At 63.3% G+C, this 55,887-nt stretch carries 52 protein-coding genes and 1 pseudogene (1 of these 53 only partly in view); 25 read left to right on the forward strand and 28 right to left on the reverse strand.

What is annotated here, in order from left to right:
- A pseudogene (locus tag PQQ53_RS05240) lies at window positions 1-575 on the forward strand (hypothetical protein); the annotation flags it as partial.
- Between the two features lie 102 nt (window positions 576-677).
- Here PQQ53_RS05240 and pdeM read toward each other — a convergent pair.
- Together pdeM and PQQ53_RS05250 are read right to left on the reverse strand one after the other, a co-directional pair.
- Complete coding sequence (gene pdeM, locus PQQ53_RS05245) at window positions 678-1,349, reverse strand: ligase-associated DNA damage response endonuclease PdeM (RefSeq protein WP_408151966.1); 672 nt, start codon at window positions 1,347-1,349, stop codon at window positions 678-680.
- Window positions 1,346-3,991: a ligase-associated DNA damage response DEXH box helicase gene (locus PQQ53_RS05250; protein WP_408323365.1), complete on the reverse strand. Its 2,646-nt coding sequence runs from the start codon at window positions 3,989-3,991 to the stop codon at window positions 1,346-1,348. Before PQQ53_RS05250 ends, pdeM begins: the two co-directional genes overlap by 4 nt.
- Window positions 3,992-4,186: 195 nt before the next feature.
- On the opposite strand from PQQ53_RS05250, the gene PQQ53_RS05255 reads away from it, so the two are divergent.
- The 5 genes from PQQ53_RS05255 to PQQ53_RS05275 all read left to right on the forward strand — a co-directional run bounded on the left by PQQ53_RS05255 (window position 4,187) and on the right by PQQ53_RS05275 (window position 7,658).
- On the forward strand, window positions 4,187-4,504 hold the full coding sequence (locus PQQ53_RS05255) for a carbon-nitrogen hydrolase family protein (protein ID WP_408323366.1): 318 nt from the start codon (window positions 4,187-4,189) through the stop codon (window positions 4,502-4,504).
- 1 nt (window position 4,505) lies between these two features.
- The gene (locus PQQ53_RS05260) at window positions 4,506-5,075 is read left to right on the forward strand and encodes a carbon-nitrogen hydrolase family protein (RefSeq protein WP_408323367.1); all 570 of its coding nucleotides are present in this window, start codon (window positions 4,506-4,508) and stop codon (window positions 5,073-5,075) included.
- Window positions 5,076-5,354: 279 nt separating this feature from the next.
- Window positions 5,355-5,705: an FKBP-type peptidyl-prolyl cis-trans isomerase gene (locus PQQ53_RS05265; protein WP_199731420.1), complete on the forward strand. Its 351-nt coding sequence runs from the start codon at window positions 5,355-5,357 to the stop codon at window positions 5,703-5,705.
- Window positions 5,706-5,805: 100 nt separating this feature from the next.
- Window positions 5,806-6,267: a DUF488 domain-containing protein gene (locus PQQ53_RS05270; protein WP_408323368.1), complete on the forward strand. Its 462-nt coding sequence runs from the start codon at window positions 5,806-5,808 to the stop codon at window positions 6,265-6,267.
- A 317-nt stretch (window positions 6,268-6,584) separates the two neighbouring features.
- Entirely contained in the window at window positions 6,585-7,658 is a 1,074-nt protein-coding gene (locus PQQ53_RS05275) for a DUF6765 family protein (protein ID WP_408323532.1), read from the forward strand.
- Between the two features lie 75 nt (window positions 7,659-7,733).
- Here PQQ53_RS05275 and PQQ53_RS05280 read toward each other — a convergent pair whose 3' ends face one another.
- Window positions 7,734-7,970: a hypothetical protein gene (locus tag PQQ53_RS05280; protein ID WP_408139100.1), complete on the reverse strand. Its 237-nt coding sequence runs from the start codon at window positions 7,968-7,970 to the stop codon at window positions 7,734-7,736.
- 401 nt (window positions 7,971-8,371) lie between these two features.
- On the opposite strand from PQQ53_RS05280, the gene PQQ53_RS05285 reads away from it, so the two are divergent.
- The 4 genes from PQQ53_RS05285 to cls all read left to right on the forward strand — a co-directional run bounded on the left by PQQ53_RS05285 (window position 8,372) and on the right by cls (window position 11,714).
- The gene (locus PQQ53_RS05285; RefSeq protein ID WP_408139098.1) at window positions 8,372-8,710 is read left to right on the forward strand and encodes a hypothetical protein; all 339 of its coding nucleotides are present in this window, start codon (window positions 8,372-8,374) and stop codon (window positions 8,708-8,710) included.
- A 208-nt stretch (window positions 8,711-8,918) separates the two neighbouring features.
- Window positions 8,919-9,791: an H-NS histone family protein gene (locus tag PQQ53_RS05290; RefSeq protein WP_408323369.1), complete on the forward strand. Its 873-nt coding sequence runs from the start codon at window positions 8,919-8,921 to the stop codon at window positions 9,789-9,791.
- A gap of 22 nt (window positions 9,792-9,813) precedes the next feature.
- Window positions 9,814-10,299, forward strand: coding sequence for a hypothetical protein (locus tag PQQ53_RS05295; protein ID WP_408323370.1), 486 nt, complete (start codon window positions 9,814-9,816; stop codon window positions 10,297-10,299).
- Between the two features lie 152 nt (window positions 10,300-10,451).
- Complete coding sequence (gene cls / locus PQQ53_RS05300; protein WP_408323371.1) at window positions 10,452-11,714, forward strand: cardiolipin synthase; 1,263 nt, start codon at window positions 10,452-10,454, stop codon at window positions 11,712-11,714.
- 69 nt (window positions 11,715-11,783) lie between these two features.
- On the opposite strand, the gene PQQ53_RS05305 is transcribed toward cls, so the two are convergent.
- From PQQ53_RS05305 to oxlT, 9 genes are all read right to left on the reverse strand, one after another.
- Window positions 11,784-12,737 (reverse strand): hypothetical protein, encoded by a 954-nt coding sequence (locus PQQ53_RS05305; RefSeq protein WP_408323372.1) that lies wholly within the window; start codon window positions 12,735-12,737, stop codon window positions 11,784-11,786.
- Window positions 12,731-13,534 (reverse strand): MetQ/NlpA family lipoprotein, encoded by an 804-nt coding sequence (locus PQQ53_RS05310; protein WP_408323373.1) that lies wholly within the window; start codon window positions 13,532-13,534, stop codon window positions 12,731-12,733. Before PQQ53_RS05310 ends, PQQ53_RS05305 begins: the two co-directional genes overlap by 7 nt.
- A complete protein-coding gene (locus PQQ53_RS05315; protein WP_408323374.1) occupies window positions 13,531-14,628 on the reverse strand; it encodes a formylglycine-generating enzyme family protein in 1,098 nt (365 codons plus the stop codon). Before PQQ53_RS05315 ends, PQQ53_RS05310 begins: the two co-directional genes overlap by 4 nt.
- A 7-nt stretch (window positions 14,629-14,635) precedes the next feature.
- The gene (locus tag PQQ53_RS05320) at window positions 14,636-16,594 is read right to left on the reverse strand and encodes an arylsulfatase (RefSeq protein ID WP_408323375.1); all 1,959 of its coding nucleotides are present in this window, start codon (window positions 16,592-16,594) and stop codon (window positions 14,636-14,638) included.
- Window positions 16,595-16,748: 154 nt separating this feature from the next.
- Complete coding sequence (locus tag PQQ53_RS05325; RefSeq protein WP_408139082.1) at window positions 16,749-17,291, reverse strand: hypothetical protein; 543 nt, start codon at window positions 17,289-17,291, stop codon at window positions 16,749-16,751.
- Window positions 17,292-17,402: 111 nt separating this feature from the next.
- The gene (locus PQQ53_RS05330; protein WP_408139080.1) at window positions 17,403-17,834 is read right to left on the reverse strand and encodes a PAS domain S-box protein; all 432 of its coding nucleotides are present in this window, start codon (window positions 17,832-17,834) and stop codon (window positions 17,403-17,405) included.
- A gap of 101 nt (window positions 17,835-17,935) precedes the next feature.
- Window positions 17,936-19,186, reverse strand: coding sequence for a formyl-CoA transferase (gene frc / locus PQQ53_RS05335; RefSeq protein WP_168664366.1), 1,251 nt, complete (start codon window positions 19,184-19,186; stop codon window positions 17,936-17,938).
- 25 nt (window positions 19,187-19,211) lie between these two features.
- Window positions 19,212-20,954 (reverse strand): oxalyl-CoA decarboxylase, encoded by a 1,743-nt coding sequence (gene oxc / locus PQQ53_RS05340; protein WP_408139078.1) that lies wholly within the window; start codon window positions 20,952-20,954, stop codon window positions 19,212-19,214.
- A 64-nt stretch (window positions 20,955-21,018) separates the two neighbouring features.
- The gene (gene oxlT / locus PQQ53_RS05345) at window positions 21,019-22,350 is read right to left on the reverse strand and encodes an oxalate/formate MFS antiporter (RefSeq protein WP_408139076.1); all 1,332 of its coding nucleotides are present in this window, start codon (window positions 22,348-22,350) and stop codon (window positions 21,019-21,021) included.
- Window positions 22,351-22,999: 649 nt separating this feature from the next.
- Here oxlT and PQQ53_RS05350 point away from each other — a divergent pair.
- On the forward strand, window positions 23,000-23,389 hold the full coding sequence (locus PQQ53_RS05350; RefSeq protein ID WP_408323376.1) for a hypothetical protein: 390 nt from the start codon (window positions 23,000-23,002) through the stop codon (window positions 23,387-23,389).
- A gap of 67 nt (window positions 23,390-23,456) precedes the next feature.
- Here PQQ53_RS05350 and PQQ53_RS05355 read toward each other — a convergent pair whose 3' ends face one another.
- Complete coding sequence (locus PQQ53_RS05355) at window positions 23,457-24,104, reverse strand: response regulator (protein ID WP_408151976.1); 648 nt, start codon at window positions 24,102-24,104, stop codon at window positions 23,457-23,459.
- Window positions 24,101-25,516 (reverse strand): cache domain-containing protein, encoded by a 1,416-nt coding sequence (locus tag PQQ53_RS05360; RefSeq protein WP_408323377.1) that lies wholly within the window; start codon window positions 25,514-25,516, stop codon window positions 24,101-24,103. Before PQQ53_RS05360 ends, PQQ53_RS05355 begins: the two co-directional genes overlap by 4 nt.
- 303 nt (window positions 25,517-25,819) lie before the next feature.
- Here PQQ53_RS05360 and PQQ53_RS05365 point away from each other — a divergent pair, with 303 nt between their 5' ends.
- Both PQQ53_RS05365 and mctP read left to right on the forward strand, forming a co-directional pair.
- The gene (locus PQQ53_RS05365) at window positions 25,820-26,017 is read left to right on the forward strand and encodes a DUF3311 domain-containing protein (protein ID WP_042329644.1); all 198 of its coding nucleotides are present in this window, start codon (window positions 25,820-25,822) and stop codon (window positions 26,015-26,017) included.
- Complete coding sequence (mctP, locus tag PQQ53_RS05370; protein WP_408139068.1) at window positions 26,014-27,495, forward strand: monocarboxylate uptake permease MctP; 1,482 nt, start codon at window positions 26,014-26,016, stop codon at window positions 27,493-27,495. Before PQQ53_RS05365 ends, mctP begins: the two co-directional genes overlap by 4 nt.
- Window positions 27,496-27,588: 93 nt before the next feature.
- Here the strand turns inward: mctP and PQQ53_RS05375 are convergent, their stop codons facing one another.
- From PQQ53_RS05375 to PQQ53_RS05390, 4 genes are all read right to left on the reverse strand, one after another.
- Window positions 27,589-28,272, reverse strand: coding sequence for a Fe2+-dependent dioxygenase (locus PQQ53_RS05375; RefSeq protein WP_408323378.1), 684 nt, complete (start codon window positions 28,270-28,272; stop codon window positions 27,589-27,591).
- A complete protein-coding gene (locus PQQ53_RS05380) occupies window positions 28,269-29,108 on the reverse strand; it encodes a tetratricopeptide repeat protein (RefSeq protein WP_408323379.1) in 840 nt (279 codons plus the stop codon). Before PQQ53_RS05380 ends, PQQ53_RS05375 begins: the two co-directional genes overlap by 4 nt.
- An 11-nt stretch (window positions 29,109-29,119) precedes the next feature.
- Window positions 29,120-31,369 (reverse strand): TonB-dependent receptor, encoded by a 2,250-nt coding sequence (locus tag PQQ53_RS05385; protein ID WP_408139062.1) that lies wholly within the window; start codon window positions 31,367-31,369, stop codon window positions 29,120-29,122.
- A gap of 665 nt (window positions 31,370-32,034) precedes the next feature.
- Window positions 32,035-33,267, reverse strand: coding sequence for an NAD(P)/FAD-dependent oxidoreductase (locus tag PQQ53_RS05390; protein ID WP_408139059.1), 1,233 nt, complete (start codon window positions 33,265-33,267; stop codon window positions 32,035-32,037).
- Between the two features lie 282 nt (window positions 33,268-33,549).
- On the opposite strand from PQQ53_RS05390, the gene PQQ53_RS05395 reads away from it, so the two are divergent.
- The 4 genes from PQQ53_RS05395 to PQQ53_RS05410 are packed head-to-tail and all read left to right on the forward strand — an operon-like array spanning window position 33,550 to window position 38,218.
- Window positions 33,550-34,296 carry a DUF3348 domain-containing protein gene (locus tag PQQ53_RS05395; RefSeq protein ID WP_408323380.1) on the forward strand — a complete coding sequence of 249 codons (747 nt, stop codon included), beginning with the start codon at window positions 33,550-33,552 and terminating at the stop codon, window positions 34,294-34,296.
- Window positions 34,297-34,306: 10 nt separating this feature from the next.
- Window positions 34,307-36,925, forward strand: coding sequence for a DUF802 domain-containing protein (locus tag PQQ53_RS05400; protein WP_408323381.1), 2,619 nt, complete (start codon window positions 34,307-34,309; stop codon window positions 36,923-36,925).
- Window positions 36,922-37,569, forward strand: coding sequence for an OmpA family protein (locus PQQ53_RS05405; RefSeq protein ID WP_121323430.1), 648 nt, complete (start codon window positions 36,922-36,924; stop codon window positions 37,567-37,569). Before PQQ53_RS05400 ends, PQQ53_RS05405 begins: the two co-directional genes overlap by 4 nt.
- Before the next feature lie 22 nt (window positions 37,570-37,591).
- Window positions 37,592-38,218: a DUF2894 domain-containing protein gene (locus tag PQQ53_RS05410; protein WP_408323382.1), complete on the forward strand. Its 627-nt coding sequence runs from the start codon at window positions 37,592-37,594 to the stop codon at window positions 38,216-38,218.
- 14 nt (window positions 38,219-38,232) lie between these two features.
- On the opposite strand, the gene PQQ53_RS05415 is transcribed toward PQQ53_RS05410, so the two are convergent.
- Together PQQ53_RS05415 and PQQ53_RS05420 are read right to left on the reverse strand one after the other, a co-directional pair.
- A complete protein-coding gene (locus PQQ53_RS05415) occupies window positions 38,233-38,535 on the reverse strand; it encodes a TFIIB-type zinc ribbon-containing protein (protein WP_408151985.1) in 303 nt (100 codons plus the stop codon).
- A 137-nt stretch (window positions 38,536-38,672) separates the two neighbouring features.
- The gene (locus PQQ53_RS05420; RefSeq protein WP_408323383.1) at window positions 38,673-39,425 is read right to left on the reverse strand and encodes a TerC family protein; all 753 of its coding nucleotides are present in this window, start codon (window positions 39,423-39,425) and stop codon (window positions 38,673-38,675) included.
- Between the two features lie 121 nt (window positions 39,426-39,546).
- Here PQQ53_RS05420 and PQQ53_RS05425 point away from each other — a divergent pair, with 121 nt between their 5' ends.
- Window positions 39,547-40,428 (forward strand): LysR family transcriptional regulator, encoded by an 882-nt coding sequence (locus PQQ53_RS05425; protein WP_408139050.1) that lies wholly within the window; start codon window positions 39,547-39,549, stop codon window positions 40,426-40,428.
- Between the two features lie 49 nt (window positions 40,429-40,477).
- Here PQQ53_RS05425 and PQQ53_RS05430 read toward each other — a convergent pair whose 3' ends face one another.
- From PQQ53_RS05430 to PQQ53_RS05440, 3 genes are all read right to left on the reverse strand, one after another.
- The gene (locus PQQ53_RS05430) at window positions 40,478-40,873 is read right to left on the reverse strand and encodes a TerB family tellurite resistance protein (RefSeq protein ID WP_408139048.1); all 396 of its coding nucleotides are present in this window, start codon (window positions 40,871-40,873) and stop codon (window positions 40,478-40,480) included.
- Window positions 40,874-41,088: 215 nt separating this feature from the next.
- Window positions 41,089-42,249 carry a porin gene (locus PQQ53_RS05435; RefSeq protein ID WP_408323384.1) on the reverse strand — a complete coding sequence of 387 codons (1,161 nt, stop codon included), beginning with the start codon at window positions 42,247-42,249 and terminating at the stop codon, window positions 41,089-41,091.
- A gap of 487 nt (window positions 42,250-42,736) precedes the next feature.
- Complete coding sequence (locus PQQ53_RS05440; RefSeq protein ID WP_408323385.1) at window positions 42,737-43,369, reverse strand: MFS transporter; 633 nt, start codon at window positions 43,367-43,369, stop codon at window positions 42,737-42,739.
- On the opposite strand from PQQ53_RS05440, the gene PQQ53_RS05445 reads away from it, so the two are divergent.
- A complete protein-coding gene (locus PQQ53_RS05445) occupies window positions 43,354-44,028 on the forward strand; it encodes an HAD family hydrolase (protein ID WP_408323386.1) in 675 nt (224 codons plus the stop codon). The two genes, PQQ53_RS05440 and PQQ53_RS05445, sit on opposite strands and share 16 nt — an antisense overlap.
- A 27-nt stretch (window positions 44,029-44,055) precedes the next feature.
- Here the strand turns inward: PQQ53_RS05445 and PQQ53_RS05450 are convergent, their stop codons facing one another.
- A complete protein-coding gene (locus PQQ53_RS05450) occupies window positions 44,056-44,823 on the reverse strand; it encodes a hypothetical protein (protein ID WP_408323387.1) in 768 nt (255 codons plus the stop codon).
- A gap of 540 nt (window positions 44,824-45,363) precedes the next feature.
- On the opposite strand from PQQ53_RS05450, the gene PQQ53_RS05455 reads away from it, so the two are divergent.
- Both PQQ53_RS05455 and PQQ53_RS05460 read left to right on the forward strand, forming a co-directional pair.
- The gene (locus PQQ53_RS05455; RefSeq protein ID WP_408139040.1) at window positions 45,364-46,326 is read left to right on the forward strand and encodes a response regulator; all 963 of its coding nucleotides are present in this window, start codon (window positions 45,364-45,366) and stop codon (window positions 46,324-46,326) included.
- 23 nt (window positions 46,327-46,349) lie between these two features.
- On the forward strand, window positions 46,350-47,780 hold the full coding sequence (locus PQQ53_RS05460) for a sensor histidine kinase (protein WP_408151990.1): 1,431 nt from the start codon (window positions 46,350-46,352) through the stop codon (window positions 47,778-47,780).
- Between the two features lie 127 nt (window positions 47,781-47,907).
- Here PQQ53_RS05460 and PQQ53_RS05465 read toward each other — a convergent pair whose 3' ends face one another.
- Window positions 47,908-48,417 (reverse strand): thioesterase family protein, encoded by a 510-nt coding sequence (locus PQQ53_RS05465; protein WP_408323388.1) that lies wholly within the window; start codon window positions 48,415-48,417, stop codon window positions 47,908-47,910.
- Between the two features lie 356 nt (window positions 48,418-48,773).
- On the opposite strand from PQQ53_RS05465, the gene PQQ53_RS05470 reads away from it, so the two are divergent.
- Window positions 48,774-49,100 carry a DUF4148 domain-containing protein gene (locus tag PQQ53_RS05470; protein ID WP_408151992.1) on the forward strand — a complete coding sequence of 109 codons (327 nt, stop codon included), beginning with the start codon at window positions 48,774-48,776 and terminating at the stop codon, window positions 49,098-49,100.
- Window positions 49,101-49,240: 140 nt separating this feature from the next.
- Here PQQ53_RS05470 and PQQ53_RS05475 read toward each other — a convergent pair whose 3' ends face one another.
- Window positions 49,241-50,692 carry an MmgE/PrpD family protein gene (locus tag PQQ53_RS05475; RefSeq protein WP_408323389.1) on the reverse strand — a complete coding sequence of 484 codons (1,452 nt, stop codon included), beginning with the start codon at window positions 50,690-50,692 and terminating at the stop codon, window positions 49,241-49,243.
- A 344-nt stretch (window positions 50,693-51,036) separates the two neighbouring features.
- Between PQQ53_RS05475 and PQQ53_RS05480 the strand changes: the two genes are divergently transcribed.
- The 3 genes from PQQ53_RS05480 (at window position 51,037) to PQQ53_RS05490 (ending at window position 53,798) form a co-directional block, all read left to right on the forward strand.
- Entirely contained in the window at window positions 51,037-51,804 is a 768-nt protein-coding gene (locus tag PQQ53_RS05480) for a GntR family transcriptional regulator (RefSeq protein WP_408323390.1), read from the forward strand.
- Between the two features lie 174 nt (window positions 51,805-51,978).
- On the forward strand, window positions 51,979-53,247 hold the full coding sequence (locus tag PQQ53_RS05485; RefSeq protein WP_408139548.1) for an MFS transporter: 1,269 nt from the start codon (window positions 51,979-51,981) through the stop codon (window positions 53,245-53,247).
- A gap of 134 nt (window positions 53,248-53,381) precedes the next feature.
- On the forward strand, window positions 53,382-53,798 hold the full coding sequence (locus PQQ53_RS05490; protein ID WP_408323391.1) for a substrate-binding domain-containing protein: 417 nt from the start codon (window positions 53,382-53,384) through the stop codon (window positions 53,796-53,798).
- 267 nt (window positions 53,799-54,065) lie between these two features.
- On the opposite strand, the gene msrA is transcribed toward PQQ53_RS05490, so the two are convergent.
- Together msrA and PQQ53_RS05500 are read right to left on the reverse strand one after the other, a co-directional pair.
- Complete coding sequence (gene msrA, locus PQQ53_RS05495) at window positions 54,066-54,806, reverse strand: peptide-methionine (S)-S-oxide reductase MsrA (protein ID WP_408151996.1); 741 nt, start codon at window positions 54,804-54,806, stop codon at window positions 54,066-54,068.
- A 57-nt stretch (window positions 54,807-54,863) separates the two neighbouring features.
- Window positions 54,864-55,887, reverse strand: the 3' portion of a protein-coding gene (locus PQQ53_RS05500) for a cytochrome c biogenesis protein DipZ (protein WP_408323392.1). Its footprint extends 860 nt past the window's final position; the window shows 1,024 of its 1,884 coding nt (coding positions 861-1,884); its start codon lies beyond the right edge, outside the window; the stop codon is at window positions 54,864-54,866.

The raw sequence follows: 55,887 nt of genomic DNA on the forward strand, positions 1-55,887 counted from the left end.
AGGCCATGGCGGTGGCTCGGGCAACGGCGGTTCTGGAAATGGCGGTAACGGCGGCGCGGGTGGCGGTGGTTCCGGCAACGGAGGCCATGGCGGTGGCTCGGGCAACGGCGGTTCTGGAAATGGCGGCAACGGCGGCGCAGGTGGCGGTGGTTCCGGCAACGGAGGCCATGGCGGCGGTCCGGGCAACGGCGGCTCCGGCAATGGCGGCAACGGCGGTGGCGCGGGTGGCAGTGGTTCCGGTAACGGAGGCCATGGCGGCGGCTCGGGCAACGGCGGCAACGGCGGCAACGGCGGCGCGGGTGGCGGTGGTTCCGGCAACGGAGGCCATGGCGGCGGCGCCGGCAGCGGTGGTCCTGGCGGCGCCGGCAGCGGTGGCCCCGGCAACGGTGGTCCCGGCAACGGCGCAGGCAACGGCGGCCCCGGCGGCAAGGGCGGCCCAGGCAACGGTGGCTTCGGTTCAGGCCGCGGTGGCTTCGGCGGTGGCTTCGGTGCAGGTCGCGGCGGCTTCGGTGGCGGCTACGGCGGTGGCGGCCAAGGCGGTGGTCACGGAGGGGGCAACCACTAAACGAGGATAGTTTTCTTCACAGTGCGCGGAGGCCGGCAAGCCGACCTCCGCGCCAGAAGCAGGCAGCAGAAACAAGCAACCTACGCAACCCGAGTGGACGACCCCCGTCCACTCACCCTAACGCACCACCCATCTCGATCACACGTTCCTGCACCACCAGAAACACCCTCTCTCGAGTCCCACGTCCTTCCTCGCGCGCTCCCCCGGTAAAGCTTCCAAACGCCGGCAACACGCCACACTCGATCCCGAAACGGAAGCACGGCACCCGCACCGAATCGGTCCGCGTCGTGACCCGATAGACCGGATGCACATGACCTGCGAGCGCATACGCGCCATCAACCCGCTGCGGCAGATGGCACAACGCCCACGGCCCGATGAGCCAGGGCTCCCGTACAGACTCGATAGCCAACGTAGACGGCAGCGCGCCCGCATGCCGGTCGTGATTGCCTTCCACCAGCACCACCCGCAGTCGCGCATGCCGCGCGCGCCACGCATGCAGCGCATCGAGCGTTTCCGGCGCATGCGATTCGCGCGCGTGCAGCAGGTCGCCGAGAAACACGAGCATGGCCGGATCGAATTCCGCGATCAGAATGTCGAGGCGCATCAGATTGTCGGCAGTCGAACCGATCGGCACCGGAATGCCGCGCGCGCGAAACACGGCATCCTTGCCGAAATGCGCATCAGCGACGAACAGACAGCGCAGCACAGGATCGAAACTCGCCCGCAAACTCGACAGCACCAGGGCATGCCCGGCGACGTGGACCGTCAACGAAGATGGCTTCATGTGCGCGCGGCCTTCTCGAGTTCGGCCATCATCCGCTCGACGCGATCCGCGAGCTTCTCCGTGCTGACCTTCTCGCGCAAGCGTCCGACGATCAGCGGAAACGCAAACGGCGTCGGCTTTTTCGGCCGCGTCACCACCACCCGGCTCGCGATCATGCGTTCGAGCGCGCGGCGCATGCGCTGCGCGTCGAGTTCCTGCAACAGCACTTCGTCATCGGCCTGATTGAGCAGCAGGTTGCCGCGATCGTGCTGACGAAAGATTTCATAGAAAAGGCCACTCGACGCCTGCAATTGCCGCGCGCTTTTCTGCTGACCGGGATGTCCCTGAAACACCAGTCCCGACACGCGTGCGATCTCGCGAAAGCGACGCATCGAGAGTTCCGACGAGTTGAGGCTGGCGAGAATGTCGTGCTCCAGTTCGTTGGGCGAGAGCAGCCCGCTTTGTAATTGTGCGGCCCAATCGAAGGGTTGCGCGGACAGCAGTTCGAAACCATAGTCGTTCATCGAAATCGAAAAGGTGCCGGGCTTCTCGCGCGCGACTCGCCATGCGAGCAATGCGCCGAGGCCGATATGCGCGGTGCGCCCCGCAAACGGATAGCAGAAGAAGTGATGTCCTTCACGCGACTTCACCAGTTCCACCACCAGCACGCCCGGCTCGGGCAACGCCGACCATTTCTGCTGCAATTCGAGCAGCGGCCGCACGGCGCGCATTTCGGGCTCGTCATAGATGCCGTCGGCGGCGCGCGCGAGCATCGTCAGCGTGGCGTCGGCGAGTTCGGACGAGAGCGGCATGCGGCTGCCCGCCCATTGCGGCATCGCTCCGCGCGAGGTCGTGGCGCGCCGCACCCACGCGGTCATGTCCTGCACACGGATCAATTCGAGCGCACGTCCGCCGAAAGTAAAAATATCCCCTGTTTTAAGGCGTGAAATGAACGACTCTTCGATCGCGCCGAGGCGCCCGCCCGCCAGATACGCGACATTCAACGTGCCATTCGCGACGATGGTGCCGATGTTGTTGCGATGCCGCCGCACCAGATCCTCGCGCGGCACGCGGTACAGTCCATCGCTTTCGCGCGCCACGCGATGGTAGTCGGGGTACGCGCGCAGCGACGTGCCGCCGCCTTCGACAAAGCCGAGCGCCCAGTCGAACTCCGCTTGCGTCAATTGCCGGTAAGCATAGGTGCCGCGAATTTCACCGTATAGTTCACGCGCGTCGAAGCCGCCGCCGATCGCGACCGTGACGAGATGCTGGACCAGCACGTCGAACGGTTTCTCGGGCGTTTCGCGGCCTTCTATCTGACGCTTGTCGACGGCTTCGCGCGCGGCAGCGGCTTCGACCAGTTCGAGCGCATGCGTCGGCACGATCGTCACGCGCGACTGACGGCCAGGCGCATGCCCCGAGCGCCCCGCGCGCTGCATCAAACGCGCCACGCCCTTGGGCGAGCCGATCTGGAACACGCGCTCCACCGGCAGGAAATCGACGCCGAGATCGAGGCTCGACGTACACACCACTACTTTCAGCAAGCCATCCTTGAGGCCTCGCTCGACCCATTCACGCACTTCCTGATCGAGCGAGCCATGATGTAACGCGATCAGGCCGGCCCATTCGGGCCGCGTTTCGAGCAGCGCCTGATACCAGAGCTCGCATTGCGAGCGGGTATTGGTAAACACGAGCGAGGTTTGCGCTTCACCGATCGCATCGGCGACCGCGCCGACCTGGCGCATGCCCATATGGCCGCCCCAGGGAAAGCGCTCGATGGTATCGGGAATGACCGTATCGACGATCAGCGCTTTGGGCAGCGCGCCATGCACGCTGACGCGCGGCGTCTTCACGGGCGCGAGCAATACGCCGGCGGCGAAGGACAGGTTGCCGAGCGTCGCCGACAAGCCCCACACCTGCAACTCGGGGCGCCAATGCGCAAGACGCGCGAGCGCGAGTTGTGTCTGCGTGCCGCGTTTGTTACCGAGCAACTCATGCCATTCGTCGACGACCACGAGGCGCACGTGCGATAGCACCTCGCGCGCGTCGGGCCGGGTGAGAATGAGCGTCAGGCTTTCGGGTGTCGTGACGAGCGCCGACGGCATGCGCCGGTTCTGTCGCGCGCGTTCGGCCGACGACGTGTCGCCGGTGCGCAGTCCGACGCTCCACGGCACCGCAAGCTCGGCCGCCGAACTTTGCAACGCGCGCGCGGTGTCCGCGGCGAGCGCGCGCATCGGCGTGATCCAGAGCACGGTGAGCGGGTCCGGGTGCGTGCGTGGCGCGCGCTTGCGGGACACGGGTTCGGCCGTCGCGAAGGCGCCCAGCGCGCCGAACCACACGGCCCAGGTTTTGCCCGCGCCGGTGGTCGCGTGCAGCAGGCCGCTCGCGCCCCGGCCGACTTCCGCCCATACGTCGCGTTGAAAATCGAAGGGTTGCCAGCGGCGCGCTTCGAACCATTCGCGGAGTTTGTCGGCAAACGGGCGGCGCGTGGCGGCTTCGTCTAAAGCAAAAGGGAAGGGTTCGAAGGCCGGTTCGCGTGCGTCGAGCCGCGCCTGCTGTTCGCGGCTGCGCGGAATCCGGCGTCCTCGGGGCGCCCGGCGTCGTTCCGGTGCGACGGCAGGTGTGGGAACGAGGGACTCGTCGGAATCAGTCGGCGCGGTCATCGAAAGTACTCTTTGGCATGGGAGTCGCGTGTCGACGAATGGCTCGCGGTGGATGTCTTATGTGGACTACTGAAGCGTGGCGGTGGTTCACATCGCAGTGCGGTCCGTGGTCAAATGCCGAGGCTTCGCTCGCTCATGCTTGCGCTCGAATCCGCGCCGGCGCATGGCAACGATCCATTCACTATGGGGTTCACGTTGAGTCACACACAGGTATTGCTGCCGCAAACCTCATTGCGAATCGCGGCTGCGCAGGCACAACCAGTTCCCGGCGATGTGGCGGCCAACATCGCGAGAACGGTCGAATTGACCGGTGTTGCCGCCGACCAGGGCGCGAAACTGGTGGTTTTTCCCGAGAAGTTCCTGAGCGGCTACGAGCCGGATCTGATTGCCGGCGACCCCGCGAAGTACGCATTCGACGCACACGATCCGCGACTCGAGCCGATTCGCGCCGTTTGCCGACAGCGCGAGATCGCGGTGATCGTCGGTGATCGTCGGTGCGGCGACGCGCGGTAGGGTGGCTGAAAGTGGCGCTGATGATCTGCATATCTCGTCGCTGATATTCAACCGCTCAGGGGAACAGATCGAGCCGTATCACAAGCAGTATCTCTATAGCAGCGAGGCGCGTATTTATCAGCCGGGCTCGCAGGGCTGCATGCTGGAACTCGACGGATGGCGGCTTGCGCTGAGCGTATGCTACGACTCTGGATTTCCCGAGCATGCGCGGCTTGCGGCGGTCAATGGTGCGCATGCTTATCTGGCGAGCGCGCTCTTCAGCGCAAAGACCGGCTATCACCAGTCGCGTATCTGGTTTCCCGCGCGTGCTTTCGACAACACCATGTACGTGCTGTTGTCGAATCACGTCGGTACGACCGGTGGCTGGGCGGCATGTGGGGCGAGTGCAATCTGGAATCCGTACGGCGACGTCATTGCGCAGGCTGGCCGTGATCGCGCCGAAGTGATTGCCGCGCTATTCGATCCGGCGGTGCTGGCCGATGTGCGCGAACGTGAAACGGTGCTTGCCGACTTCAACGCGCGAGGTGAGGTATTGGCGGCTAATAGATACAGGGTGCAACGGCTCGATTGAAGCACGTTCAATCGAACCTGACCGTTTGCGCAATTGGCACATCGGCGCTTTGGGCAGTTCTGGCACTCTCGCAATAGAGCGAATTGTCGGCCACGGACGCTATTTTCCGCGAGACCGGATTCGCGTCGATTGCACGAGTCGACAGAAGGCATGCATGGCACTGCCGCGCCGCGGCAAGCAACATGCGATCCGCTACAATGGCGCGCATTACCCCACTGGAGATTCGCTTTGAAATCCATCGTTGCTTTGGTTGCCGCAGCTGTTCTCTCCTCGACGGCCATGGCCGCCGCGCCTACGACCGACAAACTGCCTTCGGGCGTCATCGTCCAGCATCTGACGGTAGGCACGGGCGCCCAACCGACAGCCGACGATGTCGTCAAGGTCAACTATCGCGGCACGTTGCCGAACGGCACCGAGTTCGACAGTTCCGCGAAGCACGGCGGCCCGGCATCGTTCCCGCTCAATCGCGTGATTCCGTGCTGGACGCAAGGCGTCCAGAAGATGAAGGTAGGCGGCAAGGCCAAACTGACGTGCCCGGCGGCCACCGCCTATGGCGATCGTGGCGTCGGCCCGATTCCGCCGAATACCGATCTGACGTTCGAAATCGAACTGCTCGGCATCGGCAAGTAACACCGGTGCGAAATGCGTCGACAATTGAGCCCCGCTGCGGATGTCGTTGCGGGGCTTTTTGTTGCTCCGGGCGCGGAGTCGCCCCTGTTGGGTATTCGTCATGAAACGTGAAAAGAATGCCGTGCGGGTTGCAACTATCGGTTTCGCCGGCAAGAGTGCCGAGCATTTTTTCGATTTGCTGCGAAACGCCCAGGTGCGCACCGTTCTCGACGTCCGCCTGAATAACACCTCGCAACTGGCCGGCTTTGCGAAGAAGCAGGACCTTCCGTACTTTCTCGACAGGTTGTGCAATGCAGCGTACGTCGAAATGCCGGAACTCGCTCCCGAGCCGGATTTGCTGAAGCGCTATCAGGGCAAGCTACTGTCCTGGGACCAGTTCACGGCGGAGTACGTCGAACTGATTGCAAAGCGCCGGGTGGAAAGCAATCTGGATGTCGATCTATTTCAATCGGCTTGCCTGCTTTGCAGTGAACATTTACCCCATCGCTGTCACCGGTTGCTTGCGACCGAGTATCTAAACGCGCAATGGAATGGCCGGATGGCGGTTGCTCATCTGTCCTGAGGCTCTTGTATATATAGGGGGCGCAGGCGGAACTGCTGGAGAGGTTTTGTCTGTGCGCGCGACATTGCCCCATCTGGATGCCGCCTTCTTCTATCGGCATCCCGAAAGTTTGAATGTTCATGATCGGGCAAGTCATGCCGTTCGGCAAAGCGAACCGCTCCTTACCGCGTCGATCGGCGAATACGGATGAGGCGTCTTTTTTTAAAGCCGGACTGCTCTCGGTCGTCTACTCTCTACTCACGCGCCGACCCCGCATTCGCCCTGCCGCGCAGTCGAGAACCTTTGCCTTCATCCGTCGCGCGTCAGGAGCGCCAGCCATGAATATCGACTTTCACTATGGTGTGGTCTATATCGCCGCACGCGTCGGCGGGATGACGGCTGGCGACGCATTGACCGTGGCGCATGCCTGCCAATACGTCGACGACGCGACGACCCGGGGAATACTGCGGTTCAAGGGCGGCGAGACTTTCGAGCGGTTTGCCACCGCGCATAAGCTATTCGATTACGCCAACACCGAGAACGATCAGAACTGCCTCGTGTGGACGCCTTTTCATTTTCTGCCGGCCGCCGAAGGCGAAACCCTCGAAGAGAAGGCTATCTGCCGGCCGGACAGCGAGGTCGCCCGCGAAGTGGTGCGGCGTGCGATCCGGCAGCGCGACTCGGAGACCGGTTTGCATCGACTGGGTGTGACGCTTCACGCGTACGTCGATACCTGGGCGCATCAGGGATTCGCGGGGATAGAGAGCCCATGGAATCGGGTGCATCTATTGGAGGCCCAGGATTGCACGCGCAAAGGCTGGTTTGCCAATCTCCAACTCGTGGCCGGCCATCTGCTGGAACACATCGAGGAAGACGTATTGACGCTGGCGCTCCCCGTCGGTCACGGCGCCGCGTTGCACTATCCCGACCAGCCGTGGGCTCGCTGGCATTACATCGACGGCAGAAACAACTTCATCTCGAGACATAACCTGCCGGAGTTCGTCGAGGCGGCCGATATGGCTTGCCGCGCAGTGCGCGCCTATGTGGCGGGACGGGAAGACTTCGACATACAGCCCGGCTTGCCGGAGGATGTGAAAGAGACGCTCACCGATCTGCTCGATACGAATCGTCATGCGGACGATAACCACCGCTTGCTAGCCGTTTGCGAGTGGGTGAAAGCCGGCCGCATTCCGGGTTTGAAAGAGCGGATTCCGGCTTATATCGCCAAGGGGCGAGGTTCGTGGAAACATCTGGCGACCGGTTTGGAGTGCGACGACGACACCGGGGACAGACCGGTTTGGACGAGTACCTTTGAGAAAAGCGATTACCGGCGCTTTCACGACGCGGTCAAACAACATCGTTTCGTGACGACACAGGAGATTCTGCCTGCCCACGGACTGCGGATCGCGTAGGTTAGAGTAAGAGCGGAAGAAGGAGCCGCTGCCGAAGCTGGGTGATATCGGCGGCGGCTCCTTTTACTGACCAGACTATTGCATCTTTGCTTGCTGACGCTGGGCGGCCTGTTCCTCAGCGTGCTTCTTCGCTACATGCCGTCCGACGATGCAGCCGCCCACCGCGCCGACGACCGCGTGATGCCCCGCATAGTGACCCGCCACGCCGCCCACGACGGCTCCCTTCAGACAACCCGCCGCGTTCGCCGTGCCGGACATGGCCGAAGTGAGTGCCGCTGCTGCAAGGGCGACTTTGATAAAACCCGCTTTCATCTGAGAGTACCGTTCTGTTGAGATTGCCGAAGGTGGTGCTTTCCGGGTTCTTTTCAATAGCCAACCCAGTGCCCGTGTTCACGTGTTTCAGTTCCCGCCGGTTTTCCGCCAGGCACGCTCCGAAGTGTAGAAGCGCCGCCCCAACACAAGTGAAACAGGGCTGAGAAATCCGTAACGTTGGGTTACTTCTGTCCTCGCGTACGCATTTCGTCGGCGTCGAACGTGGATTTTTCATTGCCCCTACTGCTTTTTTTAAAGCCGGCCGCCAGGAAAGCCCACTTTCGAATAAAAAATGAACTACTGTGCTTTGAATATTCAAATGCTTGCCTATAGTAGAAGCGGCTATTGCCGCGAAGCACGGCAAACCACCTTTTCATCGATGCGGGTACGGGGAAACGGAAATGACGCCTTGGAATGCTGCAACCTATCAGTCCGGAACCTGTACGCCAGAGTCGCTACGCACGCTTGCCGGCTATCTCGAGTTGGCGCTCGACGAAGGCGAAAGTGTGGTCCTAATGCGAATTGGCACGCAGGTACGCAGCGTTTATGTCGGTAATCCGTCCGGAACTTTGGAGGATCTGACGGATTCCGGGGTGGTCGATGCCTGTCAGGCGGACGAAATACTGATGCTGACCTGTCTGGGACTTAACCGGATAACCGCGGATGGTCAACAATACCGTTTTGTACGTAGTGTGCGTTACATTGCCGACCGCCAGGCTGTCGTTTTTACGCCTGCCTGAGTCGGAATGCCGGAACTGGAAGGAAAAAGAAGAGTCTTTGGGAAAGGAAAAGAAAGAGAGATCGGATAATTGAGTAGTGGACCTGAAAGCTCCATACTCGAACGCCAGATGATGGAAGTGCGTTGGGTGCCTTAAAACACCACACAGATCTGCCTTTCTTCTTTCATTCATGGCATAGTTCGACGATTACCACCAAGGGAGGAATCAAATGCCAACGTTAGAGCAAATCCAGGCAAAGCTGAAGAAACTGCAGGCGCAGGCCGATATCCTTGTTGCCAGAAAAGCGCAAGTCGCGGTCGACCAGATTCGCGAGCTGATGCTCAAGCATGGTTTGACTACTGAGGATATCGAAGCCAAAGCAAAGGCGAGGCGAGTCGCGCGCGGCTTGAATGGCCATATCGGCACCGGCAAGGTAAAAGCCAGTGCTTCCGGAAAACCGGCGAAATACCGCGACCATAAAACCGGCGCAACCTGGACGGGCCACGGCCGTGCCCCCGGTTGGATTGCTGGCGTGAAAGACCGCACTCAATTCCTGATCGATAGCGCAAGCGAACTCAAGTCTGCGGCAAAGGCCGTGGTCGCTCATGCAAAAGCCGGTAAAGGTCAGCCGAAAGGCGCGCAGCCGCCCAAGTACCTTAATCCGAAAACCGGTGCAACCTGGAGCGGCCGTGGTCCGGCGCCCGCATGGCTCGCAACGGTGAGAGACCGCACGAAGTTCCTGATCGACGGTGCCGCGGCCAAGCCTGCGACTAAGGCGGCAGCTAAAGCAGCGACTAAAGCGTCGACGAAAGCTGGCAAAGCCAGATCGGCGGCAACCAGCGGTGCGGTGAGCAAGAAAGCCGCGGCGAAAAAAGTTGTAGCGAAAAAGGCCGCAGTGTCCAGAAAGGCTGCTGCGAAGAAAGTAACGGCAAGCAAAAAAGTCGCAGCGAAGAAAGGCGCAGTGAAACCCGCCGCGAAGAAGAGCACGGTCGCGAGGGCGGCAAGAAAAGCGCCGGTCCGCAAAGCCGCCGCTAAAACCGCGGTAACCAGCACTGCGGCAGCGCCGCAAGCCGCGACCGCCACGGTGCCAGCGAGCGCATGAGCGCAACGGAGTCGTGAAGTAGATGACTAGCACGATCGATTCACTCCGGCAGGAAGACCAGGTCGTCCTGCTGGATTCCGTTCCTCATCCGGCGGCCGATGCCGCCGAACCGTTCATCGTCGCCAGCGACCGCCGGGTGATTCTGGCTTACCCGATTGCGGAAGCCGACTTTGAACGCTTCGGACCGTTCGATCCCGACGACGATCCCTTCTGCACGGTGCTGTTCCCCGATGCCGCGTTTCATCGGCTCGGTCCACCGGGCGACGTCGATCTCGAGATTCACCCACTCGCCATGCAAGGGTTGCTCGGCTACGCGGCACACGAAGTCGTGAACTCGTCGCTCGCGGCGGAAATTGTCACCGTCGGATCGGCGGTGCCGGCATTGCGCCATTTCGTGATTACGTTTCAGGACTCGACGTTCGAATGCGTGGCGTCGGACTATACCGTGGTCGGCGTCTATGGCGCGGGCGAGATTGCGAGCCGGGAAGCGTTCGCGCTGGTCAGGTAAGTCAAGGTAGCGGCGTAGCAAAGGGCGCGCCCGCAACGGGCACGCGCAATGCGTCCGGTATGCGTGGTTAAAGCCGGACCTCGGGTCCGGCACTCTCCGTCAAACTGCAGGACGTGCGTTGCGTGTTCTGCCGCTGAGCATCGAGGCCACGCATGCTGACCATTCCCCTTACCGCATTCGTCACGCTGGTCATCATTCTGGTGATCGCCAATCTGTCGAGCGGCGAGAAGAAGATCGAACACAAGATCGAACGACTGTATGCGAGCGACGATCCGCAATTTCTTCGTTCGATGGGATTGCTGCTCGGCCCGCCTGTCGTCTCCGGCAATCGCTTTGAAATGCTGCTGAACGGCGACCGCATTTTTCCTTCGATGCTCGAAGGGATTCGCTCGGCGCGCAAAACCATCACATTTGAAACGTTCATTTATTGGTCCGGCGAGATCGGCGAGCAGATTGCCCATGCCCTCGCGGATAAAGCGCGTGAAGGCGTCGCGGTGCACATTCTGCTCGACTGGGTCGGCTCGTCGAAAATGGACAGGCGTTATCTGGAGATACTACGCGACGCGGGTGCGGCAGTGATCCAGTATCACAAGCCGCACTGGACCGGCCTTGGCCGCATGAACGATCGGACTCACCGCAAGCTGCTGGTGATCGACGGCCAGATTGGCTTTACCGACGGTGTAGGCATCGCGCCGGAATGGACCGGACACGCGCAGGATGAAAAGCATTGGCGCGATACGCATTTTCGCGTGGCCGGTCCGGTGGTCGGGCATATGCAAGCGGTGTTCATGGACAACTGGGTCAAGGCGACCGGCAATGTACTGCACGGCCCGGACTATTTTCCGCACGTCGATCCCCAGGGCGACGGTCTCGCGCATATGTTCAGCAGCTCGCCGTCGGGCGGCAGTGACGATATGCAGCTGATGTATCTGATGGCGATCACCGCCGCCACGCATAGCATTCATCTCGCGAGCGCCTACTTCGTGCCCGACAAGCTGACTATCAACGCGATCGTCGAGGCCGCGAAACGCGGCGCGAAAGTGCAGATCATCACGCCGGGCAAACGCATCGATACGCACACGGTGCGCGAAGCGTCGCGAGCCTGTTGGGGCGATCTGCTCAAAGCGGGCGTCGAGATATTCGAGTACCAACCGACCATGTTTCATTGCAAATTGCTGGTCGTGGACGAGTACCTGGTGTCGGTCGGTTCGACCAATTTCGATAGTCGCTCTTTCAAGCTGAATGACGAAGCGAACCTGAATATCTATGATCGCGACTTTGCGCGTCAGCAAACCGCCACCTTCGCGGACGACATCAGGAAGTCGCAACGCATCACGCTCGAAGCATGGATGCACCGTCCGCTGAGCGAAAAGCTGATTGAGAAGTTCGTATGGATGCTGGACACGCAGCTGTAGAAAAGGCACGGTCAAGCGATGAAAGTCGAATACGGCGGCGAACGCTGAAACGTATGCGACTTCGTCTTACTAGAGAACCGCGCCGCTCAGGTAGGCTTCGACGGCACCGGGAGCCGGTGAGTGGCCGCCGTCCGATGCCATGACAGTAGACTCGGCGAGCGCCGCCTTGGCGTGCCGATAGGCGTTCGCGAAGCCGCGCAATTCCAGGGTGACCGGACGATCCTCCAGCCGGCGACGCACGAGTGCCTGCGCAATGCAACGGTCGATCAATGCAAGCTGGCTGTCGATATAGTCGGCACATAACCGGCGGCAATGCCCGGAGACGGACGCGACCGTCAACAGCGCGGGCACGATCGAGATGGTCAGAAAGCCGCCTGCGGGAATGCGCGCCAACGCAGCGGGCGAGTCGAACAGTTCTTTGCGTAGCGCTTCGAACACAGCCTGGCCCCACACTTCGCGCTCTTTTTCGAGTGCGAGGCGGCGACGGATTAGCGCGTCCTTTGCATGAGCGTCGACGACGCGGCCTTGCGCGACCATCAACGCCGCGCCTTCGCGTTCGCCTTCGCGAATGCATTCGGCGCCGAAATACACGGCGCTCTGATTGCGCGCAGCCAATACCAGATGCTGCAGCGTGTCGGGCACGAGCGGGTCGAGTGGCACGACTTCGCACGTGAGCGGCTTGCCGTGCGAATGAATCGCGCAGTGCCCGTCGTCTTCGAGCGCGGGGCAACGCGCGAGAGAAGGGTAGTCGTAGCCTTGCGCGGTGATGCTGAAGGTATCGCCGGCACGCTGCAGCAGCGTATCTGCGAGCGTATCGAACGCGGCGATATCCGCCTCATCGAGCACGCGCTCATGTTGCCCGACGCGCACGCGTTCGCCCACGCGCTTGCGTGGTATGCGGCCAATCGCAATGCAGCCGATGAACCGGTCGCGATGCCGGAACAGCTCCGCCAACGTCATCGCCGGCGGACTATTGCAGCATTTGCCGCACGCCGAACACGCGAACGAGAACGCGTTCACCATGGCCGGCGCACCGAGTCCTGATAGCGAGTGAGAATGAAATGCGCGACGTCGTCCGAGTGATACGCGGCGACCAGTTGTGCGACCCACGCCTCGTCACGGTCGCTGTCGCGAACCGTCAACACGTTGGCATAGGGCGAGCGCGCGTCTTCGAGGCCGAGACTGTCGCGTGCGGGGTAGAGGCCCGCACGGGCCGCGTCGTCGCTGTCGATCACGGCGAAGGCCACGCTGTTCAGCGAGTCGAACAGACGCGCGCGCGGCACCTGGCGGATCTTCAGATTCAGACGGTTGCTCGTGATGTCGGCGAGTGTTGCATGCAGACCCGCGCTGTCCTTGAACGTCAGCAGCGTGAAGTTCTGTAGCAGGATCAGCGCGCGTGCGGTGCCTTCCCGATCGTCGGGAATTGCGATCGTCGCGCCGCGTTGCAACTGGCCGAGGTTCGTCAGCTTGCGCGAGTACAGCGCAATCGGAAACGTCACGGTCGTGGCGACGCTCGTGAGCGCATAGCGATGCTGTTTGCGCTGCGCGTCGAAGCTCGGCTCGTCTTCGAAGCTCGCGGCGTCGATCCTGTTCGCGGCGAGCGCGGCGTCGATCGCAGCCGGTTTGTCGAACACGACGACGTCGAGCGCGAGTCCTCGCGCGGCCGCGACGCGGCGCACCTGGTCCATGATCTCGGCGTGGGCGCCCGCGCTCACGCCGACTTTGATGACCTGGTCCGGCGCGGCCGCCAAGGCTTGCATAGGCTGCAACAATGCGGCGACGCCAAGCAGCGCCGCCGCCGCGATCTCAAGCGGCTTCATGACGCATCCCGCGATACCGTGCGAAAACCGATGTGCGCGGCCGGCAAATCCGCCTCCTGCTGTTCGCGTGAGGCGGCGCGATAGCGCACGCAATAGTCGCGCGAGCAGAGAAACGAACCGCCTTTGATGACCATCGGCGTATCGTGCCTGCGGCTGAGCGGCGCGACGGCGGCGGTATCGCCATTGGTGTGCGACCGGTGCGGACCGCTGTACACGTCTTTGGTCCACTCCCACGCGTTGCCGATCATGTCGTAGAGCCTGAAGTCGTTGGCCGCATAGCAGCCGACGGGCGCGAGCCCGACGTGCCCGTCCTCGTCGGTGTTCAGCACGGGAAACACGCCTTGCCAGTAGTTCGCACTCGGCTTGCCGTGTTCGTCGCGCGGCGCGGTGTCGAGGTCCGCGCCTTCGTGGCCCGCTTTGCCCGCGTATTCCCACTCGGCTTCGGTCGGCAGATCACGGCCTAGCCAACGCGCGTAGGCGAGTGCGTCGGCTTGCGTGACCATTGTCACCGGCTGGTTCATGCGTCCGTCGAGCGTGCTGCCCGGACCGGTCGGATGATTCCACGCGGCACCCTTCACCCAGCTCCACCACGCCAGGTCGCGCGCGTTCATCTCTTCGCGCGTAGGCGAGTGGAACACCACGGCGCCGCCCTGGCGTTCCGAATCGCTGACGTAACCGGTCGCTTTGACGAAGGCGGCGAACTGCGCGTTCGTCACGTCGGTCTGATCGATCCAGAAGCCGGCGACGTGTGTCTTGGCGTCGCTGGCGGGGCGCTCGTCTTCATAGCCAAGCTTGCTGCCGAACACGAAGTCGCCGCCATGCAGGTGCACCATGCCGGCCTGCGGATCGTCGCGCCAGCGCGCGGGCAAACCGCTGTAGCGCGCGCATTGCTTTTCCGAGCCGAGCGCGGCCAGCGGACGCGAGCGGTTCAGGTCGTCGAATGCGCCTTGTTTCGCGGGGCCGCCGAATGCGGTCGACGCGGCAGTCGAAGCGACCGCTGCGGCGGTGAACGCAGCGGCGAAGGCGGCCGCCGCGAGCACGGCGTAGGCGCCGTACAGCGCCGCGCCGCTTTTGAGCTTGAATCGAAACGTCATCGCGTGCTCAGTAATAACCGCGTGGACGCAACGGCTCGACGCCGCCGACGCTGCTCATGTAGTTGTTCCACTGCTGTACGAGGCCGTCGATCACCGACGAATTCTGCGTCGACACGTCCTGCGTTTCGCCGCGATCCGAGTTCATGTCGAACAGCTGCCAGTGGCCATCCACGGGACCGAGCGGCGGCTCGGTCCACAACGCTTTCCAGCGGCCGTCGGCGCTGCGCAGATAACCGCGCCCGTACGCTTCGTCGCCGAACGATGCGGTGTGCACCGCGCTCGTGGCCTGATCGTTCAGCACCGGCAACAGCGATTGCCCGGTGATTGGATACACGTAGCGATTGTTGTAGACCACCTTGCCCTTGTTTTCATCGACGCCGCTCAGCGTGTTGATCAGCGCGGGTGCGGCTTGCGTCGGCGGCGAAATCTGCGCGAGCGCGAGGAACGTGGCGGTGTTGTCGGTGACGTGCGTGAAGTCGCGCAGCGTCGGCTTCTGCGAGGTCTGACCCGGCAGATGCACGATCAACGGCGTGGACACGCCGCCTTCGCCCGAATAGCCCTTGGTCTGACGGAACGGCGTCGCGCTCACTTCGGCCCAGCGCAAACCGTATTGCAGGCGTTTGGCGTTTTGCAGACCGTTGTCGGTGCCGAGCGTCGAATAGACCGGCTCGGCGGCATTGGCGATGTCGGTCGCGCTCGGGTCGGCGCCGGAGTCGATCGGCCAGCCTTCCGCGCCGTTATCCGACTGGAACATGATGAACGTGTTGTCGTATTCGCCGATATCTTTCAGATGCTGGATCAGCAGGCCGATGTTGTGATCGAGGTTCTCGACCATGCCCGCGTAGATTTCCATGTAGCGCGCCTGCGCTTTCTTCTCGGCGGGCGAGAGGCTGTCCCACGACTTGTTCACGGTGCCGGGGCCGTAATCGGTGTAGCCTTGCGCGGCGCTATGCACGGCGCTCACGTACTTCGCGTTCACCGTGCCGTTGTTCGCGGTAGCGGGGCTCGCGACGAGCGTCTCCGATGCGCCGCCGTACGGCACGAAGTCGTTCGGAATGATGCCGAGCGCTTTTTGCCGCGCGATGCGCGCGTTGCGGATCACGTCGTAACCGGCGTCGTATTTGCCGGCGTAGTTGTGCAGATAAGGCTCGGGCACCTGCAGCGGCCAGTGCGGCGACGTGTATGCGGCATACGCGAAGAACGGCTTGCCGTCGCCCTTGTTCGAATCGATGTACGAGATCAGGCGTTGCGTGTAGAAGTCGGTCGAGTAGAACACGGCGGGGCTGCCCCCGGCGCCGCCCGGTTGTCCCGGCTGGCCGGGTTGCACATACTGGCCGTCTTCGGTGTAGTTCTTCGAGCCCGCCGGTTCGTGCGCGAAGTGATTGGTCGCGGCGCCGCCGAGCAGCGCGTAGCTATGCTCGAAGCCCCATTGGTCCGGCGTCTGTCCGCCGCCCGTCGTGCTGCCGACGATGCCCGAGCCGATGTGCCATTTGCCGGCCATGTAGGTGTGATAGCCGCCGTCCTTCAACAATTGCGCGACCGACAACGCGCGGTCGTTCAGGTATCCCTCATAGCCGGGCAGGCCTTTGCGCTCGTCGGTCGGCGCGCCCATCGTGCCTTCGCCGACCAGATGGTGGTCGGTGCCGGAGATCAGCATCGAGCGCGTGATCGCGCAGACGGTGCCGGTGTGATGATTCGTGAGGATGCGGCCGGATTGCACCAGCGCGTCGAGGTTGGGCGTATTGATTTCGCCGCCGAACGCGTGGATGTCGGAATAGCCGAGGTCGTCGGCCATGATGTAGAGAATGTTGGGCCGCTTCTGTGCAACCACGGGTGCCGGTGTCGGCGTCGCGTTGGCGCTCGGCAGATTGTCGTCGCCGCACGAGGCGAGTACCACGAGGCTGGCGACGGCGGCGCCGATGAGGCCGAGACGAAATGCGGAGGGTTGCGATCTCTGTGTTGTCATTGTTGTGCTGACCGGATGTGTCGGGTCGCCGATGTTAGCAATGACGTCGTTAAGGCCAAAGATCGATTTCTGCGTTGCTATGAAGGATTGCCGATATAGCTGTTGCAACGTCGCCGGGCAGTGGCGGGCGGGTTACCGCGAGTCGTCTGGCGCGCTAGTTGCCCGGATCGCGTACCGGCTTGTCCGGATTCGCCTGTGTTCGATAGGGCAGTTGCGCGGCATGCGGGTCGGTGATCGTGTTGTCGATCACGCGTTCGACGTCCGCTGTCTTCGCAAGCTCGGCGAGGAATGTGCGCTTGTCGAAGCCCGGCGCGACGCAGCCTTCCACGTAGATGAAGCGGCGTTGCAGCGTGAGCCACAAGGTGGATTGTTCGCGCCAGTGCGTCGCATAGTTGATGTTGGCGAGGCGCCGTTGCACAGCCTCGGCGATTTCGGCGTCGTACAGATAGGCGTTCGACAAACGGCAGCGGCCCTCGATCCAGCAGCTATTGCCACGTTCGATCCGGTAATGGCTGTCGTCGAGCCATTCCTTTTCCGTTTCGAATGGGCCGAGTGGTGTCGGGCACTCGCTGATTGCCCTGGAGATCTGAAAGAACGGGTCGTGGCCGCGATTGACGCGCGGTTGTTCCGCATGAGCTTGAGTCGCGGCCATGCAGAACAGCAGACTGGCGAGGCGCAGTTCGATCAGGCGTGTCATCTTTAACCCGCTCCAGGAGTTGGCCGTTCAACTGTAAGGAGTTGAACGGCAACCCTATTTTTACACCTGATGCGGGGAAGTGCCTGACGGATAACGTGCGACGACGGCCACTCACGCGCCTGCGGAAGCTTCCAGTTCCGCCAGACGTTTGCGTAGCAGTCGGTCCTCCTGGAAGCGGGTGGTTTCGTCCCGGATCACGGCGACGATGCCGGTGAACTCGTTTTGCGGCGAATGCAGCAGCGCGACGGTAAAGGCGATCGACATTGAGCGCCCGTTCTTATCCACCGCGGGGACACGCAGCACATCATTGCCGTAGCGGGTCTGGCCCGTTGCCATGGTCTTGTGATAGCCGTCCCAATGGCGGCCGCGCAGGCGTTCCGGAATGATCAGGTCCAGTGATTGTCCGAGCGCCTCGCTCTGCGTAAAGCCGAACATGCGTTCAGCCGCTGGGTTCCAGAAAGTGATGCTGCCGCCGGCATCGGAGATGATAATGGCGTCGCCGATTGCGTTGGCGAGTTGCTGGTAGTCGATGGCGGTTTGCACGGCGTTCCTCCGAAGTAACAACGCGGATCTGAAGCGGATGCAGCGCCCTCACGAGCGCCGCATTGGCACGCCAGAGCCCGAAGCGGGCCCGCGTGACGCCGTTAAACTGCCTTGATTTCGCGTAGATTGAAGATGTCCTGCCGGCTGTAGCCAAGGCCCAACAGCACCTCTTCGGTATGCTCTCCGAGCAGCGGAGACGCGGTGACTTCCGGCTTCATATCCGAGAACTTGATCGGGCTGCCGACGGTCAGGTACGAGCCGCGTTTCTTGTGCGGCACTTCGACAATCGTGCCGCTTGCGCGCAATGACGGGTCGTTGGCCAGTTCTTTCATCGTCAGTACCGGTGCGCAGGGAATGTCGAACTTACGCAGGATGTCGACCGCTTCGAACTTGGTCTTGTCGGCGAGCCATGCTTCGATCGTCTTGAAGATGTCGAAGATGTGCGGCTGACGCGCTTCCGCAGTCTTGTAAGACGGGTCATCGATCCACTCGGGTTTGCCGAGTGCCTTGCAGATCGGTTCCCACGCGTGGCCCTGGATCGTGAAGTAGATATAGGCGTTCGGGTCCGTCTCCCAGCCCTTGCACTTGAGCACCCATCCCGGCTGACCGCCGCCACCCGCATTGCCGCCGCGCGGCACCACGTCGCTGAATTCGCCGTGCGGATACTGCGGATATTCCTCGAGATAGCCGACCCGCTCCAGTCGTTGCTGGTCACGCAGTTTCACCCGGCACAGGTTCAGCACGCTGTCCTGCATCGACACGGCGACCTTCTGGCCTTTACCGGTTTTGTCGCGGCCGAGCAGCGCGGTCAGAATCCCGATCGCCAGATGCATACCGGTGTTGCTGTCGCCGAGCGCCGCGGCGCTGATGGTCGGGGGACCGTCCCAGAAGCCGGTGGTGGAGGCCGCGCCGCCCGCGCACTGCGCGACGTTTTCATAGACCTTCAGGTCGTCGTAGTGATGGCCGTCGCTGAAGCCCTTCACCGAAGCGACGATCATCTTCGGATTGAGTTCGTTCAGGCGTTCCCATGAAAAGCCCATCCGGTCCAACGCGCCCGGGCCGAAGTTCTCGACCAGAACATCGGACTCGCGAATCAGCTTTTCGAGCACTTCCTTGCCTTCGGGCTTTTTCGTGTCCAGCGTGAGCGACTTCTTGTTGCTGTTGAGCATGGTGAAGTACAGCGCGTCGGCATCGGGGATGTCGCGCAGCTGGTTACGCGTCACGTCGCCCGAACCGGGTCTTTCGACCTTGATCACATCGGCGCCGAACCAGGCGAGCAACTGCGTGCACGCCGGACCTGCCTGAACGTGGGTGAAGTCGATGATCTTGATGCCTTCCAGAGGTTTGGTCATGTCGATATCTCCGTAGTTACCCTGATTACTTTTTCATTGCCGCGCTTTGCGGATTCAGATTGGTCAGGCGGCCGCTCTCGGTGCCCGCCGCCTCGTCGATGACGGCATTGATCAGGCTCGGCTTGCCCGATGCGATTGCCTCGAGCAGCGCCTTGGTGAGTTCTTCCGGTGTGCTCGCGTGATAACCGACGCCGCCGAACGCCTCGATCATCTTGTCGTAACGCGCACCCTTCACGAAGACCGTCGGTGCGACGTCCTTGCCGCCGGTCGGGTTCACGTCGGTGCCGCGATACACGCCGTTGTTGTTGAACACGATCGTGCAGACGGGCAACTCGTAACGACAGATCGTTTCGAGTTCCATGCCGCTGAAACCGAACGCGCTGTCGCCTTCGATCGCGACAACCGGTTTGCCGGTCGTGACCGCCGCGCCGATGGAGAAGCCCATGCCGATACCCATGATTCCCCACGTGCCTGAATCGAAGCGTTTGCGCGGCTCGTACATGTCGATAATGCTGCGCGCGTAGTCGAGCGTATTCGCGCCTTCGTTGACGACGTTGATGTCCGGACGTGTCTTCAGCACATCGCGAATCGCGCGCAATGCGCTGTGGAAGTTCATCGGCGACGGGTTCTTGTCAAGCGTCTCGGCCATCTTGGCGAGATTCTTGTTCTTGCGCTCGGCAATCGCGCCGAGCCACTCGGCGCCCGGTTTGCGGAAGCTCGCATCGATGCCGGCGCGCAGTGCCGCCACGCATGAACCGATATCGCCGATGACCGGCGCGGCAATCGCGACGTTGCTGTCGATTTCGGTCGGCGAGATATCGACCTGGATGAATCGCTTCGGCTGTGCGCCCCACGTTTTGCCTTTGCCGTGCGAGAGCAGCCAGTTCAGACGCGCGCCGATCAGCACGACCACGTCGGCTTCCTGCAGCACGAACGAGCGCGCCGCCGATGCCGATTGTTCATGCGTGTCGGGCAACAGGCCTTTGGCCATCGACATTGGCAGATAGGGAATGCCGCTTTGCTCGACGAAGCCGCGAATCTCCGCGTCGGCCTGCGCGTATGCCGCGCCTTTGCCGAGCAGGATCAGCGGACGTTTGGCGCTCTTGAGCACCTCGATCGCACGCTTGACGGAGTCCGGCGCCGGCAACTGGCGCGGCGCAGCGTCGACGACTTTCACGAGCGACTGCTGCGCCTTCACGGCATCGAGCGTTTGCGAGAGCAGCTTGGCGGGCAAGTCCAGATATACGCCACCGGGGCGCCCCGAGACGGCAGCGCGAATCGCGCGCGCCACGCCGATACCGATGTCCTCCGCATGCAGCACGCGAAACGCGGCCTTGGCATATGGCTTGGCCGCATTCAACTGATCCATTTCCTCGTAATCGCCTTGCTGCAGATCGACGATTTCGCGTTCGCTCGAACCGCTGATCAGAATCATCGGGAAGCAGTTCGTGGTCGCATTGGCGAGCGCCGTCAGGCCGTTCAGAAAGCCCGGTGCCGACACGGTCAGGCAGATGCCCGGCTTCTGCGTGATGTAGCCGGAAATGGCGGCCGCGTTGCCCGCGTGCTGCTCATGACGAAAGCCGATGAAACGCATTCCTTCCGCTTGTGCCAGTCGCGCCAGGTCGGTAATGGGGATGCCCACCAGTCCGAAGATGGTATCGATGTCGTTCAGTTTCAGCGCATCGATGACGAGATGGAATCCGTCGGTCGTTTCGGTCGCCTGTTGTTTTAACGTGTCCTCTGTTGTGGACTGGTCGGCTTCTGCCATGACATCTCTCCTTATTGGCGGGGCGTTGTGTGGTGGGTCGTGAGCGGGGCGCTCACGTGGTCGTTTATTCGGATGAGCCGCTGGACCATGGCTGCAGCCGCGGCTCGGCCACGGCTACGCCGGCTCGCGCGCCCGAGTTTTCGATCCAGCGCTTTCTCATGGGGGCAAGGACGAACTTCGCGGAGACGGCGGCGGCGATCGATATCACTGCTGCTGAGATGAACACCGTGTTCCATCCGCCGTTCGCCGACAGCAGCGAGGCGATCGGCACCAGCATCGCGGCTGTACCCTTGGCGGTGTAGAGCGTGCCCGCATTCGCCGCGGCGTGTTTGCTGCCGAACGTGTCCGCGCAAGTCGCGGGGAAGATCGAGAAGATCTCGCCCCAGCAGAGGAACACGGCGGCTGCGAAGAACATGAACGCGTACGGGTTGTGGCCGAACTGCATCAGCCCCAGCAGCGCGACGCCTTCACCGAGGAAGATCATGAACATCGTGTTTTCGCGGCCGATGCGGTCCGACAGAAAACCGCAGAGGGGACGGGTGAGGCCATTGCACAGGTTGTCGATCGACAGCGTCATCGTGAGGAGCGGCAGCGTGATGCCGATCAAACTCACAGGCAGCCTCGCAAAACCGAATTCCTTCGCGATGGGCCCGAGCTGCGCGGTCGCAATGATGCCGCCGGCTGCCACGAATACGAACATGAAATACAACACCCAGAAGAGCGGCGAGCGGATCATCTGGCCGGACGTGTAGTCGATCTTGCTGGCAACGATACGTTTAGCCGGGATCGCATTGGCGGGCGGCTTCGGCCGGACCAACATGGTGGCGAGCAGCAGGATGAAGACACCCTGGAAAATGCCGAAGAACATGAACGCGTGCTCGTAGCCCGAACGCTGGATCATGTTGGCAATCGGTATCACCGTGACGGCCGCGCCGGCGCCGAAACCCGCTGCGGTCAACCCGGCTGCAAGACCGCGTTTGTCCGGAAACCATTTGAGCGCCATGCCGACGCAGGTGCCATACACGCAGCCTGCGCCAATGCCGGCGATGACGGCTGCGACGTACAGCTCGGCGAGAGTGGTCGCATGCGCGTTGATAATCCAGCCGAGCGCTGCGCACAGTGCGCCGCCGCTCACCACGGGGCGCGGCCCGAACTTGTCGACGAGCCAGCCCTCCACGGGCACGAGCCAGGTTTCGGTGACGATGAAGATCGTGAAGGCGGTCTGGATCGCCGCCTGGCCCCAATGGTGCTTGTTGTCCATCGGTACGACGAACAGCGTCCACGCATACTGCAGATTCGCAACGAGCCCCATGCACATGATGCCGATGGCGAGTTGCACCCACCGGTGTTGCCAGAATGGTGCGCGGCCGCCTTCCGATACGTTGGAATATCCCATGTCTCCGTCTCCTGTTCTGCCGCGCTCGAGTGGCGCGTTGAACTTACGTGATCGAATCGCTGCGTCGCCGTTTGCCTGCGGGCGATGAAGCGCCAATGGTCGGCCAGAAAGAACTGTACTAACGACAACCCTGACTCGCTGAGTGCACAACAGTTGAGAGAAAGCTATTGCACGGTGCAACGTGTGTGATGGGATGCTGCGCGAGATTGGCGATAAACGAAAGTTAAAACATTTTATGGTTTGTATTAGTCATCCGTAATATAAGGGTCTACCCTTTTGACTTGGAGTGGCTGCGGAAAGTGACTTTTCGCCGAGGGCGGATTTTCCCGAGGGTGACTGACTGCTGAGTTTTTCGCGCGCAGGCGGACGAACGCGGTTTCGTTCGGCACGTGGTCGCCGCGGGAATTGAACGGCTCGAAAAGCACGTGTGACGGGGTTTTCGCGGCGCTGGAACTCGTCAGATTTCCTGCGATACTACGCATGCGGGAGGCAAAGAGTTGCAGGGAATGGGTCTGTGCCCACAGTCGTGGTCGCAACGGCGATCGAATGTATAAACAAAAGGCTATCGTTTTTCGAAAAAACTTTAACTATTGTTTATTCATGGGCTCTTCTATTCTGGATCAATGTCATTTGCCGGAAGGAGACGACCATGAACCCAGTTCAATTGCATGCTCGCGACAGCGAGCCCGATGCGGAAGTCCAGGCGCAACTGTGCGCCTATAACACCGCTTTCGACGAACTCGGCCTGCGCTTCCGTTGGGATGAGCGCACGCTGACGTCGCTTGCCATGATCGACTGCGAACAGGAGCAGATTGCCGCGTACATCGAAGCGCAGCATCCGCACTTGCTGAGAGCCTATAGTGCCGAATTTCTGAGCCGCGCCATTCTCGAGAAGAAACACGCCCGCTATCCAGCGCGCTTGCAGATACACGTCGATAGTGCGACGCCTGCGAGCCACGTGATGCGTCAATCACAGACGAGCCGCTGGTCCGAGCGCCTGTCGTACGAAGTGGAGTTGCCGGCGCTGGTTGGCGTGTAGAGGGCGGTGCGCGGCATGAGGGCGCGGGCTGCGGGACGGCCTACGCGCCGCTCAGCGCTTTAGCGCCTCACCGCTGTGTGCGCCGATTCTCCACCGCGAACTTGATCAGCTCCGCCTGACCTTCGATATCGAGCTTGCGCTTCAGGTTCAGCCGATGCGTCTCCACCGTCCGCACGGACAGATCGTTGCGCTGGGCGATCTGCTTGCTCGATAGGCCCTCGGCCAACGCATCGAGAATGTCCCGCTCGCGCGGTGTGAGACGTTCGACCGGCGATTGCGTCGCCGACGCCTGGATCAGCCGCGCGCCGAGCCCCGCGCTGAAAAACGTCTTGCCGTCGAGCACCGCGCCGATCGCCTGAATGATTTCGGTGGCGGGCGAATCCTTGAGCACGTAGCCGCTCGCGCCCGCGCGAACCGCCTGGGTCACGTATTCGAGGTTGTCGTGCATCGACAGCATCAGCACGCGAATCGCCGGAAAGCGCTCATGAAAGAGCCCGGCCAGCGCGATGCCGTTCATCCCGTTCATTCCAACGTCCATCAGCACCAGATGCGGCATGTCGCTCGCGGCGAGCGCCAGCGCTTCCTGCGCGTTGCCCGCTTCGCCGACCACTTCGAAATGGCGCACCGCTTCGAGACGCGCGCGCAAACCGTCGCGCACGAGCGGATGATCGTCGACGAGAAGCAGGCGTGCGATGGCGGCGGTGGTGTTGTTCATGACTGGATTTCCTGCAAGGGCGGCAGCGCCGCCTCGGATGTGCCGAGCGGCACGCGCGCGGTGACGACCGTATGGCCGGTTTGAGATAAGAGCGAGAGCTTGCCGCCGAGCGCTTCGAGCCGCTCACGCATATTGCGCAGACCGATGCCCGAGCGCCGGCCGACGAAAGCGTGCGTCACGTCGAAGCCGCGGCCGTTGTCCGCGATCGTCAGCGTGACGGCGTCGTGCGAGATGTCGAGCGCGAGCGCCGCGCTCGACGCCTGCGCATGGCGCACGATATTGGTCAGCGCTTCCTGGGCGATGCGAAACAGCACGGTATTGACGGTGTCGGGCAGCGTCGCCGCATGCGTGTGCGTGATCTGCGTGAAGCTGATCTCGATGCCGGACTCCTCGCTGAGTTCGCGCGTCAGTTGCTCCAGCGCGGCCGCGACGCCGAGATCGTCGAGCATCGACGGACGCAGCGCGTGAGAAATGCGCCGCACTTCGCGCAAGGTATCGCCGAGCCGCGTGAGACTGGTGGTGAGCGCGGCTTCGGCGGCGGGCACGCGTGCGTCGGCGCGCTCGAAGCGCGCAAGCGCGGATTCGAGCAGCAGTTTCACGGACACCATCATCTGGCTGATGCCGTCGTGCAACTCGCGCGACAAGCGCGCGCGTTCGTTTTCCTGCGACTCGACCACCTGCTGCGCGAGCCGCTTCAGTTTCGCGTCGGCGCTGCGGTATTCGGTGACGTTGAGAACGAGCGCGCACAGCGCGATCACGGCGAGTCCGGCCACGGCAATCGCGTCGATCCACTTCATCGTGCGATCGATGTTGGCGGCCGCGCCCGCGTCGATATGCGCGAGCGTCGTGTCGACGTCGTCGAGATAGATGCCGGTGCCGATCATCCAGCCCCAGCGTTCGAGCGGCACCACGTAGCCGAGTTTCGACGCGATCTTGCCGGTCGACGGGCGATGCCACAGGTAACGCACGTAGCCGCCGCCGCGCGAGGCCGCGGCGAGCAACTGCTGGATCGTCGGCGTGCCATGACTGTCACGCAGCGCCCATAGATCGCGCCCGACCAGATCGGGCTCGCGCGGATGCATCAGCGAACGGCCGTGCATGTCGTAGACGAAGAAGTAGCCGTCCTTGCCGAAATCCATTTTCTCCAGCACGTCGAGCGCGCGCATGCGCAGCAGCGCGTCGTCGCGCGCATTGTCCTGGCCGGCGTCGTAAAGCGGCGCGATCGCGGTGGTGGCAAGCTCGACGTAATGTTTGAGCTCGATTTCCTTGCTCGCCATGTACGCGGCCTGGGTGGTCGCGTGCTGCGTTTCGGCGAGCGACGTGGCTTCCCGGCGCACGCCGGTTTCGATGCTGGCGATGGCCGCGAGAAAGGGCACGATCGCCAGCAGGACAATCTTCGCTTTGAGTTTCATCGTTGAAAAAACAGCCGACAGGCTACGTAGTATTACGTAACCGGCTTACGTAGTTGCGCGCTTGTGAGGACGCTCACGAAGGCGAATACTACATCCCCGCGGAAACCTGCGCGTGGCGGCCCCCTTTGGCCTGTTGCGCGCGGCGATTCGCGTTGCCGCGTATGCCGGGTTGCCCCGGCATGTCCGCAAACAGGCGGGAGACGCCTGCATCCGGTTTTCTGCCCAATATCAGATCATCGGTTTTCCGTGCGCCGGGCCACGAGCCATGGCGTGCGGTGTCGATAGTAGACCTAGGAGAAGTTCGTGGAGACCTCCCCATCCGCCGGCCGTTCATGGCTCTGGCTCATTCTGCTGATCCCTTATATCGCGCTGCTGTGGCTGCCGTTTTATAACGACACGCATCCGCCGCTGTTCGGCTTTCCGTTCTTCTACTGGTATCAGTTTCTGTGGGTGCCGTTGACCTCGCTGCTGATTTACATCGTGTATCGAGGTGTCAAATGAATGATCTGAATCCCGTGAACCCGGTCGCGATGAGCGTGTTCATCGCGTTCTTCGTGCTCGTCACCGTGATCGGCTTTTTTGCCGCGCGCTGGAAGCGGGGCGACCTGACGCAGTTGCATGAATGGGGGCTTGGCGGCCGCCAGTTCGGCACGATCATTTCGTGGTTCCTCGTGGGCGGCGACTTCTATACCGCCTATACCGTGATCGCGGTGCCCGCACTGGTGTATTCGGTGGGCGCGTACGGCTTCTTTGCGTTGCCGTACACGATCATCGTCTATCCGTTCGTGTTCGCGGTGATGCCGAAGCTGTGGAAGGTCGCGCACGCGAAGAACCACATCACGGCGGCGGACTACGTGCAGGGTGAGTACGGCGGCAAGTGGTTCCCGGCGGCGGTCGCGCTGACCGGCATCGTCGCGACGATGCCGTATATCGCGCTGCAGCTGGTCGGTATGCAGGTGGTGATCAAAGGGCTCGGCGTGAGCGGCGAAATGCCGTTGATCGTCGCCTTCGTGATTCTGGCCCTCTACACGTATGCGAGCGGCCTGCGTGCGCCGGCGATGATCGCGTTCGTCAAGGACATCATGATCTATATCGTCGTGATCGCGGCGGTGTGGCTGATTCCGGCGAAGCTGGGCGGTTACGCACACGTGTTCGACGCGGCCGATGCGCATTTCAAGGCCAAGGGCGGCGCAACCGGCATCATTCTGCATCCGGGCCAGTTCACTGCGTTTGCTTCGCTCGCATTGGGCTCGGCGCTGGCGGCCTTCATGTATCCGCATACGATGACGGCGGTGCTGTCGTCCGCGTCGGCGAAGACGGTCAAGAAGAATGCGATCTTCCTGCCGGCGTATACGTTGCTGCTCGGTTTGATCGCGTTGCTCGGCTATATGGCGATTGCCGCCGACGTGAACGTCAAGTCGGCGTCCGACGTGGTGCCGGCGTTGTTCGGCACGCTGTTCCCGCAGTGGTTCGTCGGCTTCGCGGCTGCGGCGATTGCGATCAGTGCGTTGGTGCCCGCCGCAATCATGTCGATCGGCGCGGCCAATCTGTTCACCCGCAATCTGTGGCGTCCGCTGGTGTCGCCGAATATCTCGCCCGAGGGCGAGGCTTCGACCGCGAAGATCGTGTCGCTGGTCGTGAAGTTCGGCGCGCTGCTGTTCATCGTGTTCCTGCCGACGCAGTATGCGATCGACCTGCAGTTGCTCGGCGGCGTGTGGATTCTGCAGATTTTCCCGGCGATCGTGTTCTCGTTGTATACGCGTCGACTGAACACGCCGGGTCTGTTCTGCGGCTGGCTGGTCGGGATCGTGATCGGCACCGGGCTCGCGATGTCGCAGGGGCTCAAGCCGGTGTACGCGCTGCATCTCGGCGCGACGGCTTATCCGTTGTATATCGGCCTGATTGCACTGGTGGTCAATATCGTCGTGACGTTTGCCGTGTCGGTGGTGTCCCCGCGCAGAGCGGTGGCCGCGGCCTGATCGTTGTGTTCGTCTGAATAGAACGCCGCGAAGCTTCTGCTTCGCGGCGTTTTTTCTTGTGCCCGCTGTTTGGCGGTTCTCTGCCGGTTCGCCTCAGGCGTCGGCCCAGCGGCGTAGCAGATTGTGATAAATGCCGGTGAGGCTGACCACCGTGGGGTCGTTCGAACCCTTCTCGGCGGCAAGACGCTGTACGTCGTTGTCGAGTTGAAACAGCGTGGTGCGCTCGCCGTCGTCGCGCACCATGCTCTGAATCCAGAAGAACGATGCGACTCGCACGCCACGCGTGACCGGGCTCACGTGATGCAGACTCGAAGCGGGGTAGAGCACCATATCGCCGGCGGGCAGTTTCGCGCGATGCACGCCGTAGGTGTCTTCGATGCAGAGTTCGCCGCCGTCATAAGTGTCCGGCTCGGCCAGAAAAAGCGTGGCCGACAGATCGCTGCGAATGCGGAAGTCCGTGCCGCGCAGCAGGCGGATCGCGTTATCCACGTGAGTGTTGAAACCGTCGCCGCCTGCGTAGCGGTTAAAGAGCGGCGGGAACACTTTCAGCGGCAGCGCCGCGGAAAAGAACCGCGGGTTGACGCCGAGCGCGTCCTGAATCGCATCGCCGACCGCGCGCGCGGCGGGTGAGCCTTCGGGCAGTTGCTGGTTGCGCTTGGCCTGCGCCGATTGCATGCCGGAAGTCGCATTGCCGTCGATCCATTGCGCCGCGTCGAGCACTTCGCGGCATTGCGCGACCTGCTGTTTGCTGAGTACGCCTTGCAGGTGGAACATCATGCGTTTGATTCCTGTGCGGGGCGCAGCATGGCGTTATATGGCGCGTCGCTGTTCGCTTGGGTGTTGCCGGTGATGTGCGCGGCGGCATTCGCTGTGAGGGCGTTCGCCTCGATGTCTTCACCCAGCGCGCGAAACTCGCTCACCGTCGAAGCCGCCAGCCATCGCTGCATCTTCGCGACAAACGCCGGCGTCGCCGTGTGCGGCACACGTTGCAGCCATTGCAGCGCGTGGTCGATCTCGCCGCGTTCGGCCAGCAGCCTCGCATAGTTGAACTGACCGCGGAAGTCGCCGCCCTGTGCCGCGCGCCGGTAGTAGTCGAGCGCGATAGTCGCGTCCGCGTCGACTTCCCAGCCGTCTTCGTAAAAGCTGCCGACGAAGTTCAGCGATTTCGCGTGCCCCAGTTCGGCGGCGCGCCGGAACCACTGCAACGCCTCCACGCGATCGCACTCGACGCCGTTGCCAAGCGCCAATGCCGACGCGTAGTTGTACATGCCCCAATCGAGTCCGGCCCGCGCCGCGAGCCGATACCAGTAGAGCGCGACCGGCGCGCAAGCGGCCGTGCCCCAGCCATGTTCGTAGCAGCGGCCCAGCATGTTCATCGCCATCGGATGATCGCGCCGCGCCGCGTGCCGGAACCAGGTGAACGCTTCTTCCGTATTGCGCTCGACGCCGTGGCCGTCGAGCAGATATTGCCCATACACCGCCTGCGCTTCGACGATGCCGTTATGTGCGGCCGCCGCCACCCAGGCGGCGGCCTGGGCCGGCGGCCCGGAGAGAATCGTGGCGAGTTCGTCGTGCGACACGCTCGCCAACGCCTTCAGCGTCACCTGTTCCATCGGGTCGATGCTTAGTAGTGCGCGTTGAGCGTCAGGAACGCGGAGCGTCCCGGCGCGATCGACGCATAGTGAGACGCATAAGCCTGGTCGTAGTACGTGCGGTTGAAGATGTTCTGCACGTTCAACTGCAGGTCGACATGCTTGTTGACCCGGTACGTCGCCACGCCGTCGAAGCGCCAGTAAGCGGGCACCGCGCGCAGATTCGCCGTGTCGCCGTACACCTGCGACATGTAGAACGCGCCGCCGCCGATCGTGAACTTCGGCAGCACGTCGTAGGTGGTCCACAGGCTGACGCTGTTCTTCGGCGTGTTCGGGAACTGGTGGCCGTTATCCGACGTGGTCTTGCCGTTGTCGCGCAGCTCGCTCTTCAGATACGTGTAGCCGCCGAATACTTGCCACTTGTTGGTCAACTGGCCGGCCAGACCGAATTCGAAACCTTGCACGCGTTTGTTTCCGACCATCGCGTAGGTGTTGTCCGGCAGCGTGACGCGCGCGTTGGTCGTGTCGATCTGGAAGATCGCGCTGGTCAGCGAGAGCTTGTTGTTCAGCACGTTCCACTTGGTGCCGAGTTCAATGCTGCGGTTCTTTTCCGGCGAGAGGGCTGCCGCGTTCAGGCCAACGCCGCCACGACCCGGTATCAGCGACTGCGTTTCGCTGCCCTGGCCGAGCAGCGAGCCGGCCGGCGTCGACGAAGTGGAGATCGACGTATAGATGCTGCCGTTCGACGCCGGCTTGAAGACGAGGCCGAACTGGTAGTTGAACAGCGTGTCGTCGCGCGAGACGCGGCCGGCGCCGTTGGCGACGGTGTTGCGCAAGTCGGTCGAGTAATCGTCGACGCGCAGGCCGACGTTGGCTTGCCAGCGCCTGGTCAGCTCGATCGTGTCGAATGCGTACAGCGATCTGGTGGTCGTGCGCTGCTCGCTCGGATCGTTGGTCTGCTTGACCGAACCGGCCCACGGGTCGTTCGGATTCGGCGTCCACAAGCTCGTGCAGTTATAGTTCGACGCCGCGCCGATGCCGGCGGTCTTGCAGATCGCGCCGCTTGCCGCAGCCACCGTGTACGAATCGTTCACGCTGGTTTCGCGCGACACTTCGAGGCCGGTGGTGAAGCTGTGCTTCAGGAAGCCCGTCTTGAACTCGCCGAACAGTTCGGTCTGGTTCGCGAGGCTGTAGACGTCGCTGGCGCGCGTGTTCGCGCGGCGCCACACCATGCCGTTGACCACGTTGCCCTGGCTGTCGTCCGGCTGGGTCCAGATGTAGTCCTGGCTCGACTTCGTGTAGCGCGTCGTGTTGCGGATCGTGAGGTTGCTGTTGATGTCGTGCTCGATACGCACCGTGCCGATATCCGAAGTCGTCTTGCGGAAATCACGGTCGATCAGGCCGTAGAAGTTGTGACGGTCGACGGGAGCCGGATAGATCGTGCTGACGCCTGCCGGTTTGTTGGTGGTCGTGTAGTAGTACGGAATGCCGCTGTCGGGCAGGTCGTCCGTTTGCAGGTGATAGTAGCTCGCCGTCACGCGGGTCGGCGTGCCGAGACCATACGTGAACGACGGCGCGATGCCCCAGCGTTCGTTGTTGACCGCGTCGCGGCCGGCCACGTCGTTGTTGTGACTCATCACGTTCAGGCGGAACGCTGCGTGATCGGCCATTTGCCAGTTGCCGTCGGCGGTGAAGCGGCGATAACGATCGGTGCCCAGACCCACGCTGCCGTCCGCCGAGTTGCCCAGGTGCGGGGTCTTGGTGATCAGGTTGATGCTGCCGCCCGCGCCGCCACGGCCGCCAAATGCGCCGTCCGCGCCCTTGATCACTTCGACGCTCTGGATGTTGAACACTTCGCGAGTGGTCGCGCCGACATCGCGCATGCCGTCGACGAAGGTGCTGCCCTGCGCGTCGTAGCCCCGGATGAACGGCCGGTCGCCGAGCGGATTGCCGCCTTCGCCCGCGCCGAAAGTAATGCCCGGCACGGTGCGCAGCGCTTCGGTCAGCGTCGATGCGCCGGTGCTCTGGATCAGCTCCTGCGGAATCACGGTCACGGAGCGCGGCGTATCGAGCAGCGGCGCGGTGAATTTGACCGAAGACGACTGGTCCGTCTTGAAGCCGTCGTCCGTCTGGCCTTGCACGGCGATCGCTGTGAGCTGGCCTTCCCGCTCAGGCGGTGGAGTGCCCGTGGTGCCCTGCGCAAGGGCGGGGCCGGCAGCCAACATGCTGCACAGCGTCGTGCTGATTTTGCCGAGCTTCGGTTCGTCGGACCGCAACTTCATTTTTTTATCCCGTAGTGCTGGAATCCGAACAGGCGTGTCGATCCTTACCCATGAATTCCATGTTTATTACAAATAGGTTTCGAAGCGGATTCTAAGTAATTACTGAGTAATTGAGAAGCGTTCTCAATCAAGAAGACTGAAAATAACGTCTGTTGCGGCCCTGCTGAGACGGCGGATTGAATAGAAATTGCGCGTATTTGGTAGTGGAATGGCGACATTTGGCAGGCGTATGCGTAATGATGGCGCTCGTGTGGCGAGTGCGCGACAGCGCCCAGGAGAGGGTGGGTGACGATGGTTTAGCCCTCTTTTCGATAGGGGGAAAAGAGGAGGCTGGCCACCCAACACGCTTTCCGGCGTGCTCGGTCCTTGGCCAGTTTCTTTCATGCGGATAAGGGGATGCGCGTGGCCGCGATTCGGATTCAGGTACGCGGGCGGACGGTTTTTATCGCGATGTCCGTGGTCGATGCGTTGCTGCAAAGGGGCCGATAACGCCGGAGCCCGCCACTTTGATCGGCTATAGCGGGGTTTCGATGCGGACCGGTCTGCGGCCGGAAGTTCGAGCGAGGCCGCGCCGACGTTTTCATGCAGGCGGCGCAGGTCCTTTGCGCAAGGAACCTGCGCGATCAACCGCATGCGGTGCTCGCGCTACAGGATTTGCGCCGGCCTTAAAACCGCTCCACCCTGAACGGCTGTGGATTCACCACCGGCGGCTCTCCGGTCATCATCTCGGCGATCAATCGGCCCGTTATCGGACCCAGGGTCAGTCCGTGGTGCGCGTGGCCGAAGGCGAACCACAAGCCCGCGTGTCTTTTCGCCGGCCCGATGACCGGCATCATGTCCGGCGTGCAGGGACGGCCTCCCATCCACGGTTCGGCGTCGAGACGCTCGCCCAACGGAAACAACGTGCGCGCAATCGGCTCGACCGCGGCGAGTTGGGTCGGCGTTTTCTCCGCATCGCGCCGGGCGATTTCGGCGCCGGTCGTGAGCCGGATGCCGCGCGCCATCGGCGCGAGCAGATAACCATTCTCGACATCCAGCACCGGATGATTCAGCCGGGCGTTTTCTCGCGGCGCGTAATGCATGTGGTATCCGCGTTTGACCGCGAGCGGCACGCGATAGCCGAGCCGCGAACTCACGCGATCCGACCACGGCCCCAACGCGACGACCGCCGAGTCCGCCGTCACCGTGCCGGCTTCCGTATCGACCTGCCAGCCTTCGCGAAACGTGTCCGCATCGCCGATAAAAAAACGTCCGCCGAGCGCTGCGAAATACTTCGCGTACGCGGTGACGAGCGCATTGGGATCGCTGACGGAATCGGATTCGGGGTAGCGCAGACCGCCTCGCAGATACGTGGCGAGATCGGGCTCCATCTGTTGCAACCGTGCGGGATCGAGCGTTTCGAACGTGACGCCATACTCACGATGCCACTGTTCGGCGAGCCGTGTTTCCGCGTCCTGTGCCGCGTCGCTGCGAAACACCTTGATCCAGCCGATCGGACGCAGCAGCGCGCTCGCACCGGCAGCGGCGGCAAGCGCGCGGTGCTCGCTCACGCAATGTTCGATCAGCGTCGAATACGACTTCGCGATCTCCGCATGTCTTGCCGGATGGGAGTTGCGCCAGTATTGCCACAGAAACGGCGCGGTTCTGAGCATCGCGTCGGCGTGGTAGCGAACGTCCGGCGACTGGTTGCGCGCGTAGCGAAGCAGGGTGCCGAGGTCGCGTGGAAACGCATAGGGATAAACGCCTTCGCGCTGAATTAGCCCGGCGTTGCCGAACGAGGTTTCGTTGCCGGGCAATTTGCGGTCGATCAGCGCAACCTGGCGGCCGCGCTTCTGCAGATGCACGGCAACGCTTACGCCGACAATGCCGGCGCCCAGCACGACGGTATCGAATTTCATGCTGCCCGTTTGCCTCGCTTGAAATTATTGCGTTCGAAGATCGAAGATATCCATGACCCGGTCATCGCCTGAACTCTGGTCTCGGCGGGTTTCATCTTACAACGGGGTGTTGCCGCGGAACCCGGATAAGCCGCTCGAATGGACACGAAAAAACCCTCGAAAGGCGCGATGCAAATGCGCGTCACACGCACCGATCCGCCTCACTTCGATGCTTCGAACATCATCCAACACCGACCCGCGTCCCGTCACCGTGTAAACTGCTGACTTTTTGTCTCCGGTGGTATGTTGCAAGCCCCCCCGCGCGCAGCGCCCAGCGGCCCGGCGCTTATTCGCCTGCTGGCCCGTCTGGCGGATGTCGATGTCCCCGAATCCAGGCAATCGTTGTCGGACAGGCTGAGCCAATGGCTCGGCTGGACCGACGCGATTGCGTTGTCGTCGGCGCTGAACGGCAATCCGCCCGCGGTCGCCGCCGGTGCGCGCGGCTTCGGCGGCGCCGAAGAGGACGAGTGCGTCCGCGTGCGCGGCGCGCTCGCCAAGGCCGTTGCCGGCGACAGCGTGTTCGCCGGAACGCGGCGGCGCGGCCACGGGCAAACGCACATGCAAATGCAGGACGCCCCAGCCGACTACGCGGTGTTTCGTCAGCGCTACCTCGCGATCCAGCAGTCGATGGAAACGGGCATCGCGACGCTGCGCGGGCGTCTGCGCAGCATGCTCGCCGCGAAGACGCCCGCGATGGCGCGCCTCGCGGTGATCGACGCGGTGATGGAGCGCGCGCTGAGCGAGCGCGAGCGGAATCTGCTGGCGTCGGTGCCGGGCCTGCTGGCCGGGCACTTCGAGCGTTTGCGCGCAGCCGAAGAGCAGGCGCTTGCCACCGCGGAGACAGCAGAGGCTTCCGAAGACGCCGCGCCGGTCACGCCCGGCGCCTGGCTGGACGTATTCCGCAAGGATATGCAGAGCGTCCTGCTTGCCGAACTGGAGGTTCGTTTTCAACCGGTGGAGGGGTTGCTCGCGGCCCTTCGCACCCGCTAACTGGGACGCTATGTCCAGATATCGTATTGATCTCGTTGTATTCCTGGCAGGTCTGGCCGCTGCGTGCTGGATTGCCGCCAGCTATGTCGGTTCGAACCCGCTGGCGCTGGCCGTCACGTTATTGATCGGCGCCTGCTACATGGCAGGCGCGCTCGAACTGCGCCGCTACAGTCAGGCGACTGCCACGCTGACGCGCGCGGTCACGGGGCTCGCCGGGCCGCCGCCGAGTCTTGGGGCGTGGCTCGAGCCGCTGCATCCGAGCCTGCGCAACGCGGCGCGGCTGCGCATCGAAGGCGAGCGCGTGGCTTTGCCGGGACCGGCGCTGACGCCTTACCTCGTCGGCCTGCTGGTGTTGCTCGGCATGCTGGGCACGCTGCTCGGCATGGTGGCGACGCTGCGCGGCACCGGCATCGCGTTGGAGAGCGCCACGGACTTGCAGGCGATCCGCGCGTCGCTGGCGGCGCCGGTCAAAGGACTGGGCTTCGCGTTCGGCACCTCGATTGCGGGCGTGGCCACCTCGGCGATGCTCGGACTGTTGTCCGCGCTGTACCGCCGCGAGCGGCTCGAAGCGGCGCAAATGCTCGACATGAAGATCGCGACGAGCTTGCGCGTGTACTCGCAGAGCCATCAGCGCGAGGAAAGCTTCAGGCTGCTGCAACGCCAGGCCGAGGTGATGCCGGCGCTGGTCGAACGCTTGCAGACGATGATGACGGCCATCGAACAACAGAGCGCCGCGTCGAGCGAGCGGCAGATCGCGAACCAGGACGCGTTCCATGGCAAGACGGAGGCCGTGTATATGCGCCTTGCCGGAGCCGTCGAACAGTCGTTGAAGGACAGCGTCGCCGAGAGCGCGCGCGCTGCCGGCGCGGCGTTGCAGCCGGTCATGGAAACCACGCTGGCCGGCCTTGCGCGCGAGGCGGCGGCGTTGCACGAGACGGTCTCGCAGGCGGTGCAGCGGCAGATCGACGGACTGTCGAGCGGTTTCGAGGCGACGAGCGCGAACGTCGCGCAGATCTGGAGCAACGCATTGGCCGGCCATCAGCGCTCGAACGACGAACTGGCCGCGCATTTGCGCACGTCGCACGAGCGTACCGCCGAGATCTTTGAACAACGTTCGGCCGCGCTGCTGGACGGCGTGGCCGCGCGACTCGACGCGACGGCGGGCAGCGTGTCGCAAGCATGGAAGGAGGCGCTGTCGCAGCAGGAGAGCGTCGGCGAGAAGCTGGCGGCCAACAACCAGCAAGCGCTTGCGATGGCCGCGGCGACCTTCGAGGAGCATTCGGCGTCGCTGTTGCGCACGGTCGGTCAGTCGCATGCGGATTTGCAAACGGCATTGGCTTCGCGCGATGAACAGCGGCTGGTGGTTTGGACCGAAACGCTCGGTTCAATGGCCGCGAAGTTGAGCGAACAGTGGGAGCAGTCGGGCGCGCAAACCGCGAGCCGTCAGCAGGCGATCTGCGAAACGCTGGCGCAAACCGCACGCGATATCTCGGCGCAAACACAAGCGCATGCAAGCGAGACGATCGGCGAGATCGATCGACTCGTGCAAGCGGCGGCGGAAGCGCCGAAGGCTGCGGCGAACCTGCAAGCGGAACTGGTCGCGCGGGATCAGCAGCGACTGGCCGCATGGACCGAAACGCTCGGTTCAATGGCTACGAAGTTGAGCGAACAGTGGGAGCAGTCGGGCGCGCAAACCGCGAGCCGTCAGCAGGCGATCTGCGAAACGCTGGCGCAAACCGCACGCGATATCTCGGCGCAAACACAAGCGCATGCAAGCGAGACGATCGGCGAGATCGAACGCCTCGTGCAAGCGGCGGCGGAAGCACCGAAGGCGGCAGTGAACCTGCAAGCGGAACTGGTCGAGCGAGATCAGCAACGCCTGGCCGCATGGACCGAAACGCTCGGTTCAATGGCCGCGAAGTTGAGCGAACAGTGGGAACAGTCGGGCGCGCAAACCGCGAGCCGTCAGCAGGCAATCTGCGAAACGCTGGCGCAAACCGCACGCGATATCTCGGCGCAAACACAGGCGCATGCAAGCGAGACGATCGGCGAGATCGAACGCCTCGTGCAAGCCGCGTCGGAAGCGCCGAAGGCTGCGGCGGAAGTCGTCGCCGAACTGCGTCAGAAGCTCTCCGACAGCATGGTCCGCGATACCGCGATGCTGCAGGAGCGCAGCCGCTTGCTGGAAACGCTGGAGACGCTGCTCGACGCGGTGAACCACGCGTCCACCGAGCAACGCACGGCGGTCGATGCGCTGGTCGCCACGTCGGCGGACCTGCTGGAGCGCGTCGGCACCCGCTTCACCGATCACGTCGAGCGCGAGACCGGCAAGCTCGGCGCGGTCGCCGCGCAAGTCACGGGCAGCGCCGTCGAAGTGGCGAGCCTCGGCGAAGCGTTCGGCGCGGCCGTGCAGGTGTTCGGCGAATCGAACGACAAGCTGGCGACACACCTGCAACGTATCGAAACCGCGCTGGACAAGTCCCTCGCGCGCAGTGACGAACAACTGGCCTATTACGTCGCGCAGGCGCGTGAAGTGATCGACCTGAGCGTGATGTCGCAGAAGCAGATCGTCGAAGACCTGCAGCGGATTGCGGGTCAGCGCGCGTCCGCCGGAGCCGACGTCGTATGAGCGAGGAAATCGACGGCGGCGTGGAGCCGGCCGCGCCGATCTGGCCGGTATTCGGCGACCTGATGTCGGTGCTGCTGGGCGCGTTCGTGCTGATTCTGGTGAGCGTCATCGGCGTGCAGCTCGAACTCTCGAACAAGCTGGAGCAGGAGGTCAAGCAGCGTCAGGCGGAAACGCAGCGCCGCAAGACGCTCGAGCAGGCGTTGGCCGGGCCGCTGGCGGCCGGGCGCGTGACGCTCGTCAACGGGCGCATCGGCATCAGCGGCAACGTGCTGTTCGCGCTGAATTCCGATCAGTTGCAGCCGCAAGGCCGCGATCTGCTGAAGAGCCTCGCCGGGCCGTTATCCGCGTATCTGCAGGCCAACGACGAAATCCTGATGGTGAGCGGCTTTACCGACGACCAGCGCCTGCGCGAAGGCAATCGCCGTTTCGCGGACAACTGGGAGCTGTCGGCGCAGCGCGCGTTGACGGTGACGCGTGGCTTGATCGACGCGGGCGTGCCGGCGGCGTCGGTGTTCGCGGCCGCGTTCGGCTCGCAGCAGCCGGTGAGTTCGAATGCGGATGATCAAGGGCGGGCCAAAAACCGTCGCGTGGAAATCGCGCCGATTCCCAGGCCGTCGACTGCAACGGTGAAGCCCGGTGCATAGCGGCGACAGCAACGATAGCGGCGTGACAATCACTGCCCGTGCGACGCTCGACGCGTGGCGTGCGCGCGGTGCGGATCGTCTGGACCCCGTGCGTTTTCATTTCATCGTGGCGCTGGAACGTCGCGCGGCCGCTCACGGCGGCGAGGCGCGGCGCATGCTCGACGAGAAGCTGTCAGGATTGCTCGACGCGTATGCCGCGGATCTCGAACGCGCGACGGCGGCAGCCGCCGAAGTGGCAGCCGCCGCGCCGGTCTCGCCTTCACGCGAGCCCGCCCAGGAAACGCTGGCGGGTCTGCTCGGCCACATCGCCCGTCACGCACAGGCCGAGCGTGCGGACGCCGCTTCGTACCCCGAACTACCGGCGCTCGATTACTTCCGGGAAGTCTGGTCCAAAGTCCGCGCCGAGAAACAGATGCGCCAGTCACTGGCGCAAGTGCCCGGCAACGCCGGCCCGCTCAATTCGAGCAGCCTCGTGCACCGTTCGCTTTCGTTGATGCGCGAGTTGTCGCCGGGGTATCTGAAGCAGTTCTTATCGTACGTCGACACGTTGGCGTGGATGGAACAACTAAACGGTGGCGGCGCGCCGACGGGTAAAGAAGCACCGCGCGCCGGAAGCGGCAGCAAAGGCGCGCGCGGGAAAGCACGCTAACGCAGCGGGCGCGTTCAATCGAAGTCGAACACGTCGAAAATCGAGCGCTTCTTTTTGTATCCCCGATGTCCCGTTCGGTCATCGTCGTAGCGGCGCTGGCGGTCGCTCTCGTACGCCGGGTCCCGATCCCGGTGGCTCTCGCGCCCGGCGCGCGCCGCAGAGGGCGTATCGATTTGCTCTGCCGCGTCCTGCGCAATCAGTTTGTCGAGTTCGCCGCGATCGAGCCAGACGCCACGGCATACCGGGCAGTAGTCGACCTCGATCGAACGGCGCTCAGTCATCAGCAGGTCGGTCGTTTTGCACACAGGGCATTTCATGGTGTCGCTCCTTGACTTGAAAGTATCCGCACTTCGAACGTTCAGCCCGGCTAGCCACCCGCGACGGGACTCGCTAGCCGGCACTGCCTGAACCCACTTTCCTCAACCGCCTTTCACACGGTGCCGCGCGGCGGCGCTCATTGCGCGACGCCGGCCGCACGCTTCGTTTTCGCGCGCCGCACGAGCATGTTCAGGGCCTCGACGAACGCGGAGAACGCCATGGCCGCGTAGATGTAAGCCTTCGGCACGTGCGAGCCGAAACCTTCGGCGATCAACGTCATGCCGATCACGAGCAGGAAGCTCAGCGCGAGCATCACGATGGTCGGATTGCGATCGATGAAGCGCGACAACGGACGCGCCGCGAACAGCATCACCATGACCGCCGCGATCACCGCGACGAACATGATCGGCATATGCTCGGTCATCCCGACCGCGGTGATGATGCTGTCGATCGAGAACACCATGTCGAGCAGGATGATCTGGCCGATCGCGGCCGCCATCGTCAACTGGACGGTGCCGCTCGCCTTGTCGCTGACTTCGTCCGCGTGGGTCACGTGATGGCGGATTTCGCTGGTCGCCTTCCAGACGAGGAACAGCCCGCCGCCGAGCAGGATCAGATCGCGCCACGAGAAGCCGTGACCGAAAAACGTAAACGCGGTTTCGGTCAGTTGCGCGATCCACGCGACCGTGCCGAGCAGCGCGAGCCGCATCACGAGCGCGAGCAGGATGCCGATGCGCTGCGTGCGCGCGCGCTGTGCTTCGGGCAGCTTGTTGCTGAGGATCGAGATGAAGATCAGGTTGTCGATGCCGAGCACAATTTCCATCACGACCAGCGTCAGCAGCGCGGCCCATGCGGCAGGGTCGGAAACGAGTACGAGCAGGGAGTCCATGGGGCGGTGACAAAAATCGATGCGACGGCGGTCGCGGAACCGCCATCATGGTCGCCTTCAGGGTTCGAATAAATCAGTGATAAGCTGAGCAATATATCGATTATTTCGAAGTGTCCGAGGCATGCTCAATTACCGTCATCTCTACTATTTCTGGATCGTCGTGAAAGAGGGCGGTTTCGCGCGCGCGGCCGAACGGCTCGACATGGCCGTCCAGACGATCAGCGCGCAGGTGCGCGAGCTGGAGAAATCGATCGGGCGGCAGCTGCTCAAGCCGGCAGGGCGCGGCGTCACGATGACCGAAGCCGGCGAGACGGCCTTCAGTCGCGCGGAGCAGATTTTTCAGCTCGGCGAGGCGCTGCTCGACGAGATGCGCGATACGGGCGGCGAGGGAGTCGCACGGCTCGCCGTAGGTCTGTCGGACGGCATTTCGAAGCTCGCCGCGCATGCGCTGCTGGCGCCCGTGCTCGGCACGCCGGCGCTGCGGCTGCTGTGCCATGAGGGAGAACACGCGCACCTGTTGTCGGAACTCGCGCTGCATCGGCTCGATCTCGTGCTCGCGTGCCAGCCGGCGCCGCACAACACCGACCTGCGCGTGCTGAGCCAGCGCCTCGTGGGCTCGCCGGTGGATTGGTACGGGCCGGCGGAGATCGTCCGCAAGTCCGCACGGGCGGGTTTTCCGCAGTGTCTGGCGGAATTGCCCGTACTTTTGCCGACCGCGCACGGCGCGTTGCGGGCGCGGCTCGACCGGTGGTTCGACAGCGAAGGCATCCGGCCGCGCATCGTCGGCGAATTCGAGGACAGCGCGCTGATGGCGGTGTTCGCCGCGCGCGGGCTCGGCGTATTTCCGCTCGCGGAACTCGGGGCGGAAGATCTGTCATTGCTGCGCGGTTTGCGCTGGCTCGGTCGCTCGGACGGTGTGGTCGAGGAAATTCACGCAATCCGTTCGCGGCGCGGGCAGCATCATGCGCTCGCCTCTCAGGTGCTGGCCGCCGCGCGGTCGTAACCGCACGACGAGCTTCGCTAGCACGGCGGCGCGCCGTGCGCGTGCGTTGTCAGTGGCGCGTTTTTGGGCCCCACGCGTTGAACACCGCGGCGAGCAGCGCGATCTCGCCGTCCGCCAGGTGGTCGTCCGCGATCGCCACCGCCATACAAAGACGCATGACCTTGCGACGCAATGCGGGGTCGTCGATTTCGTCGATCAGCGTGGAGAGCGGAGCCGTGTCGAGATGGCCCACGGCCAGGTCGGGCGACATGTGCGCCACCGAGCGGTCCTCACACAGCGTCTGCACGATCTGCGCGAACTGCGCCGGTGCGAGACCGAGTTCGCCTGCGATGCCCAATCTTTCGAGCGCGTGTTCCTCGGAGCTGCATACATGCCCGTCGGAAGTCAGCGCGAGCGCCACGATGCGTGCAGCGGCCTGGGGACTGTTGCGCGGATAGGTTCGCATGATGAGGGTCCTTTCGCGGAGAGTGTCCGCAGTGATGAGGAGCCTCAGTCTGGGTCAGGACGAATATCGGATAAACCTGCTAATCCGGGAGCGAAGGTTCGGAAAAAGCGAAGCGAAAAAGGCAGAGTTCGCGAAGCACCGGCGCTGCCTGAACTGCGCGTATGCCTGACAGACGCCAGGCATACGTTTTCACAAGCTACGTGCTAAAGCGTTGCTCAGAACGCGTGACGCATGCCCACCGTGACGGCCACTTGCGTGTTCGTCGAAGACGGCGAGAGCGTATTGATCATCGCATGCGACAGCACCGAATCCGCCGGCGCGCCATGCACGTTCTGATACACGCCTTCGACATAGAAGTCCGTGCGCTTGCTGAGCGCGTAATCGGTTTGCAGCATGGCCGTATTCCAGCCCGGCGACGAACCGTTGTACGCGCCGTGCGAGAACGTGTACGAACCCGAGACGCTCAACGCCGGCGTGAGCGCGTACTTCGCGTTCACTTCGTAGTTGTCGAGGCGCAGCGAACCGGCGAGCGTGCCCGCCGTGCTGTCGGCCGCGCCGAGGTAGCTGCCCGTGCCGAACGAGAATACGCCCGACACGTTGTCGATCTGCGTATGGCTCCAGAGCAGCCCGACGGTAGCCGGTCCGAACGTGTAGTTGCCGCCGAGCGACCAGATGCGCTGGCGTTCCGCGAGGAAGTTCGCGCTGGTGTCACTCGAGGTCACCGCACCGGCGCCGTTGCCGGCGTTGTTCAGTTGCAGGTAGCCGGCGGCGAGATACAGCGGGCCCTGCGCATACGACAGGCCGAAGCCATACGAGCGGTTGTTCGCGAAGTCGCCGGCCTTGTTGCTGAACGAGTACATCGTTTCGAACGTGACGCCGCGGTAGACCGGGCTCGCGTACTTGACCGAATTGTTGATGACGACCGAGTTCGCCGCCAGGTTGTCGTTCTCGAACGGATGGCCGGCGATGCTGCCGCCCCACGTGTTGAACGAGGCCGAGACCGGACCGACGAGGTCGTTCATCACGTCGAACTGGCGGCCGAACGTCAGCGTGCCGTACGGATCGCTTTGCAGACCGACCCATGCCTGCGAACCGAACGCGCTACCCGAGAAAGCCTGCGCGCCGTTGTTCAGCAAGAAGCCCTGTTCCAGTTTGAAGATCGCGTGCAAGCCGGCACCCAGGTCTTCCGAACCCTTCAGGCCGAACACCGTGTTCTGCGTCGAGCTGCTGCCCAACTGCCAGTTGCTGTGGCCGAGTTGATTGTTGGTGTACACCAGTCCGGTGTCGATCAGACCGTAGAGGGTCACGCTGCTTTGCGCATGCGCGGACATCGTAAATGCGCCGCACAGCGCGGCCGCGAGCAAAGACTTTTTCATACTGGTTGGCTCCGTGATTAAACAGTGCTAGAGGGAATGGGTTGCTTTATTCACCGACGCCGCGCCACGAACGCGTATGCCATGCATTTACCACTCGTCGTTGCGAGAATCGTCGAAACTCAGGTGATTGAATAGATGCTTATTGCGCGCAATAACGCCATTGCGATGGCTTTGCGAGCGTGCATGCTGGTCGACTGCATGGTTTCGCGATGAGCGGAGTGAGCGCATCCTGGTTGGAGCGGAAATAACGTCGCTCCAATCATATGGCGTGGAAAATAATCGGGGTGTTGAAAAAATAAAGCCGTGTGGCTGCAAAAGAACAATGAGGGGGCGAAGCTTACCGTTTTCCGGCGCGCGGCGGGAGTGGCGACGTGTGATTCACGCGACAGAATGGGCGATATAGGAGCGTTTTGTTATTGGCCTCGATGCCGTGCGGCATTCAGGTCCGAAAAAGGAGGCGTGGTGATGCCTTAGCTTGAATGGCGATTTATTTCCTTGAAATTAAAAGGAAAGGCCGGTGTAATAACGCGCGCAATTCGTGTTTGATCGATGAGGAAATGATCGTGTGCAGCGACGCAAGAGAACTTCGCACGGCGAGCGTGCGAATGCGTTCTTTTGCACGCTCACCTGGCTCTTCGCTGGGGCAACTTGCGCCGGGCGGTATTGATTTCGCCTGCGGGAAAGCTCGATTGCGTCGACGCGCGCCACCACACCACGGCGGCGATCGTCGCATCACGGCCGCGATCAGCACACTCGCGCGCATGCCTTCGGCGATCGACGGCCGCATCGCGATCAAGGCGCCCGACAGTGCCACGCCCAGCGCTGCACCAGTCTGGCGCGCCGCATTCAGCACGCCTGCCGCGATACCCGCGCGGCTGCCGTCGACGCAGGCCATCAGCGCGGCGGTGGTCGCCGGTGTGATCAAACGTGCGGCGAGCCCGATCGCCGGCAACGGCCACGTAAGCGCGCCATAGCGCGCCGACCCGCCAATTGCCAGCAGGGCAGGATAGCCGCGCAGTAGCCGTTCTTTGAGCAGCGCGCGATCCCTGTCCCGCCATGAATACATGGCATATTGGCAGAACCCGCCATCCCCGGAGCCCTGCCATGCGAATTCAGACATCCTTTCTTTTCGATCTCGACGGCACCCTCGTCGACAGCGTCTACCAGCACGTGCTGGCCTGGAAAGAAGCACTAGACAGCGAAGGCATCCCGTTGTCGGTGTGGCGGATCCATCGCAAGATCGGCATGAGCGGCGGTTTGTTCACCCATCAGCTATTGCGTGAGACGCATGGCGATATCAGCGTCGAGCGCGGCGAGCGGCTGCGTCATGCGCACGCGGCGGCCTATCAGCGACTGCGTGCGCAGGTTTGCCCGCTGCCGGGCGCGCGCGAGTTGCTCGATGCGCTGACGCAGGCCGGCACGCCGTGGGCGGTGGCGACCAGCGGCCGGATGGAGACCGCCGCGCTCAATCTGGAAGCGCTCGGCGTCGACCCCGCGAAGGCCGTCGTCGTGACGCGCGACGACGTCAAATACGCCAAGCCCGACCCGGACCTGTTCATCGCTGCCGCAGAGCGTCTGGGCGTATCGATCGAGCACACGGTGGTGGTCGGCGACAGCATCTGGGACATGCTCGCCGCGCGGCGCTGCCGGTCGCTCGGGGTCGGCCTGCTATCGGGCGGGTACGGCACGGAGGAACTCGAACGCGCAGGCGCGCTGCGCGTCTACGACGATCCCGCCGACCTGCTGGAACATCTGGACGAAGTCGCATCGCGGCCGTGACGCGTCGGTATGAAGGCGCCCGCCGCTTCAGTGCTTATACGATTGCGCGGGTGCCGACAGATCCACCTTCGAGGACTCCCTGACCAATTGATCGGTCATCGCCGATGCCACCGGATTCGAACTCCGGCCACTCTTGCCGAGGTGGCTGCTGCCACCCGGCGGGAGCGGCAACGACGGATCGGGCTTGGCGGATTCCTTGACCAGTTGCGCCGTCAGTGCCGCCGAGACCTGGTTCGAGCCGCCGCGGCGCGAGTCGTCATGCTTGCGCCCGCGAGGTTGTTCAGCGCGCGGGGCTGGCTTCGACTTCGTCCGCACGGACGGCTGCACTTCGGTCGAGGCGATGACGGTGCTGGTTGCAGGTTGTGAGCCGTTCGCGGCTTGCCGGGTTGCCGGGGAGAGATTGGACGTAGCAGTCGCTGCGGGCGCGGAAGGTGTCGCAGCCACGGCAGGCGAGGGAGGCGCCGCAGGCGTGACAGGCGTGGCAACCACGCCTGGGGCAAGCGCCGTCGTTGCCGCAGCGGCAGCCGTCGTCGCGGGCGCGGCTGGCGCAATCCGCGCCGCTGCCGTGAGCTTGTCCGAGCCGCCGCCGTCCGGGAGCGTGCGAACCACAGCTCCCGCAGCCATACGAGATTCGCCGGCGCGCGGCGGGTCCGCTGCCGCGGTGCTGGCGCTGGCGATCACCTCGCCGGTTGCCGCCGGCGCCCGTTCTTCTTCCTTAGGGAAAAGTAGATAGCCGGCGACGCCTACGTCGATCACGAGCAGGCCGATTATCAACACCTTGCCGGTATTCGTCATATTTAACCAACAGATAAATCAAGAACTGTAAAGAGTCGATGATAAACGACTGCTCTCCGAACGACCGTTCGCTCCGCCAGTTGGCGATGGCTGATGTCCGATTGGACCTTGAACGGGCCAGTTCGCAGGCGCGTCCCGTATAGGCCCGGTGTCTGCGGCTGCGCCGCAAAGTTTTGCCCGTTCGCCCGATTCGACCCGCGCAGCCGATGTGTGCGCTTTCGCTGCACTGCGATGGAAGTTTGCACCGTCAGGCAAAGAGCCCTGTACTATACGGATCAACAGGGGGCCGGCTTGTTAGCTCGCATCCGAAGCTCCACACTCGGGCGCGCAAAAAAGGGCGTCGACCGGTTCCCTTGTGAATTTGCTGCGACCGGCAACGGCAAAAACAACGCGCCGACCATGCGGCTCACGGGCGAAGCATCGACCGCCTGTCGTGCCCGGGGCCGTCGTATTCCGGCACGCCGACTGGCCAGGGCCTTCGCGCCGGCCAGCCGGCCTGCTCGGTGTGCGACGGCGGCGACGTGACGGACCACGTGAAAAATGAACAACTTTATTCGACCACCTGTTTTCTATCCGGCAACGGTTGTTTTCGTCGATGACAACGACAGCTACCTCGATGCCCTGCGCCGGTTCTTCCCGGACACGTTCACCAATCTGTTTTTCACGCGGCCGCAAGCCGCGCTCGCTTTCATCCGTCAGCATGCGCGAGAGAATTCGCTGGAGTTCGCGTCGGCGTCGGCGTGCCTGAGCGAGCCGGGCGTCGAGCGGTTCGTCGAGACTTCCTCCGAGCGCGATGTCGTCGCGCGGCCTTCCCGTTTCGAGGAAGTGGCGGCGGTCGTCGTGGACTACGACATGCCGGGCATGAACGGCGTCGAATTCCTCTCGTCGATCTCCCACCTGCGCTGCGCGAAAGTGCTGCTGACCGGCGTCGCGAACGAGACCGTCGCGGTCAAGGCGTTCAACGCCGGCATCGTGGACCTGTATCTGCGCAAAACGGATGCGGATTCGGCCAACCGGCTAGCCTATTTCCTGAAGGATGCGAGAAACCGGCATTGCTCGGAATCGGGCTGGCTCGCGTTGGGCGAGAACGGCATGACGTATTGCGACCCGCGCACGCGCAAGGTGATCGACGAGGTGGTGGCTGCCGAAGGCATCGTCGAGTATTACTGGCGTCCGGAGCAGAACGCGATTCTGATGTTCGATCGCGCCGGCAACCCGAGCGTGTTCGTCGCGTGGGCGGAGAACGACTGGATCTCGCAGGGCGAGATCGTGGCCGACGAGGGCGGCCCGGCCGAACTGCTCGGGCAACTGGCGGTACGCGAGGTGATGCCGCTCTTCTGGCCGGACCTCGCCTACCGCGGCGGCATGGAATTCAGAAAGCTGACGCCGCGCGGCATCCCCGGCTGGGACGACGCGTTTTATGGCTGGACCCGCATCGATCCGGCCGAGGTGGGCCTGGATCTCGTGACGTTCTCGCAATGGCGGAATGAGCGCAATCGCTGAAGCCGGCCGACAGGTTGAGCGACATGTACGCCATTCCCACAGCTTTCGTGGCCGCGCTGTTCGTGGTGTTCGGGCTATACGTATTCGTCACTCAGGGGATCACGCGGCTGTCCGGGCCGTTTCTGCTGATGTGCGCGGCGACCTTTGCCTGGCAGGGCACATGGACGCTGCTGTTCCAGACCGACAACCCGCAGCTCGCGGGCGTGCTGGTCAGGCTGGGCTATCTGTTTATCCTCTTTCTGCCCACCACGTTTTATCACTTCGTCATCGAGGTGGCGGCGCGGCGGCGTGAGCAGCCGCTTCTGTTCGCCTCGTATGGCCTGTGTCTGGTGCTGGCCGCGCTGTTGCCCGGCCACGAAGTGATTGCCGGCTATCAGGCGCACTTCTTCGGTTTCTATCCGGTGGCGGGGCCGCTGCATCCGCTGCATGTCGTGCAGACGGTGGTGCTTGCCGGGCGCTGCGCGCAGATTCTGCTCGCCGCGCGCAAGCATGCTCGCGGCGAAGCACGCAGACGGCTCGATCTCTGCTTCGCGAACCTGTGCCTGTACTCGTTCGCGGCGGTCGATTACGCGGTCAACTACGGCTATGGGTTTTATCCGCCGGGCGTGCTGTTCATCGCGCTCAGCCTCGGGCTGCTCGCACTCATGATCGTCCGCTATCACCTGATCCACCCGCATGCGCTGGCGGCCACCATCGCGCACGAGTTCACGACGCCGCTCGCGACCATCGGCCTGCACGCCGACGAAATCGCCAGCGTCTGGAAGCAGATGTCCACTGGCCAGCGAATGCCAGCCACGCACGGCCAGTATGAAGACCATGTACAGCCGGGGCAGTTCGAGCGCATCGGCCAGCTCGCCACTGCAATCCGGCGCGAGGTGTCGGGCACCAGCGCGATGGTCGACATGGTGCTCGCGTCGTTCACGCTCGACCGCCTGGATCGCAGCCGCTTCAGCGCGCATTCCGTGCAGCAATGTGTGGCGTCGGCGCTGGAGCGCTACCCGTTTCGCGGCGACGAACGTGCGCGCGTCAGCGTCATGCCGATCGATCCGGCGCTGATGTTTTCAGGCTCGGATACGGTGGCGGTCTTCGTCCTGTTCAACCTGCTGAGGAACGCGTTGCACGCGATTCGCGCCAAAGGCGCGGGCCGTATCATGATCAGTGCCACCCAGGATCAGAACTTCTGCGTATTGCAGTTCTGCGACACGGGACCGGGCATCGCCCCCGACGTGCTGCCGTATATCTTCGACGCCTTCTTCTCGACGAAGCGTCACGGCAGCGGCGCGGGCATGGGGCTCGCGTTCTGCCGTCGCGCGGTCGTCATGCTGGGCGGGAGTATCAAATGCAGCTCGACGCAAGGTGCGCATACCACCTTCACGATACGGCTGCCGGTTCCGGGCACGCCGGCCGATCGCGCGCTACGCGCGCCGCCGGCGCGTTTTGGGCGCTGGCATTGACACGGGGTGCCGAGCGCGTTGCGCCTTTGATGGTACGCGCGCAGTGGGGTGGCGCAAAAAACGCGCGACTGCCGATAGATTGCCGATAGATAGCGGTGACCCTTTCGACCAGCGCGGCAATTCCGGTTCAAACATGTCCACCCCCATTGCGCCGCGTGCCGGCGGATAAGCCGATCACGCGCCCCGCGAACCTTGGCGGCGGCAACAGCGCGTGAGCGTCGGCCAATTCCCGCAGGCGGGCTTCGACATCGGAATCGAACGCTGCGGCGCGGGGCCCGCCGGTATCGACGTGCAGCAACATCTGCTCACCCGCGGCCACAGGCGCTTCGCGATGGCCGCTCCACATTTCGAGGTACAGGTGCAGACGCTTCGCATCATGCGCGAGCACGCGCATGTCGACGCGAACCGGCGCGCCTTCCTTGATTTCATCCAGATAGCTGACGTGCGCTTCGAGCGTGTAGATCGAGCGCCGTCGCGCTTTGCGCTCCGCGTCGGGCAAACCGATCAGGTCGATCAGCGAATCGGTCGCGAAGCTGAAAATCAGCATGTAGAACGCGTCGCGCAGGTGCCCGTTGTAATCGACCCATTCGGGCCGCACGACGTCCCGGTAGCAGGGCAGAGCAGCGTGTTGCGGCATGGGAATGGATCTCCGTCATTCGAATGCATTGGCTTTGGAACTGCGCGCGCTCGCGACGCCTGAGTGCGGGCGGCGGCGCATCGCTGCGCGTGGTCGGCGTCGTCAGTTCAGTTCACGGCGATTCGGGGGCGGCCGGGGATGGCGTCACGCGGCACTCACGCATGCAATCAGACTCAGAACGTACTGCAGCGAAAGCACAAACCCTCGCATAAGTGCCAATTTGTGTCGCCTGACGCAACAGTGAATTTTTGATTTAGGGGTTTACCCTAGGTCTCTTGGCTCCTAGACTCTCCTCACTCGCTGCCGAACTCAACAGGTCCTCCAGCGCCGCAAAAACAATCTCTGGGGTAGGAATCATGAAATCACTGATCGAAGCTGTAGTCATCGCCGCTCTCATTACCGCGCCGCTCGCCGCGTTTGCTCAATCCAACCAGCCGGTCACTCGCGCTCAAGTGCGCGCCGAGCTGGTTCAACTGGAAAAGGCGGGCTATGACCCGGCCAGCGCGGATGCCGACGACTATCCGGCGAACATTCAGGCGGCCGAAGCGCGCGTCGCAGCTCAGAACGCCACCGCCCAAACCAGCGGCTATGGTTCGGCAACCCACGGTTCGTCGCAAGCCGGCAGCCGCGCCGATGCGCAGTCGAGCTCGTATTCGGCTCCGGTCGTCAGCTACGGTCATTGATCGGCCACGGCGCGAGCGTAGGTCTCGCGCCGGGCCAAATCTGTCTCGAACATGAATGGCCTGCTTCACCGGAGGATTGGTGAAGCAGGCCATTCTGCATTCCGGCCCGCTCGTGCTTACGCGTTGCGCGCGCCGATCGGTCACACCGTGAACAACGGGCGCAACTGCTGTATGTTGTCCACGGTCTCCAGCCTGTTGATCTGTTCGATGAGCTGCTCCGTCTTGCGCTCACCGAGAACCGGCGCCATCAGATCGCGCGCCTTCGCGCCGACGGCTTCGGTGCTCAACGGGTTCTCCTTGGTGCCAGGCGGGAATCGGGTGAAGTGATCGACCTTCCGTCCATCGGTCAGCGTGACTTCGACGATCGCGCCACGCGGCGCGGCGGGGTCCATCAACGCGGCGTCCGGCGTCACGGTGACCTTCGCACGCTGCGCGAGAATACGCGGATCGTGCATCAGCGCGACGTCGTGACTGTCGGTAAACGAGACCGCCCCTTTGACGAGCGCGAGCGCCACGAGATGCTGGCAATTGACATCGGGCATCGCGCTGGCGCCGACGATGCCTTCGGCATCGGTGGGAATCTTCACGAGGATGCTGCGCACGTTGTCCGGCGTCAGGCCGTATTGCTTGCGCAAGGTCAGGAGTGCGTCGAGCGGGGACTGGATCGGATAGCCGACCGAGTACGTCTTGATGGCCGTCTCGGTGACGTAGAAGCGGCTGCCGAGTCCGTCGAGCATCGCTTCCGGCTTCGGACTGGTCGATAGTGCTATGAAGAGATTGTTGGTGCCGTCGAGTACATCGTAGACGCCGGTGAAACCCGACTGCGCCATGTCGACCGCCGTCACGCCGTTGCGCGCGCCCATGCCCGCGAAGTCGAACGCTTTCTCGATGTGGTCTTTGTCCTTCACCCAACTCCACAAGCCGGAGACCTGCTGCGCGGAATAGGAAATCGCGTAGCGCGTTTGCAGTTCATCCAGTTTCGCGAGCGATGCCGCGGCGCCGAGCGCGCCGAAGGTCGACGCGGTGCCCTCGGCGCTGCGATGCGAGCCGCGCACCTGGTCGGGTCCGAGCGCCATCAGCAGCCGGCAGGCGAGATCGTAGCCGAGCGTCACCGAGCGGATCAGCGCTTCGCCGCTGCAGCCTGCGCGCTCGCCCAGCGCCAGCGCCGCCGGCACGACCGAACTGCCGGGATGCGCCTTGGTGACGGGCTCGAAGTCGTCCGTCTCGTCGGAGTGCGCGCACATCGCATTGGCGAGCGCGGCGTTGATCGCTGTGGTGCGGAACGCTGCGCCGATCACCGAGGCTTGCGGCTCGCCACCGAGTCCATGCACGTAGTTCACCGCCATCGAGCCCGGCTTCATGCGCGAGCCGGACACCATCGCGCCGAACGTGTCGAGAATGCGGTGTTTGCAGGCGAGCACGACCGCGTCGGGGAGTGCATTGGTTTGCGCCGCCACCATGTAACGCGCGAGCCGTCCGGTCACGTCGGCATTGCCGGCGGCGAACAGGCGGGCAGGAGACAGCGTCAACGCGGCGATTGCGCCGGCCGATTGAAGCACGCGGCGGCGCGTCGGCGAGTGGCACTCGGACATGTCAATTCCTTATGGTCGTAGAGGGTCGATTGCATGGGGGAAACGGGTGAACGGGTCGCCGATCGGGCGAACTCCGAGACACCGTGATGGGGCGCGGCCGGATTGAGCAGCATCGCGCCGGTGAAGATCGCGTGCCGCCTGGAATGAGTATGACGGCTCCGGATTGAGTGTCGACATTTTGCGGATTATGACGCGATGCTTCTTAAAAACTCAAGGGCGGGCTAGAGGAAGTGTGCACACATTGAGCGTGCTGAGCTGGCAGTTTGCGACGTGTGCAGGCCCGGCGGTTTGCTAGAATCCGCTGCTGTGCCCGCCCTCCGGCACGCTTTCACGAAAGGACTGCGATGGATGAAGATGTCGACAAGAGCGCGCTTGCGGACGACGGCGAAGCGTCGCCGGTCGCGGAGATCGTCGACTGGGTGGCGCGCGGCATCATCGAGGGGCGGCTCGCGGCGGGCGACGATCTGAATTCGGTCGATCTCGCCAGACGTTTCGGTGTGAGCCGCACGCCGGCGCGTGAAGCGTTGTTCGTTCTGAGCCGCGAAGGGCTGGTCGACTGGTCGCCGCGGCGGCGGCCTCGCGTGTCCGCGGTCAATCTGAAGGACGTGCGGGAGATTTATCAGCTGCGCGCAATCCTGTACGGCGAGGTCTCGCTCGCGATCGCCGAGCGCGCGACCGACGAAGACATCGCCTCGCTATGGCGCGCGCATCAACGCCTTGCCGAGGTCGCAGCGCAAGGCGACGTCGACGGTTATTTCTGGGCCAACGTCGCTTTCCGCGACGAAGAGTTGCGCGTGTGCCGCAACGGCATTTTCAAGGAAGTGCTCGACTCGATGCGGATGCGAACCAACCGCTTGCGGCATCTCAGTACGACGCTGCCCGGCCGTCTGCAACGCTCGTGCGCGGATCATCAACGGCTGTGCGAGGCGTACGCCGAGCGCGATGGCGCGCTCGCGGCGGCGTTGAATCGTTCGATCGTGCTCAGTGCGTTGCAGGCGATCGAGCTGGCGTGGCCGGCTCAAGTCGTCGTCGATCCGGCTTCGTCTTCGTCTTCTTCTTCTTCTTCGTCTTCGTCTTCGTCATCAAAAAACAAGATTAATCCGATCAGATAAATTCATTTTTCAAGATGGATGGGCGTGCGTAACCTGACGTGGTTACTTAGGCGGCGGTAGCTGGCTCCAGGCGGCTTCAAGAGGTTCAGGCCATCTTCGCCAACGTCTCGATCACCCATTTCTGAAATCGGTCCGTGCCACCCACGGCCGTGGTTCTGCATCATGAGCGACCCAATGAATTTGCCGGCGAACCGGCTCGACGCGCTGCCGATCCAGCGCAGTCATATCAGCTACGCTGAGCGCAATACGTCGTACTGGCAGCGCAATCTCGCTGTCTGCGTGTTCGGGTCGTTCACGACCCTGGTGAGCCTGAGCATGTTGCTGCCTTTTCTGCCGCTGTACGTCGAGCAACTCGGCGTCAGGTCGCCGGCGGCGGTGGTCCAGTGGTCGGGCGTCGCGTTCGGTGCGACCTTCTTCGGCACCGCTATCACCGCGCCGCTTTGGGGGCGCCTCGCCAACCGCTATGGACGTAAGCCGATGCTCGTGAGAGCGGCGGTCGGCATGGCGGTGGTGATGTCGTTGATCGGCGTGGCGCACAGCGTGATCGATCTCGTCGTGTTGCGTCTCGTCGCCGGGCTGATCGGCGGCTATGCGTCGGCGTCCATCGTCATGATCGGCACGCAGGCGCCGCGCGAACGCGCGGGTTGGGCGCTCGGCGTGCTGTCCACCGGCGCATTGGCGGGCAATCTGATCGGCCCGCTCGTGGGCGGCTTCCTGCCGGGATGGGTCGGGATTCGCGGCACGTTTTTCGTCGGCGGCGCGATGATTGCCGTGGCCGCGGTCGCGACCATGCTGCTCGTGCGCGAAGACTTCGACCATGCCGTCGATGCGAAGCGCCGGCTCGCCGCGCATGCATCCCCTCGTGTGAGCGCGAATCGCGTCGTGATCCCCGCATTGCTCGTCACGGCGATGATGGTGCTGCTCGCCAACATGTCGATCGAACCGATCATTACGGTGTACATCGGCCAATTGGGTGTGCCGCACGAGCATCTTGCCCGCATGGCGGGCATCGTGATGGCGGCGTCCGCTTTCGGCAGCATGCTGACCGCGTCGCGGCTGGGCGCGCTCGCGGATCGGGTGGGTGGCTGGAATGTGATCGTCGGCTGCCTTGTCGCCACCGCGCTGGTCATGCTGCCGCAGGCTTTCGTGACGCACTGGTGGCAACTGGCGCTGCTGCGCGGCGTGATGGGGATGACGATCGCCGGTTTGCTGCCGTCGATCGCGAAGCTGGTACGTCAGTCGGTCGACGAAAGTCAGTCCGGAACGACGCTGGGCTATTTGCAGTCGGCGCAGTTCAGCGGGCAGGTGGTGGGGCCGCTGATCGGTGGGCAGATCGGCGCGCACATCGGGTTGCAGCCGGTGTTCTTCGTGACCGCATTGCTGCTGGCGATTTGCGCGGGGCTCAATCATTGGGTGCGGTCTCGCCATGCGCATGCGGGCTGAGAAGAACGGGCCTGCTTTTTCTTGTCGCCGTGCCCTGGATTCACGCCGGGCATTTGCGACGCCGCGCTCTCAACATTCAAGTCCGGCCTCGGCAACACCACACGGGCTTCACGTTTCGTGCCGAACCGATAACCGTGCATGGCCGCTTCTTCGACATCGGCGAAATGGTGCCGACGTCGTACCTGATGGCCGTCGCGGCGGGCGCGCCGCTCACCGCGCTGGCGTTACCGATGACGCGCCGTTTCCGCCGCGCGGGCACGCAGCGGCTGCGCTCGTCGACGATTCGCAATCCGAAGGATCTGGAACGTCCGCGCGCCGGCGTGCGCACCTACTCGGTCACAGCCGCGGTGTGGACGCACGGCATTTTCGCCGACGAATACGGCGTCGAATTCGACAAGGTGCGCTGGCAGAGTCAGGAAGGCGTGCACGTCGCCGAATACACGGACCCGGATTTCGTCACGCGGATCGACCTGCATGGCTCGTCGACGTATCGTACGTGTACGCGGCCGGCGATGATTCGGGCGGCCGTACACCGCACTACAACCGGGTGACGCTCGCCACCGACTAGCTGCTCTCGAAGCGCACCGATCTGTTCCTCACGGGCATTTACCAGCGTGCGAGCGGCCCTGGCGCGTGTGCGCAGATTTACACCACGACGGCGTCGAGCAGCCATTCGCCAACGCTGGTGCAGGCGGGTATCCGGCATCGTTTCTGAGCACGGAGCATGACGCTTTGCTCGCTGGAGCATACGGGCACTGCCGGGCAGTGGTGTGCCGCCATGCTCCAGCGATTCTCCTGCGGCCCTCGCCGGATATCGTCTACAACCCGCTGGTTTTCAGCAACACCGGGTCGTTGCGATACAACTCGGGAAACATCCGCTTCAATCCACTGACCTTCGGCAGATCGTTAATGGCGATATACGGGTAGTCGGGATGCAGTACGAGGAAGTTCTGGTGATAGTTCTCCGCCGGGTAAAAGCCCTTGTAGTCCTCGACCCGCGTGACGATCGGCCCGGAAAACACGTGCGCCTTGTCGAGCTGCGCGATATACGAGGTCGCGACGCTGCGCTGTTGCGCATTGGCGGGGAAAATCGCCGAACGGTATTGCGTGCCGTGGTCGGGGCCCTGGTAGTTCAACTCGGTGGGATCGTGCGCGACCGAGAAGAAAATCTGCAACAGACGTCCATAGCTGATCTGCGCCGGGTCATACGTGATCTGTACCGACTCCGCGTGTCCGGTGTCGCCGTCGCTGACGGTTTCATAGTGCGCGGTGCCGGCCGCGCCGCCCGCATAGCCGGCTGCGACCTGCTTCACACCCCGCACGTGCTCGAATACGCCTTGCACGCCCCAGAAGCAGCCGCCCGCGAACACCGCGGTTTCGCTATGCGTTGAGCCGGCCTGTTCGTCCTGCACGGGCGGCGGAATCTTCGTCGGCGCTTCGGCGGAGTTGGCGATGCGCTGCGCGGCCAGCACGCTCGCCGCAATCGCGACACAACCCGCGACCCGGGCGAAGGTCGAGCGTTTGCGCAACGAAGCCTTGATGGCAGATGTCGTGTTCATGATGCCGGTTCCTCGAAAAGTCATTAACGATCGTTGATTGATGACGCGCGGCCGGAATCAGCCGAACGTGAATGCGTATGCCTGCACGCCCGGATCGAGAAACTCGATCGAGAACGTGTGGTCCGCGACATCGCCCGGCTGGCGCACGAGCTGGTAAAGGCGTTGTTCGGTGACCGTGCCGCTGCCGTCGGCGGCACTGTCGGCGCCGTGGGCCGCACCGGGCGCCGCGCCGTCGACGCTCACGCGAAAGCGCACCGGCTTGCCGTCCGTGCCCGGGCCGAGCACCAGATGCAGATCGCGCGCATGAAAGCGATAGACGATGCGCCCGTGCGCCGCCGCGAGATCCGCCTGCTCGGCGCCGACCTTCCACGCGCCGGCCAGTCCCCATTCGTTGACGGTGGGCTGTGACGGCGCCGTGTACGTGCGCACCTTGTCCTGTGCCGCGCCGCCGGGCGACGCGAAATTCTCCGCCCGCTGATAGCCGATGTAGGTTTCCGGCGACTGCAGATCGGCGTTATCCGCCGCTGCCTGCACGCCTTGCGCGCTGGTACCCGCGATGCCGAGCGCGACCTTCTCCGCGCTCGCATGCCCCGCTTCGGCGAGCAGTTGCTGGATCACCTTTTCCGACTCCGCGTAGTCGCCTTCGCCGAAATGGTGGTAGCGGATCTGCCCTTGCGCATCGACGAAATAGTGCGCCGGCCAGTACTGGTTGTTGAAGGCGCGCCAGATCGCGTAGTTGTTGTCGATGGCTACAGGGTAGTCCACGCCGAGGTCGTGCGCGGCCTTCTTCACGTTGTCGATGTTGCGTTCGAACGCGAATTCCGGCGCGTGCACGCCGATCACGACGAGCCCCTGATCCTTGTACTTCTGCGCCCACGCTTTGACGTACGGCAGCGAACGCAAGCAGTTGATGCACGAGTAGGTCCAGAAATCGACCAGCACGACCTTGCCGCGCAGGGCCTGAGTGGTCAGCGGCGGCGAGTTCAGCCACTGAACCGCGCCGTCCAGCGGCGGCAGCGCGCCTTCGACGGGCAACGGCGCCGCGTCGCCCGACGCGGCATGCGTCGCGCGCATCATCGAA

This window comes from Paraburkholderia strydomiana, assembly GCF_046030495.1.
GTDB lineage: Bacteria > Pseudomonadota > Gammaproteobacteria > Burkholderiales > Burkholderiaceae > Paraburkholderia > Paraburkholderia strydomiana_A.

Bases quoted from the DNA above. Each gene is read 5' to 3' on its own strand.
- frc (WP_168664366.1), bottom strand. From the start codon at position 19,186: ATGACCAAACCTCTGGAAGGCATCAAGATCATCGACTTCACCCACGTT.
- PQQ53_RS05435 (WP_408323384.1), bottom strand. From the start codon at position 42,249: ATGAAAAAGTCTTTGCTCGCGGCCGCGCTGTGCGGCGCATTTACGATG.
- PQQ53_RS05350 (WP_408323376.1), top strand. From the start codon at position 23,000: ATGAACCCAGTTCAATTGCATGCTCGCGACAGCGAGCCCGATGCGGAA.
- PQQ53_RS05425 (WP_408139050.1), top strand. From the start codon at position 39,547: ATGCTCAATTACCGTCATCTCTACTATTTCTGGATCGTCGTGAAAGAG.
- PQQ53_RS05415 (WP_408151985.1), bottom strand. From the start codon at position 38,535: ATGAAATGCCCTGTGTGCAAAACGACCGACCTGCTGATGACTGAGCGC.
- PQQ53_RS05470 (WP_408151992.1), top strand. From the start codon at position 48,774: ATGAAATCACTGATCGAAGCTGTAGTCATCGCCGCTCTCATTACCGCG.
- oxlT (WP_408139076.1), bottom strand. From the start codon at position 22,350: ATGGGATATTCCAACGTATCGGAAGGCGGCCGCGCACCATTCTGGCAA.
- msrA (WP_408151996.1), bottom strand. From the start codon at position 54,806: ATGAACACGACATCTGCCATCAAGGCTTCGTTGCGCAAACGCTCGACC.
- PQQ53_RS05480 (WP_408323390.1), top strand. From the start codon at position 51,037: ATGGATGAAGATGTCGACAAGAGCGCGCTTGCGGACGACGGCGAAGCG.
- PQQ53_RS05270 (WP_408323368.1), top strand. From the start codon at position 5,806: ATGAAACGTGAAAAGAATGCCGTGCGGGTTGCAACTATCGGTTTCGCC.
- PQQ53_RS05440 (WP_408323385.1), bottom strand. From the start codon at position 43,369: ATGTCTGAATTCGCATGGCAGGGCTCCGGGGATGGCGGGTTCTGCCAA.
- PQQ53_RS05380 (WP_408323379.1), bottom strand. From the start codon at position 29,108: ATGGAACAGGTGACGCTGAAGGCGTTGGCGAGCGTGTCGCACGACGAA.
- pdeM (WP_408151966.1), bottom strand. From the start codon at position 1,349: ATGAAGCCATCTTCGTTGACGGTCCACGTCGCCGGGCATGCCCTGGTG.
- PQQ53_RS05355 (WP_408151976.1), bottom strand. From the start codon at position 24,104: ATGAACAACACCACCGCCGCCATCGCACGCCTGCTTCTCGTCGACGAT.
- PQQ53_RS05295 (WP_408323370.1), top strand. From the start codon at position 9,814: ATGACTAGCACGATCGATTCACTCCGGCAGGAAGACCAGGTCGTCCTG.
- PQQ53_RS05430 (WP_408139048.1), bottom strand. From the start codon at position 40,873: ATGCGAACCTATCCGCGCAACAGTCCCCAGGCCGCTGCACGCATCGTG.
- PQQ53_RS05310 (WP_408323373.1), bottom strand. From the start codon at position 13,534: ATGAAGCCGCTTGAGATCGCGGCGGCGGCGCTGCTTGGCGTCGCCGCA.
- PQQ53_RS05375 (WP_408323378.1), bottom strand. From the start codon at position 28,272: ATGATGTTCCACCTGCAAGGCGTACTCAGCAAACAGCAGGTCGCGCAA.
- PQQ53_RS05250 (WP_408323365.1), bottom strand. From the start codon at position 3,991: ATGACCGCGCCGACTGATTCCGACGAGTCCCTCGTTCCCACACCTGCC.
- PQQ53_RS05455 (WP_408139040.1), top strand. From the start codon at position 45,364: ATGAACAACTTTATTCGACCACCTGTTTTCTATCCGGCAACGGTTGTT.
- cls (WP_408323371.1), top strand. From the start codon at position 10,452: ATGCTGACCATTCCCCTTACCGCATTCGTCACGCTGGTCATCATTCTG.
- PQQ53_RS05445 (WP_408323386.1), top strand. From the start codon at position 43,354: ATGCGAATTCAGACATCCTTTCTTTTCGATCTCGACGGCACCCTCGTC.
- oxc (WP_408139078.1), bottom strand. From the start codon at position 20,954: ATGGCAGAAGCCGACCAGTCCACAACAGAGGACACGTTAAAACAACAG.
- PQQ53_RS05320 (WP_408323375.1), bottom strand. From the start codon at position 16,594: ATGACAACACAGAGATCGCAACCCTCCGCATTTCGTCTCGGCCTCATC.
- PQQ53_RS05305 (WP_408323372.1), bottom strand. From the start codon at position 12,737: ATGGTGAACGCGTTCTCGTTCGCGTGTTCGGCGTGCGGCAAATGCTGC.
- PQQ53_RS05360 (WP_408323377.1), bottom strand. From the start codon at position 25,516: ATGAAACTCAAAGCGAAGATTGTCCTGCTGGCGATCGTGCCCTTTCTC.
- PQQ53_RS05385 (WP_408139062.1), bottom strand. From the start codon at position 31,369: ATGAAGTTGCGGTCCGACGAACCGAAGCTCGGCAAAATCAGCACGACG.
- mctP (WP_408139068.1), top strand. From the start codon at position 26,014: ATGAATGATCTGAATCCCGTGAACCCGGTCGCGATGAGCGTGTTCATC.
- PQQ53_RS05460 (WP_408151990.1), top strand. From the start codon at position 46,350: ATGTACGCCATTCCCACAGCTTTCGTGGCCGCGCTGTTCGTGGTGTTC.
- PQQ53_RS05400 (WP_408323381.1), top strand. From the start codon at position 34,307: ATGTCCAGATATCGTATTGATCTCGTTGTATTCCTGGCAGGTCTGGCC.
- PQQ53_RS05475 (WP_408323389.1), bottom strand. From the start codon at position 50,692: ATGTCCGAGTGCCACTCGCCGACGCGCCGCCGCGTGCTTCAATCGGCC.
- PQQ53_RS05265 (WP_199731420.1), top strand. From the start codon at position 5,355: ATGGCCGCCGCGCCTACGACCGACAAACTGCCTTCGGGCGTCATCGTC.
- PQQ53_RS05395 (WP_408323380.1), top strand. From the start codon at position 33,550: ATGTTGCAAGCCCCCCCGCGCGCAGCGCCCAGCGGCCCGGCGCTTATT.
- PQQ53_RS05290 (WP_408323369.1), top strand. From the start codon at position 8,919: ATGCCAACGTTAGAGCAAATCCAGGCAAAGCTGAAGAAACTGCAGGCG.
- PQQ53_RS05315 (WP_408323374.1), bottom strand. From the start codon at position 14,628: ATGACGTTTCGATTCAAGCTCAAAAGCGGCGCGGCGCTGTACGGCGCC.
- PQQ53_RS05485 (WP_408139548.1), top strand. From the start codon at position 51,979: ATGAATTTGCCGGCGAACCGGCTCGACGCGCTGCCGATCCAGCGCAGT.
- PQQ53_RS05285 (WP_408139098.1), top strand. From the start codon at position 8,372: ATGACGCCTTGGAATGCTGCAACCTATCAGTCCGGAACCTGTACGCCA.
- PQQ53_RS05450 (WP_408323387.1), bottom strand. From the start codon at position 44,823: ATGACGAATACCGGCAAGGTGTTGATAATCGGCCTGCTCGTGATCGAC.
- PQQ53_RS05275 (WP_408323532.1), top strand. From the start codon at position 6,585: ATGAATATCGACTTTCACTATGGTGTGGTCTATATCGCCGCACGCGTC.
- PQQ53_RS05405 (WP_121323430.1), top strand. From the start codon at position 36,922: ATGAGCGAGGAAATCGACGGCGGCGTGGAGCCGGCCGCGCCGATCTGG.
- PQQ53_RS05280 (WP_408139100.1), bottom strand. From the start codon at position 7,970: ATGAAAGCGGGTTTTATCAAAGTCGCCCTTGCAGCAGCGGCACTCACT.
- PQQ53_RS05420 (WP_408323383.1), bottom strand. From the start codon at position 39,425: ATGGACTCCCTGCTCGTACTCGTTTCCGACCCTGCCGCATGGGCCGCG.
- PQQ53_RS05325 (WP_408139082.1), bottom strand. From the start codon at position 17,291: ATGACACGCCTGATCGAACTGCGCCTCGCCAGTCTGCTGTTCTGCATG.
- PQQ53_RS05390 (WP_408139059.1), bottom strand. From the start codon at position 33,267: ATGAAATTCGATACCGTCGTGCTGGGCGCCGGCATTGTCGGCGTAAGC.
- PQQ53_RS05465 (WP_408323388.1), bottom strand. From the start codon at position 48,417: ATGCCGCAACACGCTGCTCTGCCCTGCTACCGGGACGTCGTGCGGCCC.